Origin of the sequence: Caballeronia udeis, from assembly GCF_001544555.2 — a bacterium.
GTDB lineage: Bacteria > Pseudomonadota > Gammaproteobacteria > Burkholderiales > Burkholderiaceae > Caballeronia > Caballeronia udeis.
Map to the genome: position 1 here is coordinate 115,344 of NZ_FCOK02000006.1, position 57,357 is coordinate 172,700.

The window sequence follows — 57,357 nt, forward strand, 5'->3', positions numbered from 1 at the left end:
TTTAAGACGAGGGGAGCGGCGCGCTATTCATGCTTTCAATGCAGATGTCATGCGTGCGTGTTGTTTGTGCCATCAAAGCCGCTGCTGAGACAAGCTCTTCCTCTGCGCCGTAGATATGGAACAGTCCGTCCCCGGGTGCGACGTGCTGGCCTGGCGTCGCGAGAAGGTCTACGCCGGCGCTCAGGTCCGTTGGCGCACCTGCTTTTCGGGCGATTCCGGCGATGGCCCAACCATCAATGCCTGCGACGACGCCGCCCTCCTGTGCCACCACCGTTCGTACAAACCTGCCTTGGGAAACCGGCGGTTCTCGCCGGCCCTGACTATCGACAATGCGCTCGAATGCAGTTCGGGCGAGGCCGGAAGAAAGCAATGACTCCGCGGTCTGCCGGCCCTTGGAAACCGTGCGGACGTCCGGCGCCCAGGCAAGAATTTCTGCCGCGAAACGGAGCGCTTTTTCCCGCAGGTCGGCGGGTGCATCCGGGTCGTTATCCAGGACCAGCTTAATGTCCCGTACCTCGAGCGCAGGCCCGATGCCACGCCCGATAGGGCTGCTGCCGTCGGTGACCATCGCCTTTACGTGCAACCCCAGGGCCGCCGCGACATACTCAAAAAGATCACCCAAGGTGCGTGCTTCGAGCTCGTCCTTCAGCTTGGCGTGCGGGCCGTAAGGAAGATCGATGATGACGTGGGTGGATCCTGCCGACCACTTCTTGGACAAGATGGATGCAACGGACCAGCGGTTTGAATCGAGACCCAGCGGTCTGGTAAAAGCATTGATCCGGTCGTCGATCAACGAATGATTCAACCGGCCGTTCCACGCAATACACGCGCGTGCCTGACCGACGCAATGACGTACCTCTGCGCTTGTGAGATCAACGCGTGCGACCGTTTCCATTGCATCGGCGGTACCTGCGGCAGAGGTGATTGCCCTTGATGACGTCTTGGGCATTGCAAGCCCGAACGCCGCCACAATGGGTACTACGATCAACGTGATCCGGCTGCCGGGGACACCTCCCATCGAATGCTTGTCAACGAGTATCGGCTCGTCCCATTCGATCCGCGGCGTCAGCTTGCATCGCACCTTTGCCAGCGCGAGCACTTCGGCGTCGGACAGGTTTTGCGACGCGTGCAAAAGGAACGCGTTGATATCCCGGTCCGAATAACGCAGTGCAAGAATGTCGTCCAGCACGGCGCCATATTGAGCTTCGTTCAGGGCGTCGCCGGCGATCTTTGCCTTCAGGGCGCGCATGCTCGGCGGAGCAGGCTGCGTGGCGCGCTGAAGTGCTTCGACGAAACGTTTTATCCCTTGCTCAAGCGTTCCGTCGTTCAGTACCTTCAAGACCTCGACGTCAGCCGAGGTTGGTTCAACCTGACGCATCACGCGTTTTGCAACCTCGTCCGGGGTTTCGCGGCCTCGTGCGAGAATTCTTGTGGCAAGCACAGAGGCGGGCGCGCTCACCTCGACTACTACCAGTCGCGGTACGCGAGTTGAAAGCATATCGATCATTGCCCGCGACCCATTCGCGACCACGTGACGCCCTTGCGAAAGGGCGTCGAGGAGGTCATGGCGCAAACCGTACCTCAACCCGTGGGCCGACCAGGTAATCAGGAATCCTCCTTGCTCCTCCAGCCGGGCGAACCCGGTTTCATCAAGCGCTTCGTGATCTTCGCCCGGCGAACCATGAGGCCGGGTAACCACCCGGCGTGCAAAGACGAAATCACCGAGAACATCACGGGCTCCGTCAATAAGCGAGTCTTTGCCGGCGCCGCTCGGGCCGACCACAAAAAAGAAGATTCCGTCGGACATGAGCTTATTACTCCGCCTCGTCCAGACCGATATCAACGCACACGGAAGCCTGGTTTATCTTGCTCGTGGAGATGTAGTCGACGCCCGTTCTGGATATTGCCCCGATCGTTGCGAGGTTGATACCGCCAGACGCCTCAAGCTTCGTGCGGCCATTGACAAGCTCCACGGCCTTCGTCATTTCTTCCACGGACATGTTGTCGAGCATGATGACGTCGACGCCCGCTTCCAGCGCCTCTTCGACCTGCTCGATGCGATCGCATTCCACTTCGAGCTTCGTCAACACCGGCAATTGGCGGCGCGCACGCTGCACAGCCTTCGTGATCCCGCCGCACACTGCAATGTGGTTGTCCTTGATCATCACGCCGTTATCGAGTCCGAGGCGGTGGTTCAAGCCCCCGCCGCAGGTCACCGCATGCTTCTCGAGCATCCGCAGACCCGGTGTGGTCTTGCGGGTGTCAATCAATCGTGCACGCGTTCCGGCGACCGCCTTGACATACTCCGCGGTGAGGTTGGCAATACCGGACATGCGCTGGACGATGTTGAGCGCGGTTCGCTCAGCGGTCAGTACGCTCCGCGCATTTCCCCGTACATCAAGGAGTACGGCGCCTTTCTTTACATGGTCACCGTCCTTGACGCGCACCACCACTTCGAGCGTTGGATCATAGCGCTTGAACACCCGGGCCGCGACGTCAACACCCGCCACGATCAGGTCCTCGCGTGCATTCATGAAGAATGCTCCGGTCTCGTTCGCTTCAATCATGACCTGCGCGGTGAGGTCACAGTATCCAATGTCCTCGGTCAGCCACATGTCAATCAGGCGATCTGTTTGAAATACGTCGTACATGTCAATCTCCAAAGGTGTAAAAAAAACAACTGTTTCTGCTGGTTGGGTCCTGACGCCAGGACGCACGGTCAGTCTTTTTTGATCGGCAAGGGATCAGAAGAAATGCCCCTCAAGTCGAACGTTTACAAAATGTCGGACTACGAAATAGATGAGATCTGAAACGCAATAATGAAAGCTGTCTATGTAGTCTTGGTTCTCGCCTTCGATTACAGCGTCCACGCTCAAAAGCCAAGCCAGGCCCGGACGCGGGGCAGGTTGAAACGATCGCGGCGGCCGTAACGAGGCCAAGGCTCGCCCGAACCGGCGCCTCGCGTTTTCGCCGAAAGCCACTGGTCAATATTTGAAAGCGGCACACCTGGCGCCATTCGTTCGAGATCCCGTTCCCACAGCATGGGCGGGCCGTGGCAACGGCTGCGGAATCTGCCCGATACGCAAGACCTTGGTCATCTTCTCGACTCCTCCACAGCGTGGCGTCAGGTTGCGGTTGATTTCCAAAAGTCTAGTGTTCACATTATAATTTGGCAAGATATCTAAGAATATTTTTGTTGGTGCACGCGTGCTTTGATTTGGTGAAAACCCCTATTAAGTGCCTCATTTAAGGGAATACCCGATATAAAATCGCGTGCGTGAAAATGACCTTTGCCGGGGAAAATTAAATGTGTACGTTGAATTTGATCTCATTTGACCGGCCAGGTCAGCAACTGTTGGCGAGCGCCGGACATGGCGGGAAAAACGCGCCCTGCAGCAGGGCAGGTATCTGCTAAACACGCAGGTACGCGGCGAGAACTATCAAGTATCCGAATTTTGTGCCGTACACCGGTTAATACATAACTCTATAAAGACCTCATGAAGCGCCTTACATTTCAGCAACAGTTGTGGATTCCTTTGGCACTCTCCCTGGTTTGCCTGATCTCTGTGGCGGGCTTCGGGGCATACCAGACTCGCGAGGTCCGCCTTGAAGAAAGGCAGCATTCATTGAAGGATGCCGGAGACATTGCGATGAGCATTACGCGCCGTTACGCGGCACTGGCCGCCGACGGAACCTTATCGACGCCTGATGCGAAGAAGCAGGCACTCGCGCAATTGCGGGCGATCCGTTATGGCACTGACGGATACGTATCCATCGTCGATTCAGACTGCCATGCTGTCATGAACCCTTCGAAGCCGGAAACCGAGGGTAAGTACTTCGGTGACTATCAGGATTCAAACGGGAAGTACGTGTATCGCGCGATGGCGGAGATCGCGAAGGGATCCGGCGATGGGTTTGTTGACTATGCGACCCCCCGGCTTGGTTCGAAGGAGCCCGTGCGAAAACGCAGTCATATTGCCACTTATAAACCATGGGATTGGTCGTTCGTGACGGGCGCCTACCTGGACGACATTGACGAGGCGTTCAACGCGTCGCTGCGTCAGCTGGTCGTGCTCGTCGCAATCATCGCGGCCATGCTGTCCAGTGTCGTGTATCTCGTGAACCGCAGGCTTAATCGTTCGCTGGGCGGCTCACCGGAGTACGCGGCCGAAGTCGTGCGAGCCACAGCGGGGGGTAACCTCGCGCAACACATTGACCTGCAAGCGGGGGATCGAGGCAGCCTCCTGTTCAAGCTTCAGGAGATGCAGGCGCAACTGCGCCAGGCGGTGGTCGCGATCATAGGCGCGGCGAAATCGATTGGAACGTCGACCGATGAGATATCGTCCGGCAACGCGGATCTCTCAAGGAGAACCGAGGAGCAGGCCGCCTCGTTGGAAGAGACCGCGGCAAGCATGGAGCAGCTTACGTCAGCGGTGAGACAGAATGCCGACAATGCGCGGCAAGCATCACAACTCGCCGGCGACGCCTTCTCTATTGCCAATCGCGGCAACGACGTCGTGTCGGAAGTCGTCGCGACAATGGATGAGATCACCGACAGTACGAAGCAGATTGGAGAGATCCTTGGGATGATCGAAGGGATCGCTTTCCAAACCAATATCCTTGCGCTCAATGCGGCTGTCGAGGCCGCGCGGGCCGGCGAGCACGGGAGAGGATTCGCCGTTGTTGCATCTGAAGTCCGGAATCTGGCACAGCGTTCCTCGACAGCATCGAAAGACATCAAGAGACTGATCGAGCATTCGAATGGCCGCGTTCAGAGCGGCGCCACGCTCGTTGACAACGCCGGCCAGTGCATGAAGGAGATACTGGTTTCGGTTCAACGGGTGACCGCGATCATGAAGGAGATCGCCTCGGCCTCCGAGGAGCAAAGCGACGGGATCGAACAAGTCAATCGGGCCGTTACCCAGATGGACGAAGTAACGCAGCGAAACGCGGCGCTTGTGGAGCAGGCAGCAGCTGCAGCAGTGTCAATGCGCGAGCAAGCCCATGGGCTTGTGGAGAGTGTGGCTGCTTTCCAGGTGACCTGAGCTTACGTTCCTGCCTGCGGTTTTGCCGCAACAAGCATTGCGTTAATTTCGCGGCATTGTTGCAGGGGCGTCGGCGAGCTTGCCCGCGGTTTTTAGCGGGTAGCTATGCATGCCCTGACGCGATGGGCAACTCCCCCTTTCTGTCTATGCCGTGCCGGGTTGATGAAGCGGTTCCGGCTTCGCCAACACCGGATACATTCGCGCGACCTCCTGAAGGTCAGCCTCCATCTCGGCTACCAGCCACTCCTTAACCTGTTCCACTTGCGGCCGTGTAGGCCGTTGACTGCTGATCAACTCATACTGACGGCCCGTGGTGACAACGTGCCGGGAAGCCGGAACCAACTGACCGGTTCGTAATGCACAGGACACGCCGGATACCCAGCCCAGCGCAACGCCACGGCCAATCATTGCGGTCTGGAGCACCAGCGCATAGTCGGAGAAACTGAGCGGGTCCCCGGGCGCCGTGCCAACAATGCTGACGCGGTTGAGGAAGTCCTCCCAGTTGATCGTGGTCGGCACCAGCTCGATAAGGGTGTGCTGCGGCAGATCACGTGCGTGGTCGATTGGTCCATGACTCTCGAGATAGGTGGCGCTACAGACCGGGATGATGACCTCCGGGGTGAAGGTCCAGCCTTGCTGGGATTTGCGCCGCTGGTCAGCCGGGCGCAATGCAAGATCGGCTTCATCCGCATTCCCTTGCAGCACGCCGCTGATGACATGAAAGCGTAGGCTGATTTCGGGGAATGCGTTTTGGAAGCGTTGATATCTGGGCATCAGCCAATACGCAATGAAAGCGCTGGAGAGCGACAGGGTGACTGTCTGCGTGCGCTGCTGCCGCTGTTTGATGTCGGACACGGAGCGTTTGATATACCCGAAGCCCTCATTCACGCCGCGTTCGAGCAATAGCCCGTCGTCAGTCAGCACAAGCCCGGCGCGCGAACGCACGAACAACTGAGTGCCCAATGCTTTCTCCAGTCTCACGATCATTCGACTGACTGCCACCTGCGTCACGTTCAGCTCATTCGCCGCCCGCGTAATGCTTTTCTCCCTGGCGACTACCTCGAACACCACCAGCGAATTCATTGAAGAACCGAAGTTGCGAAGGATATCCATAACATTATGTTGGGTTGGAAAGAGCAAATGTCATTTGACGGAATTTAATGCGCTGCTTATGTTCTGGCTATCAAAACACGGGTGTCGCCGGTGTTGATAACCATAACATTCTGTCTGAGTTTGACGCATGGAAGCAACCGGAAACGGTGTCGCTCAGCGGCGTCAGTTTCCGCGCAGATGGCGCGGCCACATCGCTGAATGCCTGCCAACGTATGAATTTCCCAATCTAACGGTAAAGGTACGTTCGATGAACCTTCCTCCACGGAGCCATGACCCGCTGCTGCAGCCGCTGCGCATCCGACACCTGGTATTGAAGAACCGGATCATGAGCACGAGCCACGCGAGCGGTTTGACGGAAGATGGCTTGCCGCTTGAACGCTACCAGCGCTATCACGAAGAGAAGGCCATCGGTGGTATTGGACTGAGCATGTTTGGTGGCTCGTCGGTGGTGAGCCGCGACAGTTCCAACGTATTTGCGCAGATCGACCTGACTGACGACCGGATCATTCCCTGTTTCCAGGCGTTCTCCGAGCGGATGCATCGGCATGGCGCAGCGTTGATGTGCCAGCTTACCCACATGGGCCGGCGAGGAAGTCCATACGAGTCCGACTGGTTGTCGACAATCGCGCCGTCGCGGGTGCGCGAGACGCTGCATCGAAGTATTCCCCGCGAGATGGACCGCAGCGATATTAACCGGACTATCCGGGACTTCGGCCGTGCTGCCCGCCGTTGCAAGGAAGGGGGGCTCGACGGTATTGAAACACTGGCCGGGGGGCACTTGATCGGGCAGTTCCTGAGTCCGATGACTAACCGAAGGACCGATGAGTATGGCGGCTCCATCGAAAATCGTTGTCGTTTTGCACTGGAGGTTCACGAAGAGATCCGCCGGCAGGTGGGGAGTGACTTCATTGTTGGTATTCGCTACGTGATCAACGAAGCCCAGGAGGGTGGACTGACTTCCGCCGACGCACTGACGGCGGCCAGGATGCTGGAAGCGTCGGGCGCTATCGACTTCTTTAACGTGGTCTACGGGCGCATGGACACGGCCGCGGCGCTGGCTGACGACAACATGCCGACGATGTACGCCAAATCAGCTCCGTGGTTGTCCGCAGTGGCTTCGTTCAAACGCGAAGTGTCATTGCCGGTGTTCCACGCCGCGAAGATCGCCGACCTTGCCAGTGCACGTTACGCGGTATCGGAAAACATCCTCGACCTGGTTGGTATGACGCGTGCGCATATTGCAGATCCGCACATCGTCAGGAAGCTGATGCAGGGGGAAGAGGATCGTGTCCGGCCTTGTGTCGGCGCATCCTTTTGCCGGTCCCACCAATCCGCGTGTATTCACAACCCGTCGAGTGGGCGCGAGACCTGGATAGCACACGAGGTCGAACCGGCCGCCCGGACCGGCCGCAAGGTAGTGGTCATAGGAGGAGGGGTGGGCGGTCTCGAAGCCGCGCGCGTGGCCGCGCTACGAGGACATGATGTGGTGTTGTTCGAAGCGTCATCCAAGCTGGGCGGTCAGGTGCTGCTTGCGCACATGGGTAGCTGGCGCCACGACTTGATCGGGATTGTCGACTGGCGCGCGAACGAGCTAAGCCGTCTGCGCGTGGATGTCAGGACGGGCACCTATGCCGACGCTTCTTCGGTGCGAGATGAACACCCCGACGTGGTGATTGTCGCGACCGGCGGGATGCCTGATCTTGACGACTTGCCGGGAAATGAACACTGTATTTCGGCTTTCGATGCACTGACGATGCGTGTCCCCCTGTCGGGAAACGCGCTGGTCTACGACGGTACCGGCCGGCACGTGGCGGCGACATGCGCCGAGCGATATGCCCAGGCTGGCATTGAAGCGGACCTGGTTACGCTGGACCGCTGCTTTGGTAATGAACTGGACGGGCGGGGTGACGAGATTGGTTGGCAGCGTCGCTTGAATCAGTTGAAGGTTTCCTTGCGGCACGATTTGCGGCTCCAGCGCGTGGAGCGCCTGCAGGACAACAAACGCCGCGCCTGGTTCATGCACGAACTGACTTCAGAAGTGGTTTGCCTGGATGCGGATCACGTTGTAGTCGAACGAGGCATGATGCCCGTCGACGACCTTTTCCATGAGCTGCGCAGCGAGTCAGTGAACGATGGGAAAGCCGACCTGGATTGTCTTCTGCCCGGCAACGCCCAACCGTGGACGAAAGCAGAGGCTACCGACTATGAGCTCTACCGTATAGGCGACGCGGAATCGTCGCGAAACATTCATGCGGCGATCTTCGATGCTTTCCGGCTGGTGCGAACCCTGTAGCACGCTGCGTAGTTCGTCAGACTGATCAACTGGTAATGATTGGGATGCCGAATTATATAGACCAGAGGCCAACCCATTGCCGCCGGGTCCCAAGCAGACGGGAAAATCGCTCGCCGGCACACCAATCCCAGTCCCCAGAGGTTCGCCCGATCGCAGTTGTCGCGAGGCTGAGGCGCATGAGGCTGCTTATGTCAACGCTCCAACACAGCATGGCAGTCCGCTGCCGACACGCTTGCCGAGTGTTGCGGCCAACTCTCTACCGCTGTAGATCTCTCATTCATTGATGTGTATTTTTATGCGTTTACTTACTTACGCATTTTAAAAGCAGCAATATATCGCCTTAACTCAAAACTCTCGTATCGCCGCGAAAGAGCACTCGATAGTCCCTATCTCTGCCCATCAAGTCAGGAGAATGAAGGATTTGGGCATTTCTAATCTGTCCGATCGCAGGCGTAGCTGAATGCACTTTAATTACATTAATGATAACCATAGGCGTTAACACGCACTTTAAGTCCTTTTTATAATGCTATAAAGTGCATCTGCGGTTGGCGTTCCCTTTGGCGTTGCGTGGCGCTTCAGTCAGACACACGGCTAACGCCGGCACGGCCTTCGATCGATAGAAACACAAATACAAGATTTGGAGATGGCGATGAAATGGACGCATTTCGCAGCAGCGAGCTGTTGTGCGCTGAGCGCGTCGGCTTACGCACAAAGCAGTGTGACTTTGTACGGAATCCTTGATACCGGCGTTGAATATGTCTCGCATGCGAACGCGGCGGGTGACCATGTTGTCCGTATGCCTGGGATTACCGGCGAAATCCCCTCGCGCTGGGGCCTGCGTGGTGCCGAAGACCTGGGCGGTGGATATAAGGCGGTATTCGCTCTCGAAAGTGGTTTCAATACACGCGGTGGCGATTCGGGGCAGGGCGGGAGGTTGTTTGGACGTCAGGCCTGGGTGGGTATATCGAGCCCGTACGGTCAACTGTCTCTCGGTCGTCAATACACCATGACGTACTGGGCCATGGCGGATGCGGACATTCTCGGCCCGGACATCTACGGCAGCGGTTCGCTTGATTCATACCTGCCGAATGCCCGAAGCGATAACACCATCGGCTACAAGGGCACCTTCCACGGCCTGACCGTTGGCGCGACGTACTCGTTCGGGCGCGATGGTGCGGGCACCGGCAATTCACCGGGACAAGGCACGTGCGCTGGACAGGTTCCCGGCCAACCGACCGACTGCCGTCAATGGTCCGCCATGCTCAAGTACGACGCCTCGGTGTTTGGCGTTGCCGCCGCCTACGATGAACAGCGCGGAGGCGCGGCCGCCGCTGCCAATTTCTTCGACGGCGTCGCACCTTTCCCACTGACCAGCGGCGCGGATAAAGACTTACGCATGCAATTGAACGGATGGGCAAATATCTTCGGCGTGAAGATCGGTGGTGGCTGGGTGGGTCGCCACGTCGATACGGAGACGCCTGCCACGCCAAACGTGCATTCGAACCTGTTCTATCTCGGCGCGGCCTATGCGATCACGCCGGCGTTCACGCTGGACGGCGAGGTGTATCGGATCACCAACGCCCGGCAGGACGCCCGTGCCACGATGGGCACGCTGCGCGGCACGTATTCGCTCTCGAAGGCAACGGCGGTGTATCTGCAGGGCTCGTATCTGAGCAACAGCTCGCAGGGGCGGTACTCCCTCAGCTCGGGTGGCGGCGGCACCACGCCTCCCGCCGGAGCGAACCAGACCGGCTTGATGGCAGGTATTCGTCACGCGTTCTGAGTGCGCGCATCGAAGCGATTCAACAATAAAAAAACGGGGTGGAAGGCCGCCGCATTGCGCCACCCCGAAACCGTTTGGAGACCCCTCGTGATTTTCGATTCCGTGCCGACATTTCGTCTCGCGTTCGCTGCGCTCGCACTCGCGTGCGTGAGCGGCGCTGCTCAGGCTCAGGCCGCTTCCGCTGCGCCGCTCAAGGTCGGCGTGATGCTGCCGTTCACCGGCACCTATGCGCCGCTGGGCGTCGCGATTGAAAACGGCTTCAAGTTGTATGTGCAGCAGCAGGGCGGCCGTCTTGGTGGGCGCACGATCGACTATGTCCGTCTCGACGATGAATCCGACCCGTCGAAAGCCTCTGAAAATGCGAGCCGCCTGGTGAAGCGCGATCACGTCGACGTGCTGCTCGGGACGGTTCATTCTGGCGTTGCCATGGCAATGGCCAAAGTCGCCAAGGACACCAACACGCTGCTGATCGTGCCGAATGCGGGCGCGGACAGCGTGACCGGGCCGCTGTGCGCGCCGAACATCTTCCGCACGTCGTTTTCGAACTGGCAGCCGGCCTATGCGATGGGCAAGGTGGTTGCGTCGAAAGGCGCGAAGCGAGTGGTGACGCTGACGTGGAAATACGCGGCCGGTGAAGAATCGGTGCGGGGTTTCAAGGAAGCATTCGAAGCGGCGGGCGGCAAGGTTGTCGATGAGTTGACCGTGCCGTTCCCCAATGTCGAATTCCAGGCGCAGCTTACGCAGATCGCCGCTGAAAAACCTGATGCCGTGTATGTGTTTTTTGCGGGCGCGGGCGCCGTGAAGTTCGTGAAGGATTATGCCGCTGCCGGGCTCAAGGACAAGATCCCGCTGTACGGCGCGGGCTTCCTCACCGACGGCACGCTGGAAGCGCAGGGGGACGCCGCTCAAGGCTTGCTCACCACGCTCCACTATGCGGACGGGTTGACATCGGCACGCGACCAGGGCTTCCGGCTGGACTATGCGAAGACCTACAAGCTGCAGCCCGATGTCTACGCGGTGCAGGGCTACGACGCAGCGCAATTGCTGGCGGCGGGGCTCGTGGCAGTGAAGGGCGACATGAGCCAACGCGACGCCATGGTCCGCGCCATGGAGGAAGCGCAGGTGGATAGTCCGCGCGGGCCGTTCGTGATGTCGAAGGCGCACAACCCGGTTCAGGACATCTATTTGCGTCAGGTCAAGGGGCATGAGAACCGCGTGGTGCTCGTCGCGGCGAAAGGGCTGGCCGATCCCGCGCGCGGCTGCCGGATGAATTGAGCAGCAACGGGATATTCAAGCAATGACACTCGCGACATTCTTTGTGCAATGCCTGAACAGCATGCAGTACGGCTTGCTGTTGTTCCTGGTCGCGAGCGGTTTGACGCTCGTGTTCGGGATCATGGGCATCGTCAATCTGGCCCACGGCAGTTTCTACATGATCGGCGCGTACCTCGCGTATTCGCTGACCGCGCTGACCGGCAACCTGTTCGTCGCGCTCGCGCTCGGCCTCGTGCTGTCGCTAATCTTCGGCTACCTGCTGGAGTGGGTGTTCTTCAGTTTCCTGTACGAGCGCGATCACTTGCAGCAGGTGTTGATGACCTATGGACTGATTCTCGTGATCGAGGAACTGCGCAGCATCCTCATAGGCGACGATGTGCACGGGGTCGCCGTGCCCGCGTTCCTCGCAGGGTCGATCGCAATCGGCAACGACATGCTGTATCCGGTCTACCGGCTGTTTGTATCGGCGGCGTGTGTGATGCTTGCACTCGCTTTGTACTGGCTGATCCGCAAGACGCTCGTGGGCATGAAGATCCGCGCGGGCGCGTCGAATCGCGAGATGGCGCAGTCGCTTGGCATCGATATCGGTTTGCTGTACCGCGTGGTGTTTTCGTTGGGATTCGGGCTCGCGGTGATGTCCGGAATGTTGTTCGCGCCAGTGTCGACCGTCTATCCGGGCATGGGCGCGCAGATGCTGATTGTGTGTTTCCTGGTGGTCGTGATTGGCGGCATCGGGTCCATTACCGGCGCGTTCGTGGCGGCGTTGCTGATCGGTTTCGTCGATACCTTCGGCAAGGTGTTGTGGCAGGAAGGCGCGGGCATCGCGATCTATCTCCTGATGGCGGCGATCCTGCTGGTACGCCCCGCTGGATTACTTGGGGAGAGGGCCGCCCGATGACATTCTTCTCACGGCGACGCGCCTGGAGCGCCTCTAACTGGACCCTCTTCCTGCTCGCGCTGGCAGCCGCCCCGGCGATGCTGGATGGCGGCTTTGAACTCGAATTGCTATCGAAGGTGATGATCATGTCGATCTTCGCCGCGAGCCTGCAATTGCTCGTGGGTTGCACCGGCCTGGTCAGTCTCGGGCACGCGGCGTTCTTCGGTGTGGGCGCGTATGCCACTGTCCTCGTTGCACCGCAGGCGGGCGCTGCGAACCTTGTTGCAACGCTGGCGTTCGCAGGTGGTGTTGCGATGCTGTTCGCCGTGGTGATCGGCCTGCTCGTGCTGAGAACGCGTGGCATCTACTTGATCATGGTCACGCTGGCGTTCGCGCAGATGCTCTATTACGTGGTCCACGACGGCAAGGGTTTTGGTGGCAGCGACGGCACGTACCTGTACTTCAAGCCGGTCGTCGGCATGTTCGGTAAAACCTGGATCGACCTCGCCGATGGCCGCGCGTTCTATTGGGCCGTGCTTGCTGTGTTGGTCTTGACGCTCGGGGTGCTGTGGGTCGTCATGCGGTCACGTTTTGGACATGCGTTAGCAGGTATCCGGCATAACGAGCAACGCATGACGGCGTCTGGTTATCCGGTGTTTCTATACAAGCTCGCGAGCTTCGCAACAGGCGGCGCGCTGGCCGGTATCGCTGGTTCGCTATACGCATTCCAGTATGGCCTCGTTAATCCAGAACTGTTCTCGTGGCAACAGTCAGGCAACGTGCTGCTGATGGTGATACTTGGCGGCCCCGGTTTCGGCGGTGCAATTGCGGGCGCACTGGTGTTCGTGCTGCTCAGCGACTGGCTCTCGGAACTCACGAAACACTGGCAGCTCATTTTCGGCTTGCTGATCATTGTTTCAGTGGCGGTTCTGCCGCTTGGCCTGACCGGTGGTGTGGCCGCCTGCCACGCGGCTATCGAGCGGCTGTGCGCACGCAGACGAGGCGGCCCCGTCAAGGCCGCGCCGAAAGAGGAGCGCGCATTGTGACACTCGCTCGCTCTGAATTTACGTCGCTGCGTGCCTGCAACCTGACGCGTCGCTTCGGCGGCTTGACCGCTGTGAACGATGTGTCACTCGATGTTGACGTCGGCACCATCCATAGCGTGATCGGCACCAATGGCGCGGGCAAGTCCACGTTAATCAACCTGCTGTGCGGCGAGCTTACGCTCACGTCAGGCGACGTGCTGCTCAACGGTGCATCCATTGGCGGATGGTCGCAACAACGCCGCACGCGCGCGGGAGTGGGGCGGACCTATCAGCGCAACAACGTGTTCGCACCGCTCAGCGTAATGGAGAACTGCCGGCTCGCGGCACAAGCGCGCATGCCACGCGCCTGGCATCTGCATGAAACCGCCCAGCGCTGCGCGGCGAGCAATGAACTGGCCTCTGCCGCGCTCGAGCATGCGGGGCTTACGCACTGTGCCGTGCGCATTGCGGGAACGCTGTCGCATGGCCAGAAGCGGCAACTGGAAATCGCGATGTGTCTCGCCGGTGAGCCGACCATCCTGCTGCTTGATGAACCGCTCGCGGGCATGGGTCCGGAAGAGACGGCCCGCATGCTGGAACTGCTGCAGTCGCTGCGTGCTCAACACGCGATCCTGCTCGTCGAACACGATATGGACGCGGTGTTTGCCGTTTCCGATGTCGTCACGGTGATGGTCGACGGCGCAGTGATCGCGTCCGGAACCAGCGATGAGATACGCGCCAATCGCGCCGTGCAAAGCGCCTATCTGGGGACCGCCGATGTCGAATGAAACGCTCTCGCCTCAAGCGGTCTTGCGTCCGCCGCTGCTTGAATCGACCGGACTCAACGCGTGGTACGGCACGAGCCATGTGCTGCGCGGCGTCGACCTCATGATCCGCGAAGGCGAAACCGTTGCGCTGATGGGACGCAACGGCATGGGCAAGTCGACGCTATTACGTAGCGTGCTCGGCCATGTGAAGCGTCGCACAGGACGCGTGCAGATAGATGGCATCGATATGTCGACGGCCCGCGCGCATGCCATCGCGCGGCGCGGTCTGAGCTACGTGCCCGAGGGGCGTGGTGTATTTCCGAACTTGTCGGTGCGGGAAAACCTGCTGCTCGCGGGGCAGCCGGGCGTGGACGGCAAGCAGGCATGGACCTTCGAACGAGTACTCGATACGTTCCCGCGTTTGAAAGTGAGGTTATCAAACGGCGGTGCGCAGTTGTCGGGCGGCGAGCAGCAAATGCTGGCGATTGGCCGGGCATTGATGACCAATCCCGTGTGCCTGATTCTCGACGAAGCCACCGAGGGGCTTGCACCAAAAATCGTTCAAGAGATCTGGCAGGTGATCTCGACGGTGCGTGCAACGGGGATAGCCGCGATCATTGTCGACCGGAACTACCGGACCGTCCTCGAGCATGCAGACCGGGCCATCGTGCTTGAGAAGGGGCAGGTCGTGGTCGAAGCGGCAGCCGCCGATCTGCTGGCCGATAGCGCGCTGCAACATCGTTACTTAGGAGTGTAAATGACATGCCATGGCGAACGAAAAACCTTTCCATCGCGCTAAACGATATCCTGCGCGCCGGGCCGACAGTTTGGGCGGTTGTGCGGCTTATCGGCGTGTCCTCGGTCTTGAGCACGCTGGCATACGCTCATGCCGCAACGCCGGCCGTACCCGCTTCAGCAGCCGCGCCAGTGTCTACCTTGCCCGCGCCTATTCAGGCGCTCGCCGCACGCGGCATCCTGGCGGGTAAGTCGTTCAGCGCCGAAGCGGGTCTTACCGGCTGGGTCGTCACGCGCGAGGGGCGCAACGCGATTGTCTACACTACGCCGGATAAACAGCATCTCATAGTGGGCTCACTCGTCGACGCCAACGGCCGCGACCTCACGCCGGTCTACGCGGCTGCCTATGTTCTCAAGCCTGACCTTGCCTCGCTTTACAAACAACTGGACGGTACGCGTTACGTGATGCAGGGCGCGCCGGCATCGAAGAATGTGATCTACGTCTTCTTCGATCCCAATTGCGTGTACTGCCATTTCGCGTGGAAGGCGTTGCAGCCCTACGTCAAGGCAGGCTTGCAGGTGCGCTGGGTGCCGGTCGGCTTTCTCAAGCCCACGTCGGCCCCGCGTGCGGCGGCGATCCTCGAAGCGAAGGCGCCCATGCAGGCGCTCGAATTCAACGAAAGTCGTTTCGTCTCGGCGACCGAGGACGGTGGAATTATTCCCGTCTCCACGATGAAACCCGAGACGTCGCGCAGGTTGACTGCCAACCGCGCGTTGATGGATGCATTCGGCAGCAACGGCACGCCGGCCATTGTCTGGAGAGACAACCACGGAGTCGTGCAGGCGAAGTCGGGCATGCCACCGTTGTCAGAACTTTCCGCCATGACCGGGCTGCCGGAGCAGCCCGAAACCGATCGCGATCTGGACCGCTTCAGATAACGAAGACGCGCCTGCCTGCGAAAAACTCACGACAAACAAGGCCAGACACTGGCAAGGAGACGATGCAATGAAGCGAGTCCGATATCCCCTGATGCAGAGCCGGATGGTGCGGCTGGGTTTGCCTGTTCTGGTCGCCGCATGCGCGAGCGTCGCGTTGCTTGCCGCGTGCGGAGGCAATACAAGTTCCAGTGCGTTGACCGCTGCGACAACAAAACCGCTGACCTGCGACGACTCCATGAAGGCCGCGTTCAAGCCCGATGCGAATACGACGGTGACGCTGGTGAAGGCGTTCAAGAAGGGCGACGATATTAACGTGAGCGGCACGGCGTCCGGTGTCAAGGCGGCGAATGACGAGTGTCTGGTGAAGCTGAATGTCGGTCCCGGAAACCCGGGGCCGGCGGGCGCACCGTCGACGTCCGCTGGCATCGGCATCGAAGTGTGGCTGCCGTCGCCCGCCAACTGGAATAGCCGGATTCATGTGCTTGGCGGCGGCGGTTTCGTGGGTGACCCGGCGGTTAGTTCCCTCACCCAGGTCGCAGGGATCGAGTTTATGGGTCTTGACGGCTCCGCAGCGGGTGTGGCCGGCGGGGAAGGCGCCGTCAGCGCAGTCACCGATACAGGTCATGTCTCTTCGGATCCGCTCGGCGCTACCGGCGATGGCGCATTCGCGATGAACCCCGACGGCAGTATCAATACCACGCTGTGGACGGACTTCGCGAGCCGGGGCATTCACGAAATGGCCGTTGAGACGAAGGCGCTGGCTGCGGCCTATTACACAACACCGGTCAAGTATTCGTATTGGGACGGATGTTCCACCGGCGGTCGCCAGGGGAACGAGGAAGCGCAAACGAATCCGAACGATTTCGACGGGATCCTGGCCGGCGATGCAGCGATCAACTGGACCCGGTTCATCACCGGCGAACTTTACCCGCAGACTGTGATGCAACGCGACTTGGGCGGCGTACCGTTGACTACCGCGCAAATCAACGGGGTATCGGCTGCCGCGGTCAGTGCATGCGACAGCACGCTGACCGGCAAGCACGATGGTTTTGTCAGCGACCTCACCTCATGCAACTACGACCCGACGCTCGATAAAACCGTGTTGTGCCCGTCCAGCGGGGGAACCAACACTACATCAGCATGCGTGACCACGGTGCAGGCGCAGGCGATCAACAAGATGTGGTACGGGCAGACCACCGACGGCAGCGCGCCGGCCCCAGCGGTCGGGAACGGCTATTCGGAGCAACTGCAACCTAACCAGCTCTGGTTCGGCATGGAACGCGGAACGCAACTGGCGGTACTGGCCGGTTCCGCTAACGGCGTCCCCGCACCCTTTACCATCGCCACCGGTCAGGTTGCGCTCGAACTTCAAAAGTCGAGCCTGGCGACCCCGGACTTCATCAATGCAACGGGCAATGGACAGAACGGCTGGGAGTCGCTTTCCTATGCCGACCTGGCGAACGCGTCGGCGCAGGGCGTTGCGTTGCAGACGCAGTTTGGAAGCATCAACACGGACAACCCGGACCTCACGAATTTCAAGGCGCGTAACGGCAAGCTGATTGCGTACCACGGCACGGCGGACCAGTTGATCACCATCCAGGGGACGAACAACTACTACGCCAACACGGCCGCCAGGATGGGAGGATATCCCGCGACGCAGGCGTTCTACCGGTACTTCCAGATTCCCGGCATGGGGCATTGCCTGGGCGTGGGATCGGCCAACGGGGTGGCAGGCGTAAGCCCCGCCGCCAATCCGCCATTGCCCGCGCCGAACCAGTTGTATACGGCGCTGACGAACTGGGTGGAGAACGGCGTTGCACCGGACAAGATCCCGTTGCAGAATTCGGATGCTTCGCTCACCCGGCCCATCTGCATGTATCCGTCGAAGCTGACGTATATAGGCGGTAGTGTTGGAGCAGCGTCAAGTTTTACGTGCAGCTAAGCAGACTAAACGATGTGAACCAGGCCAGCAGAAACTGGTCTGGTCAATAGATGGCGTCGACCCCAAGGCCCGAATAAATCCCTAGCTGTCCAAACCTTCTGTCAACGTATCACCATCACCTCAACTGGTTTCGCGCTCGATCAGTTTGAAACCCACGTCGACCACGCGCCGGTCGACTTCACCATCCCTGATCCGCTCGACCAGCAGCGATGCAGCCAGTTTGCCGATACGCGTTCCGTCAATGCGGATCGTGGTCAACGGCGGGTCTGTGTCTTTCGCGAAATTCATGTCGCCATAACCGATGACCCGCAACCGCCGGGGAATATCCAGGCCGCGCGCGCGCGCTTCGATCAACGCACCGAGCGCCAGGATATCCGCGCCGCAGAATACCGCTTCCATGGCGGCATATTCGTCCAGCAGACGGGCCAGCCCACGCCGTCCATCGCCTAGATTCGCAGGCGAAGGGATGGTGATAACCGGGATCTCGATGGCCGAGCCCTTGGAAAACGCCTTGACGAAGGCCTGCGTTCGCACCTGGGCCCGGCGGTCGCCCGGCGTGATGACCGCAGCCCGCGTGACGCCTTGCGCGAGCAAGTGAAGCGCCGCCGCCTTGCCCACCTTTTCGTGGGAGAAACCCACCAGCATGTCAATTGGCTCGCGGGTGATATCCCACGTCTCCACCACCGGAATGCCTGACTCGCGCAGCTTCTGCCGCGCGTCCTGGGAGTGCACCACACCGGTCAGTACGATCCCGGCCGGGCGCCTTCCGAGGATGGCATCGATCAACGCGTCCTCGCGGGACTCGTCGTAGCCGCTTTGACCGATCAGCAACTGATATCCGTTCGCAGCCAACTCCGTGGTCAGCGCCTCGACCGTTTCCTGGAAAACACTGCCCGCCATGGCCGGGATCAACGCGACGATCAGGCGGCTGCGGTTCGACGCCAGCGACCCGGCGACCAGGTCGGGCGTATAGCCTGTCTGTTGCACGGCCGCGCGCACACGTTCCAGCGTGCTCACCGACACGAGTTCAGGGGTGTTCAACGCACGCGACACGGTCACTTTGGTGACACCGGTCAGGGCAGCCAGATCGCTTAACGTCACGCGCCCCGTATTTTTCCGTGCGCGACGAGAGTTCGCGCGGTCCGCCACGGCGGGGACGGCAACGTCTTCAAAAATTCCGGCTATTCCCGCGGTGCTATCCGTTTTCGGCTTGGTCATCGACAACGATATGAGAGTTGAACAAACGTTGATTAGGGAAAACGCGAACATTCACATAGCAGGAAGCATATTACTATGCGTCTAATGTTACCGGTTACATAAACCGGTAACATGAAGCGGTAACATAGCGAATGAAGCAGATCCGGAACACTGTCCTTATTGTTCCGGGGCGTCATTGCCGCTCGTTACCGCCTTACCTCACGATACAACATGTGATTGCAGGAGAATTGCTCATGCCGCTGGCCATAGACGCCGCCATGACCCCCTTGATTCGCCTGAACGGTGCGGACAACGTGCTGATAGCCCGAGAGGCTTTGTCGCTCGGCCGCCAGGTGCAGCTGGGAAACACCGTCGTGCGCATTCGCGCTCAGGTTCCGGCCGGCCACAAGATAGCAGCGAGGGCTATTGCACGTGGCGAAGCGATCCGCAAGTACGACACCGTGATTGGCCGCGCCGCGCGGGACATCGAGGCTGGCGACCATGTGCATACGCATAACATTGAACTGATCGACTTCGAACGCGACCCGGGTTTTGGTCTCGATGTGCGTCCGGTCGACTATGTGCCGCACGCTGAACGCGCGAGCTTCATGGGCATCGTACGTCCCGACGGACGGGTCGCTACCCGTAATTTCATCGGCATCCTTGCGTCAGTGAACTGTTCGTCTACGGTCATCAAGAATATCGCCGGGTGGTTTACGCCGGAGCGGCTTGCCGCCTATCCGAACGTGGATGGCGTGGTCGCGTTTGCGCAGACCAGCGGATGCGGCATGTCCTCGCCCAGCGAGCATTTCGACGTGCTGCGCCGGACCATCGCCGGTTATGCGCGCCACCCCAATCTCGCGGGTGTGCTGATCGTGGGTCTGGGCTGTGAACGCAACCAGGTGTCCGACCTGATGAGTTCGCAGGGGCTCGAGACGGATGCGTCGATGCGCACCCTGGTGATGCAGGACAGCGGCGGTACGCGGGCGACGATCGAGGCGGGGATCGCTGCGATCCAGAGCATGCTGCCGCTGGCGAACGCTGTCGAACGCCGGAAGGTGAGCGCCAGTCATCTGAAGATTGGCCTGGAATGCGGCGGGTCGGACGGGTTTTCAGGTATCACCGCGAATCCCGCGTTAGGCGCGGCGATGGATATCCTGGTGCGCCATGGCGGCACGGCCATCCTGTCCGAGACCCCGGAAATCCACGGTGTCGAATATATGCTGACGCGCCGCGCGGTGACGCCGGAAGTCGGTCAGAAATTGCTCGACCGGCTCGCGTGGTGGGAGCGCTACACACGCGGGCACAACGGCCAGTTCAATGGCGTGGTCGGCCCTGGCAACCAGCAGGGCGGACTGGCGAATATCTTCGAGAAGTCCTTGGGCTCGGCGATGAAAGGCGGCACCACGCCCTTGCAAGCGGTCTACGAATATGCGGAACCGATCGACAAGCCGGGCTTCGTTTTCATGGATTCACCGGGCTACGATCCGGTTGCCGTCACCGGCCAGATCGCCAGCGGCGCCAACATGATCTGCTTTACGACCGGGCGTGGTTCCATGTTCGGTTCCAAACCCGCCCCGACGATCAAGCTCGCGAGCAATACACCCATGTTCACGCGGCTGCGGGAGGATATGGATATCAATTGCGGCCTGGTGATCGATGGCGAGCGCTCGGTGCAGGAGATGGGGCAGGACATCTTCGAGCATATCCTGCAAGCCGCTTCCGGGCAGCGTACAAAAAGCGAACTGCTAGGTCTTGGCGACCACGAGTTCGTGCCCTGGCATATGGGTATTGTCAGCTAGACGGCCCGACAACAAGAACGGAGACAAGAGATGACTCTCGCGCCGCAAGCGCAAGCACGCACCCGGATGCGCTGGATGGTGGCCGGCATGATGTGGGCGGCGATCGCAATCAACTATATCGATCGAACCGTGCTGTCTGCCGCCGCACCCCGGATCCAGTCGGACTTTCACCTGAGCGCCGTGCAGATGGGCGTCGTGATGTCCGCTTTCTTCTGGTCGTACGCGCTGCTGCAACTGCCGGCCGGCATGCTGGCGGACCGCTTCGGACAGAAGAAAGTACTGGGCCTCGCGGTCTTCTGGTGGTCGCTCGCAACCGCGGTCACCGGCTTCGCGACAGGCTTCAAATCGCTGGTCGCGCTGCGGGTAATGCTGGGCATTGGCGAAGCGGGCGCTTATCCGAGCAATGCGGGGATTGCCTCGCGCTGGTTTCCCCGCAATGAACGCGCGACCGTGGCCGGTATCTTCGACAGTGGTTCGAAACTCGGCGGCGCGGTCGCACTGCCTCTGATCGCCGTCATGCTGGCCGCGTTCGACTGGAAAGTGACGTTTGCAATCACGGGTGCGATGGGCATTGTCTGGTGCGTTGTCTGGCAGTTCGTGTTCAGGGATTCGCCAGGCGAACACCCGCGTGTCAATGCCGCCGAGCTTGAGCATATTCGCGAGGGCCTCGCCGCCAATGCGGCTGACGACAAACGTAGTACCGTCTCTTGGCGAAAGTTGTTCGCACATCGAAATATATGGGCCATGTGCATCGGCTTCTTCATGATCAACTACAACTCGTATTTCTTCATCACCTGGTTGCCCACGTACCTGGTCAAGGAGCGGGGCATGGGCCTGATGGAGATGGGCATCATGGCGTCGCTGCCCTTGCTGCTCTCGATGTTCACCGAGGTGTTCGCGGGCTGGGCCTCGGACCGCGTCTACAGCTCGGGCCGCCTGTCGTTGACCGCCACCCGCAAGCTGTTCCTGATCGTCGGGCTCGTGATGGCATCGAGTATTGGCCTTGCTGCCTTCGCGCAATCGGCCGTCATGGCTGTCGTTCTGTTGTGCATCGCCAAATCGGGCATGACTGTAGCGGCGTCCCAGGTCTGGGCCTTGCCCGCCGATGTTGCGCCGAAGAACATGGTGTCAATGGTAGCCGGGGTGCAGAACTCCGTGTCGAACATGGGGGGTGTCGTCGGCCCGATCGTGACCGGCGCGATCGTCGGTGCGACCGGCTCCTTCGTCGCGGCCCTGGTCTTCTCCTCGGCCCTGATTGTTCTCGCTATCATCAACTATCTTTTCCTGCTGGGTAAAGTTGAACCCATCGAATTTGAAACCCCTCCCGTGGAGTTGGAGAATCATGAGCGGAACAACGCAAATGCCCGCGCCTAACCGGTTCAAGGCGGCGCTGGCGAACCAGGAAGCACAAATCGGCTTCTGGTTGTCGATGGCCGATCCCTACCTCGCTGAAGTCAGCGCGACCGCCGGTTTCGACTGGCTGCTGATCGACAACGAGCATGCGCCCAATGACGTGCGCTCGACCCTGTCGCAACTGCAGGCCGTCGCGCCTTACCGTGGAGAAGCCGTGGTACGGCCGGTCAATGGCGATGTGGCGTTGATCAAGCGTTTGCTGGATATCGGCGTGCGTAACCTGCTCGTGCCGATGATCGACACCGAGGAGCAGGCTCGCCTGATGGTCTCCGCAGTCCGTTATCCGCCACACGGGATTCGCGGGGTGGGCAGCGCCGTAGGCCGCGCATCGCGCTGGAGCAGCCGTAAGGATTATCTCGATGTCGCCGATGACGAAATCTGCCTGCTGGTGCAGGCGGAAACTGCTACCGCGTTGTCGAACCTGGATGCGATTTGCGGGGTGGACGGTATTGATGGCGTGTTCATCGGGCCGGCTGACCTGGCCGCTTCAATGGGCTATCGCGGCAAAGCCGGTCACTCCGAGGTGCAGGCTGCCATAGATGGTGCGATCAGGAAAATCATCGCATCGGGTAAAGCGGCCGGGACGCTCACGTCGGATCCGGCGCTGGCGCGGCATTACCTCGAGCTGGGTTGCGCGTTCGTTGCAACGGGTATCGACATCCTGATTCTCGCCAACGGCGCACGCAAGCTTGCCGCGGACTTTGGCCTTGGCAGTTAGCCGGCAAGCGGCATCGATCGATTTCATTTCCATTTCGCGTTCGATGTGATTTGAACGCTAGCAACAAGAAAAGCGGGACGCCACCATGCGGAAATACGATCGCCATGCCATGTTGCGCGCTGCCGTTGAAGGAGACAGACCATGAACAGTCACGCCAGCTTGCTCAGGAAGCATTGGCATATCATCTTCGCGGCGACCGCGGGATGGGCACTCGATGCGTTCGATTTCACTATCCTGTTGTTCCTGATCCCGCATCTGGGCAAGGTGTTCAATGTCGGCTTGCCGCAGATGGCGCTGGTGGTGACGGCCACGGGGTTCGCGAAGATCGCCGGGACGATCGGCTGGGGATTGGCTGCCGACCGGTACGGCCGGAAGCTGGCCTTCATGGCGGCCGTGTTGTGGTTTTCCTGTGCGTCAGGACTGAGTGGCCTCGCGTGGAGCTATGCTTCGTTCATGGCGATGCGCATCCTGTTCGGCATGGGTTTTGGCGGCGAGTGGACAGCATCCGTCTCGCTCCTGATGGAAACCGTGCCGGAAAAGATCCGGCCGCTCGCGTCCGGCATCATGGTGGCCGGCTACGAATTCGGCTATATGCTGGCCGCGCTCGCCTTTCACTTCCTGTTCCCGGTGCTCGGCTGGCACTGGATGTTCTTCCTGGGCATTGCGCCGGCCTTGTTGACGCTGTTCCTGCGGCGCAACGTCAAGGAGTCTCCGGACTGGAAGGAACAGCAGCGCAGCAAACAGACGGGGGATGGCTTTAGAACCTTCGTCTTCAATCCTGCCGTTGCACAGGCCTGGGCTTTCTCGGCTGGCCTGAACTTCATGTTGTGGGCTGTGCAGGTGCTGTATCCCACGTTCCTGCTCACCGTGCATCACCTGGACTCGGGCACGATCTTTCCGTTCATCATTGCCTACTCGGTGGGCTCCGTGATTGGTAAGCCTTTGTCGGGCTATGCCGCGAGCAGGATCGGAGAGCGCGGCACGATCGTCACGTTCCTGACAATCGTCGTGCCCACCACAGCGCTCTATACGCTGGTCTCGAATCACTTCCTGATGGGCGTGGGCGCATTCTGCATGGGCATGTTCGCAAATGGATTGTTCGGTATCCTGCCTTTGTACCAGGCGCGCCGTTTCCCTGTGAAGGGCCGCGCGATCGGGATTGGAATCAGCTATGCAATGACCTCCATCAGCGTGATTGCGCCGTATGTGATTGCGTTGGTGACACCCTCGATGGGGCTCAAGTTCGGCATGGCCTCCTTCATTGCCGGCGGTGCGCTGATGGTCATCGCAATCAGCATCTTCAACACTGCGCGGTGGATGCCAGGGGACCTCGCCGATGACGCGCAAGAGGAAGCCTTTGGCGCGGCGGCGGGGAGCGAAGAGTTGACGGCCGGCAACGCCGTGCATTGATTACGGGAGACCATTCATGACAGAGACAGCCCGTCGCTGGATGCAGCGCCCCGAGCATTCGAACTGGGGCGACTTTGGCCCGGACGACCAGCTGGGCCGCTTGAACTTGCTGACGCCCGCGAAGGTGCTGGAGGGTGTCAGCGAAGTCAGGACGGGCCGCAATTTTTGCCTGAGCCTGCCGCTGGACTGTCCCGGTGGCGTCGCCCTGAATGTTCGACGTCATCCCCCGCAGGTGAGCCCGACAATGCGCGGCGACAAACCCAACATGACCTATCCGCTCTCGCGCGACAAGCCGGGTCTGCTCGATGTGATTTGTGACGATACGGTGCATATGGCGCTGCAATACTCCACGCAGTGGGACAGCCTTGCACATATGGGACAGTGGTTTGACCTGTCTGGAACAGGCAAGCCGGAGATGGCCTTTTACAACGGCTATCGCGCTGGCGAGGACGTGATCGGCCCGATCGACTTCCGGCATGGCGAAGAGCACGTCGTCACCCGCGCGCCGGGTGCGTATCGCCTGGGCATCGAGAACATGGCGGCGTCCGGCGTGCAGGGCCGCGGTGTCATGATCGACCTGAAGCGTCAGTTCGGTACGCAAAAGATCGCGATTGGCTATCGTGAGTTGCAGGCGGCAATCGCGGCCCAGGATGTTGTGGTCGAGAAGGGCGATATGGTCTGTCTGCGCACCGGCACCGACGAGGCATTGCTTGCGATGGCGGGGCAACCGGACATGGATTGGCTGAACGCGCACTTCGCGGCGCTGGACGGCCGGGACCCGGAACTGCAGCAATGGATTGTCGATTCAGGTGTTGTCGCCTTGATTGCGGACAACGCCGCCGTGGAAATGTTGCCGGCACGTCCTGCTGCCACGCATTTCCACGCGTCGCATCCTTTGCATGATCTCTGCCTGTTCCGTTTGGGCGTCTATCTTGGAGAGTTGTGGCTATTGAGTCCGTTAGCAGATTGGTTGGCGGCAAACGGGCGGAATCGTTTTCTGCTGACCGCGCCGCCCTTGAGATTGCCGCGCGCAGTCGGCTCGCCAGTCAGCCCGGTCGCGACGGTCTGACGTCCCCTTCAGGACGCAAGCGGCGCGATCACTTGACCAGATCATCGAGGCGCCGGTCATCAATGCCGGCGGGCTCCAGATGCGCAACCACATCTGCCGCCTCGAATATCGATCTCACGGCCTCTTCTGCGTGATCTCCAATGCTGTGGCCCTGTTCAACCGACATTGCACCGTCCACCTCAACGTGGAACTCCACGAAGACACGATCTCCGCCATTGCGCGTGCGGATGTCATGAACGCCTTCGACACCTTCGCAACCGAGCACAGCGGACCGGATCCGCTCCCGGTCAGACGTATCGAGCTCCCGGTCGAGTAGCTGAATCAACGCATGCAAGGCCATGCCCCGCGCATTCCATAGCATATAGCCGGAAATGGCCAGTGCACCTATTGCGTCGGCTCGCTTCCACGCAAGGAACCGGTCAAGGACCAGCGCGACCAGCACGGCGATGTTCACCGCAACGTCGGTGACGTAGTGCGCACGGTCGGCAGCAATGGCTGTCGATCCCGTTCGTTTGACGACATAGGTTTGTAATGCAACGAGGCCGCTTGCCGCAAGCATGCTGCCAATGATCACCCACAGGCCGAAGCCCATGTCGGTGAGCGGTTGGGGGACGAACAGGCGCTGGACTGATTCAATCCCCAGGCCCACGGCCGCGCCCGCGAGCAACAACGCCTGCACCAGTGCGGCCACGGCTTCCGCCTTGCCATGCCCATAACGATGACCCCGGTCGGCAGGGCGCCCCGCATAGCGGACACCCACGAAGGTGACGAGGGATGCGACGACATCGACCAGGCCGTCGACCGCAGAGGTGAGCAGCGAGATCGAGCCTGTCGCAAGCCATGCCCAGGCCTTGACGCCGACCAGGATGAGGGCGACCGCGAGCGCCGTGATCGAGGCGAACCGGCGCAGCTTTTGATTCGACAGGTGTTCGGACATGGGCACACGTCTCGCTTCGTAAGCCATCATGCTACGACAGTCGCATGCAAACGATGGAAATGTGCAGCTTGATCAGTGTGCAGGTTGGGGAGCGTGTTCTGGTGTTTGACGGGAGCGCGCTTGCGTGACCTTTGCCTCACCTGTCAGACGGTGGTGGAGCGCTCATTCACCCGTTCCAGGAACGACCCAAAACCGGATTTGCCTCCTTGCTTACGGCAGGCTTGAACCCGGCTTAAAGCGCATTCACTCGCCGGCCGGTTTGCCTGAACTTGGCGAAACGCCCGTGTTAAGGATTTTCAGATTTCGGATCCGCCTGAAGCCGGGGTTGTCATGCAGCAAGCGGGCCGTGATATGCGCCACTGCAGCTTCACCGAGAAGATAGTCCGGCACGCCGGTGACCGTATGGTGAGTAACGTGGTGCTTGTAAGTTTCCGGCGCTTCCGCCGAGCTATGGAAAAAATCGACTTCGTACGTTGCCAAATTAAACTCCAATGGTGTGATCAATCGTTTAGCAACCATTGATGGCATCGATTCTATCAAGAGCGGGCAATAAGCGGGCGCAAGGACTCGCAAAGCGAAATGTCGAAATCCGGCCGGGAGCGAGCGCAGCAACAGCCGAGTTTGATGCAGGCGTTGCATGTCTGAGAGCGTTTGGCCTGAAGCTGGCGTCCCCAGACGGTCGTCAAACGCGCTGTCGAGTCGACTCCTTCGGGTCGTTTTACGTGTTTTCGACCGTAAAGTGCCTCGGAAATGCGCTAACCGGTGCGTTTTGCCACTTCGGTGACTAATGCGTGACTGCAGCGTGACCACCGCAGGAATAAGGTCCTTAAAAAGAATTGCCTTTGCGCGCCCGATTTGTGTTCCCCTAAAGGAGGCACCCGCTGCGCCGGTATCAGGCGCGGGTGCCAGTCCTGCAGCGCTGCTGTATGACGGCCAAAGGAGAAGGCATTAGAAATGAATCGCCAGATCGTAGAAGAGTTGCTAGCCGGGCACGGAGAAGGGAAGTTGGTCTTGAGCCATCGCATACACGGCACTGACTTCGAAGTCATGGTTTCACTGTTGCAAGCGTCGGGAAATACGTTTGTCCGGGATTATTGTGCCCGGGCGCCTATCCTCGCCGGTACAAACGGACTGGGCGATGCGGTTGCGCAGACCTTCAAGGCCGTCCATACCGCCATAAATGGCGATCTGCGAGCCAAACCTGCCGGGATGTCGTTGTTTCAGTTTGTCTCCGACCCGACCAGACGTGACGTGTTCGTCCGTCCATTCGACTAGGGAGCCGCCACGCTTCATCGGCTTTGCCGTTCATTCAAGACCAGGCGCTGAGCATCGCGCCTGCAGCAACCTGTTCGTCCGGACTGAACTGCTGAAGCAACGGGTACGGCAGCAACCCGCGCCAATGGTCTTTCGCCAGAACGGCTTATCCTGCCTGGCAACCCACAGAGAAAAATGATGGATCTTCGAACCGTTAAAGAAATCGCAAAATTGAAGGCCCAGGTCGGGCCGTTGCAAAGGCAATTCGCCGAGCGGTTGAACGCAGCCGTCGTCCAGGCCAAAAGCACGGCGGTCGCCGAATTCAAGAACCACTTTATGAAAGGCGGGTTCACGGTAGCAGGCGAAGCAAGACGATACACAGCGACTTACGAGGGCATGCAATTTATTCTGGAGATTGCAGAGACCCGGGGCACGCTCTCGCTTAGCGAGTTCCACCTGGTGCCCCCTGCGTTGCTCAACGAAGCCAGGCTGACCGTGCATATGATTCGTAAGGGTCCGCCTTCGTCCGGACGGCCTTCGGCTGTGGAAGAAGGAAGCTTGCTCCTCGACGCGGAGAGGAACCTGGCCGACGCCCGGGCAGCGCTTTTGTCGTCGGCGCCCGAGTTCTGCTTCATGGTCGTCGAAGAGGAAAATGCCGAACTGCCCACGGTTGACGTCGTGCTCGAAAACAGGCCTCTGTTCGATACATTTGGAGAGTTTCTCGTCAGCGTTTATCCGCAATAAACAATGGCAAGTTAGCGTCCCGCAAGGCGGCCGGACCTCAGGGTCCAGCCCGGGGTCCATGCCTGCGCGCCGGGTGCAGTCGTCAGAAGAGATGGCGAATGCCGAATTGCACCCCCGTCTCACTCTGACCACCGTCGGGCGTAAGCAGCGAGCCCGTTGTAATGCTGGCCCCGGCCATCTTGAACTGGGCCGAGTTGCTGTTGTTCAACCGTGACACGACAGCATACAGGCGCGTCCTCTTTGATACGTCGTAGTTCAGGATGGCGCTCATCTGGCGTGCGTTGTTGTCGAGAGAAGAACTGTCCGTAATGAACGCATATCCGGCGCCAACGCTGAGAGCGGGACTGAATCGGTAGTCGGCAGAGAACGACCACGTATTGTGGTAATTGCCAGCCGCATTGCTTACCGGCCCGACTGCCGGATCGTACTTGCCGGCTGGATTGCTTAGCGCATTGCCGGTAGTTGCAGATATCACTTCGTTCGCCCGGAAAAACGCGATATAGACTCTTCCGTGTCCATAGTCGTAATTGCCGCCGGCCATGATTTCCTGAACCCGGTTGGTGTTGGTTGCATTAGCCGCGTTCAGGTAAGCCGCCGCGAAATATACCGGGCCTTGCGTTGTTTGCACGCCCGCCTGGTACACGGCGTTGCCCGCCAATGTCCCGGGCTGCCCACCGACCGAATAATGCAGTTCGATCTGCGTGTTGGCGAGTTTGGGAGAGATGTAGCTGATGTCGTTATCGACTCGCGCCAGCCAGTTGGCGAAATTGTTATAGCCGGAGCCATAGGTTGCCGCACCAAAGGCATCCATATTTCCGCTCCACCCGAACATAGGCGTATTTTGGCGGCCGAACCTCACTTCGCCGTAGGGCGCTGAAATGCCGACCCACGCCTGCCGGTCGAACAGCCGGTAGCTATTCTGCTGCTTTCCCGTTCCGGGATCGAAACCGCTTTCCAGCGCGAATGTGGTCTTGTAACCCCCGCCGAGATCCTCCGTTCCCCGCAAGCCCCAACGGCTTGTGAGTTCACCGTTGTTGCCAAGCACATAAAGCGACGTGCTCTTTCCGCCGACCTTCGCGGATTGATAACCTCCAAACTCGTCGAGGATGCCGTACAGGGTCAAGGACGACTGCGCATGAACTTGCCCCGTGACGGCCAGTCCTGCTGCAGTTATTGTTAGTAATGCTATATTTTTATATTTGGCGTTTTTCACTTCGCCTCCTGTCGTTTCGTCAGTTTATATTTTGTTCGATTGCATCAACGAACCGGTTGGGGCGCCAGCAGCCTTTTCACGACCAGGGCGAGCGGAACGGTAAAGCAGAAGTGAGACATGAAGCCGCCAATGATCACCGCTGGATCGTAGTAATTCGGGTGGTTGGTGGAGGCAATCATGATTGCCACATGCATGACGATCCAGGCAAAAATGGCATAAAACAAGGCCACGAAAGTCGCTTCGTACCCGCGCTGACGGAAGTAAGGCCAGATAGCGGCGAAGAGAATGCCCCACGCCATCGAGAAAACGAAATGAATGCCCGTACCCACGATGTACGCCCCTATACCAAGGGAATCCTGCACCTCCTTGCCGAAAACCAGACCCGTAGCATTGCGAGGAATGCCGGCCAGGGGCATCAGGTGTTGCACCCCGACCCAGACGATAGCCTCGTAAATCCAGATGATCAACGCACCGGTTACGCCTCCAATGATGCCCGCGCGGATCGTCGCCGCCAGACCGGGCTTGTCCGCAATGCGGGACGTCAACCCATCGTCAAGATCCTTGCCGCTTGCGCTAATGTTGTTGCCCATGTCTCTCTCCTCAAAGCTCGTTGTTAAAAAATGCGTGACCACCAGGAACGGACACGCGTGGGGATATGACTCCTTCCGTCAGTCAAAGTCAGACGTCGGCCACGGGGCCGGTGATGAACCGGAGTGCGAGGCGGTTCATGACAATGGCGATCGCGGCAATGATTGCTGGAATGGCCAGTACGGAGAACACGGTCGCGAAGGTGAATCCGAGAGACAGCAATGCTCCGCCGATCAGCGACCCCAGGATCCCGCCAAGGCGGCCGAAGCCGAGCATCCAGCTCACGCCGGTCGCGCGAGCCCGGGTTGGATAGCAGGTGGGTGCCAGTGCATTGAGACCCGTCTGCGCGCCGCTCATGAAGAAGCCGGCGCATGTCACGAGGATCGGGAGCAAAGCAGACTTGAGCGTTCCCATTCCCAGCGCGAAGATGAAGACTCCGCCAAGCAGATACGAAGCGGCGATCACCGCATTACGATCCATGCGGTCCATCGCAAACCCGACGACAATCGCGCCCACCGTCCCGCCAAGCTGGAACATCCCGGTAATCGCCGCCGCGCGCTCCACGGGAAGGCCGGCGTCCTTGATCAGCGTCGGCAGCCACCCCGTCAGCAAATAGATGATCAGCAACCCCATGAAGTAGGTGACCCAAAGCATGAGCGTGCTGAGTGCGTAGCCATCGGCGAATAACATCCGGACGGGTGCTTTGACGGACACAGCAGGTTCGGGTGCGGTAAACCTCACGTCGCGATCGAATACGTGTCCGCACACGCGCCCCAGCGTGGTTGCAATGCGCGCGGCGCCGAGATTTCGCACCAGCATCAGGCGGGCGGATTCGGGCAGGAGCCAAAGCAGCAACGGCACGCTCAGGATAGGGAGGATGCCGCCGAACATGAAGACGGCGCGCCAGCCGAAATGAGGAATCAGGGCGGCGGCAACGAATCCGCCGGCTCCCGAGCCGAAATTGAAACCGGTGAACATGATGGTGAGGAGCAGCGACCGGCTGCGCGAGGGTACGTATTCGGCGAGCAAGGTCGTTGAGTTGGGCATTGCAGCGCCGAGCCCAAGCCCGGTCAGGAAGCGCAGCACCATGAGTTGCGTCGAGGACTCCGCGAACGCGCACATCAGGCTGAACAGGCCAAAGCAGAACACCGAGCCAATCAGGACTTTCTTTCGACCCACCCGGTCTGATGCGGGCCCGGCGACCAGCGCGCCAATCGCCAACCCGACCATGGCGGCGCTCATGACCGGACCGAATGCGGCACGGCTGACGTTCCAGTCATGCATGATGACCGGCGCCACGAAGCCCATGACGGCGGTGTCGAGTCCGTCCATCGTGACGATCAGAAAACATAAGCCAAGTACCAGCCACTGGTATGGCGACATCTTGCGCGCGTCGATAAACGCCTTGATGTCGACTGAGTCCACAGGTTTCATGCATGTCTCCGGATAGCAGGGTTACCTCTCCGGGTTCCATTGACCCGGAGTTCTATTTCTACGCAAACGCAAGGCGGCCAAGTGCTTGGCGGGATTTGAGAAAGTCAGACTGCATCGGGCACCTGGCGCGTCTTGAGGAACGCTTCGAGTGTTTCCCCTCGCATGCTCGCGTACATGCCCAGATTCGTGATTTTCACTACCCGCGCAAACTTCTCGAGCACGAAGAAACACACGCCATAGCGAATCAGTCCAAGCCAGTCCGTGTTGTCGACAAGGGTCCGCTCTTCCTCGGTCAAGCCCGCCAGGTCGTACGCAGACACGCGATCTTCGAGCCAGAGGTTTCGCGCCTGCTGCTCGCGCATTTGCCAGAAGAAGCGATTCAGGCGCATGGCCTTGATGCTTTGCCGAATATCGAACGGGTAGGTGCCGGTCAGCTCTTCAATGCCAATCAGTTGCGGGTTCATTGCGCCACCTCGTCTTCGTACATCGTGACGGCCATCGCGGTGCTGGTCGCGAGGTAGTAGCTGCGGTGAATCTCGCGAATGGCAGGTCCAAGTGCCCCGCGCATGGCGAGCCACATGATGGTTTCCACGCTTTCAGCGCCTCCCAGGCGGGCGTAGTCGACGTGTTTCATCGCGGCGAGCCGCTGCGGGTCATGGACGATCAGGTCGAGGAACTCCATGTCCCAGTTGGTGTTGTTGAAGCCGCTTCGCTCACCGTGGACCTGATGTGAGAGGCCGCCGGTGCCGACCACCACGACGTCGAGATCCTGCTCGAACGATTCGATTGCACGGCGCAGCGCCTGGCCCAGCCGATAGCAGCGGTTCGCAGTCGGCAGCGGATATTGCAAGACGTTGACTTCAAGCGGCACCAGCGCCAATGGCCATCCGCCCGCATGCGGCAACATCAGTGAGAGCGGGGAGTTGCAGCCGTGATCCAGCGGCCGGTCTTGAAAGATCGTCAGATCGAACTCGTCCGAGAGCAGTTGCTCTGCAATGTGGATCGCGAGATCGGAGTGACCGGCAATATCCGGCAGCGGGCGTTTGCCGGCACCCTCATCGGCGAATTCTTGATTTCCGGACACGCCTAGCGCGAAGGTTGGATAGCAGTCGAAGAAGAAGCTGTTGGCATGGTCGTTATAGAACATCACCATCACATCGGGCTTGCGTTGCGCCAGCCATTTTGCGACCGGTTCGTAGCCCTCGAAGAGTGGCGCCCACGCGGGATCATTTTGTTTGCCCTTGTCGTACGCCATGCCGATTGTGGGTACATGCGATGTACCGATGCCACCGATGATCCTTGCCATGTCAATGCCTTCTGTTGCTTCAATCCACACATTCTTAAGCGCAAATTGAATAGTTGGTCCTGGTCCCTATTTCTGCTTCGGGACATATTGGGATACAAAGATATCAATGGTGGGTCATTGGACGAAGTGGCGGGTTAACCAGAATAAAGCCTGTTTACAGGGTTATAAGGGGTTCAATTGCGCTTTACAATGAGATTGTAAGCTGTCAGAAGCCCGTCACATAAAGCGCTTTTGGTATCCTAAGTCCAACGCGCGGATGCATTTTATGAAACTGCGGATGAATAGCTCATAAACAAAACAGATGGCAAAAAAACGAGGTCGCAATCAACGTCGCAAGCCGCCTTCCCAACGTGGTCGAAACGGCTTGCGCGCCGCTATACTTCTTGCAAACGAAGCAGGTAGACATGAACGAAACCACTCAGCAGGCTATCGTCCAGACGCTGCGCGAAAAGATCCTTTCCGGTGAGCTGGCGCCCGGGCAACGCCTTGTCGAAGCACAGATTGCGCAATGGCTTGGCGTGTCGCGAACGCCGTTGCGTTATGCGTTGAGCGTGTTGTCGTCGGAGGCGCTGCTCGAACGTTCCGGCGCGCGCGGCTACGTCGTGCGGCGCTTCAGCGTGCAGGATGTCCTGAATGCAATCGATGTGCGCGGGACGCTCGAAGGGCTCGCCGCCCGTACTGTCGCCGAACGGCGGGTCGATGCCGGCCTCGAGAAATCGCTCCAGGAGTGCCTGCGCGAGGGCGACGCCATCTTTAGCGCGGGTCGCCTGGGCGAGGGCGATGAAACACGCTATGCGGCCATGAATGGCCGGTTTCACGAACTGATAGTCCATGCCGCTCAGAACACCGCGATCAGCGCGGCGCTCAGCCTGAACGACAAGATTCCGTTTGTGTCGCCGTCCACGGTCGTGTTCGATGACACCGCAAAAGAACGCCAGTTCCTGATGCTGATGTATGCGCACCGCCAACATCACGCTATTGTGGGAGCACTGCTCAATGGAGAGGGTGCGCGCGTGGAGGCGCTCATGAAGGAGCACACCTATATATCGAAGGAAAGCTTGAATTTATCCTCGTCCAGATTTCATCTGATTTCCGGGGCTGCATGATTCCGGTCCCGCGTTTAGCGCTTGATTTACTGCCTTTTTTACCCCGGTTCCATTTGTGAGCAACCTCGAACTTCTCAACCTGGCCCATCTGCGCGCGTTCAAGCTTGTCGCGGAGACAGGCAGCGCGACGCGTGCTGCTGCCGCGCTTTTTCGGGCGCAGTCTGCGGTGACGCGCTCCGTGCAGGAGCTTGAATCAGCGCTGGGGGAGCCTCTCTTTGAGCGCAAGCCGTCGGGCATGTTGCCAACACCGACTGGCCGCGCGGTGCTCGAGCGTTGCGAGCGGATCATGGCCGAACTCGAGGAACTGGCGCAGTGGAGCGCGGCGCAACAGTCGCGCCGGCGCGCCCCTTCCGAGGCGTTGCGAGCCTATCTCCTGAACACCCGGCGCCTTCAGATTTTCGTCGCGCTTGCGCGGCATCGACACATGCCGACTGCTGCGAACGCCTTTGGCATTAGTCAACCGGCCGTGAGCAGCGCCATGCGCGTGCTCGAGAGCGGGTCGGGCCTGAGCCTTTTTCATCGCAGCCCGCGTGGGATCCTGCTGACGGCAGAGGGCGAAACCTTCCTGCTGCACGTGCGGCGCGCGTTAAATGAATTGCGCCATATCCGGGACGATATCGCCGCGTTGCATGGGAATATCCAGGGCGCGGTGACAGTCGGCGCGCTGCCGCTCGGTCGAACATTGATCCTTCCCGACGCGATTGCCCGAATGACCGCGCGGCATCCGGGTGTGCGCGTGATCACTGACGAGAGTGCCTATGAGACGCTGGTCGCGGGAGTGCGCGCGGGCGACGTCGATTTCATCCTGGGTGCACTACGCCTGAACGACGCATCAAGCGGCCTGCAGAACGAGCGCCTGATGTCGGACGATATGGTGGTGCTGGCTCGCCGCGGCCATCCGCTTGCGAACAAGCGTGGGCTCAAGATTGCAGAATTGCGCACTTCCCAATGGATTCTGCCGCGCAGTCACGCTCCCGCCCGGAGTCTCTTCGAATCCCAGTTCCGGAGAGTCAAGCTGAAGCCGCCCATGCCAACCGTGGAAACGGCGGACCTGGCGGTCATTCGCGGGTTGCTGTCGCGCACGGACATGCTGGCAGCGCTGTCCGCGCAGCAGCTGTATTTCGAGTGCGAGTCAGGACAACTGACCGTCCTAGACATCGCGTTGCATAACACGCAGCGCGATATTGGCTTGACCCTTCGCGCGGAGGGCACGCCTTCTCCCGCGGCGCGTGCGTTGATTGATGCAATTCGACTGGCTGTAGCCGACGTTGCGCGCGCAACCCGGGCTGCCGGTCACTTATCCCGAGACAAGGAACGGCATCAGGTGGTTTGAGGGAATTAGCGGTTGAACAGGGTGGCGGGAATACCAACAACACCGTCCATCAGCCATCTCGCTGTGCGAAGCAGGGCTGCACTGAGCACCTCGCGCTTGTCTGCATCGTGACTCATTACAAGCTCAACGGTGAATTCACCCGTTGGGTGTTCGACGGACACACGCTGCCGACTTTCCGGGTCTGTCAGGTTCGAAAGACCCTCGCAGACCGTGCCGGGGAGCACCGCGGCCGTCGCCACGCTCACGGCACCCAATACCCCAATTGATGCATGGCATCGGTGAGGGATAAAACTGCGTGTGGAAATGGTGCCTGCTTTGGCGGGTGCGGCGACCAGGCACATCTTCGGCACTGTGCGTTCGCTGACGTCACCGAGGTGCATCAGCGGTCCGGCTATGAGGCGGATCGCTTCTATTCGAGCCTTCAATTCTTCGTCGGCGTCGAGTTGTTCGCGGCTTTCATAACCTGTGCGCTCCAGATCATGCGCGCGTATCAGCACCAGCGGCATGCCGTTATCGATGCACGTGACTTCAATGCCATTGATGCTGTCTTTAAGGCGGCCTGTAGGCAGCAGCGCGCCGCAGGTCGACCCCGCGGTATCGCGGAACTCGAGCGGTATGGCGGCCGCCGTGCCGGGTACGCCGTCTATCCTGGCGTCGCCTTCGTACATGACCTGGCCGCTCGGCGTGGACACGGTGGCGACCGCAACCTGTCCTGTATTGGCCATGTAAATGGCGACCCGTGTACTGTCCGGACGAGCGTCGACCAGTCCGCGCTCGATAGCAAAAGGACCCACGCCAGCCAGGATGTTGCCGCAGTTCTGTCCATAGTCGACGCGCGCTTCGTTCACCACGACCTGGGCAAACAGGTAGTCGACATCGGCGTCGTCGTGCGTGGAGCGTGAGACGATCGCGACCTTGCTTGTCAATGGATCGGCACCGCCAAGGCCGTCGATCTGGCGCGGGTCGGGCGAGCCCATCACCGCGAGCAGCACGCGATCGCGCGTAGCGGGATCGGCGGGCAAATCCGATGCGAGGAAATAGGCGCCTTTCGAGGTGCCGCCGCGCATCATCATGCAAGGAATGCGAGTCTGACTGCTTGTTGCGGACATCAGCGGCCCCTCACAGGTCCGACGCCGAGTCGATGTAACGCAAGCCCTTCTCGGCGAGCCGTTCCCGCATTGCGTAGTAGTCAAGCCCGAGCGTGCCGCCTGCCAGCACCGAACGCGTCTTTTCTTCCTTCGCCAAACGCGCCTGTGCAGCTTCAGCCACGTGCTGCACGGTGTCGAACGGGACGACCACAATCCCGTCGTCGTCAGCCACGATCACGTCACCCGGGTGCACGATCTGCTGCGCACAGACCAAGGGGATGTTGACCGAGCCCAGCGTTTCCTTGACCGTGCCTTGCGCGGAGATGGCCTTCGACCATACGGGAAAGTTCATCTCTTTCAACGCGCGCACGTCGCGACACCCGGCGTCGATGATGAGGCCGCGCACACCGCGCGCCGCAAGCGATGTCGCCAGCAGCTCGCCGAAATAACCGTCCTCGCAGGGCGAGGTGGGCGCGACAACCAGCACGTCGCCTTCACGGCATTGCTCGACCGCAACGTGCAACATCCAGTTGTCCGAGGGAGGCACGAGCACCGTGACGGCTGACCCCGCGATCGCCGCGCCGGAGTAGATCGGGCGCATATAGGAGGCCAGCAGGCCGAGCCGGCTTTGCGCTTCGTGGACCGTGGCCGTGCCGGCCAGTTGCAGTGCGGCCACGGCACGCGGGTCCGCGCGAGAAATTCCGGTCACTACCACGCCGCGCCTCATGCCAGGTCTCCGGTTACCGACGGCGTGACGCGCATATAACCTTCGGCGTATTTGATATCGCGAGTGGCTGTAATGCCGATGTTGCGCTTGGCCTGGACGCCCCGTTGCAGCGCGACGCGGGTGTAGTAGTCCCACAAGTGCTCCTGACCAGCCATGCATTCGATCGCGCGCCGCTTGGTCTCCCATACCTCGGTGATGTCGAGGAACGTGTTGGGCACCCAGTCGCATTGCTCGGTTTGATGGGGTTCGAACGCGTACACCGCTGGCGCACCCACGACCTTCTGGCCCGGATTGTGACCCTCGGCCTGCGCGATGATCCGCGCTTCCTGCGCGACGTGCATCGCAAGCGGATGATCGAAGTTGTAGGGATCCTTTTGCGAATGACTGAGCACGAATGCCGGTTGCAGTTCACGATAAACATCGACAAGGCGCATCAGCGCTTCGTCCGGCACGCGCAGCGGATAGTCGCCGAGATCGAAGAATTCCACTTCCGCGCCAAGAATCTCCGCGGACCGCTCGGCCTCTTCCCGCCGCGCCGCCTTGACTTTTTCGAGGGTCATTTCCCCCTTGCGCCAAAGCTTGGCGGACTCGCCGCGTTCGCCGAAGGACAGGCAAACCACCTTCGCCCGGTATCCGTTCTGCTTGTGCAATGCGATCGCACCACCCGCGCGCCACACGAAGTCTGCGCTGTGCGCGCTCACCACCAGCATCGATTTCTCTGCCATTTTCAGCCCACCGTCCTTGCGTCGTTGTTATCGATGATTATCGACTTCACGAGCTGGAAGAGGGCACCGAATCTGCCGTCTGGGGCTATCGAATTTTCTTATCGGCCTGGAACTTATGTGCGCTTGCTACCCTGCAATTGATCGAGAGGATGGATCAAAAGGCATTACTCCACCGGAACGTTGCCAAGCATGGCGATATGGCGGGTTTCTGTTTCATCGTCTGCCGGAAACATGCATTCAATGCGAAGCTCCTGGGCGGCGACGGTTTGCGGGGTTCCGACCGTGGTGACCATGGAAAAATAACTCAGCACCTGGTCATCCTTGACGAAACTAATGGGGATGACGGGCAGGGTGCGCGTAGCGGACACGGTGCTTAGCGTACGTGGCGATTTCCAGTCGGTTTGAACGTCGGGGTAGGCGAGCAGTGCGGTCAGTAATTCCCGGGTTTTTTCGTCGATAACGTGGCCGACGGATTCGCGATAAACACGCTGGATCAGGCTTTTTGCCACGTCCTCCCAATTCGCAACAAACGGGCGCATTCCCGCCGGGTCGAACATGAGATGCAGCATGTTCCGTGGCCCCTTGCGCGCAGCCATGTCGATGAAGCAATTGAAGAACCGCGGCGTGGATTTATTGGTCATGAGCACGTTCCAGTAACGGTCCATCACCACCGCGGGAAAGGGTTCATGCTGACGCAAAATGCGTCCCAGCGCGTTGCTGACACTTTGCATTTCGAGCGCGTCCCACGCGCTCTCCTGATAGAGGGGCGCGTAGCCCGCTGCCAGCAACAGGGTATTGCGTTCGCGAAGAGGCACATCGAGCGCTTGAGCGACATCCATTAACATCTGACGGCTCGGCACGCTGCGCCCGCTTTCTATGAAGCTGATGTGCCGTTGCGACACACCCGCATCAAGCGACAACTCAAACTGACTTCTACCGCGCATATCCCGCCATTGACGCAGCAGCAAACCGAGCTCATTAGCCGGCGGCTTGATGTTGAGGCGCGCAGAATTCATCGGTCTCTCATTTGCAACAAGAATTGGGTGATTGTCCATGATCGACCGCGCGAGGCATACGACCGTCGCCAACATTCGCAATCTCTCGATGCTTTCCATACAGCAAAGGAGAATACTCTTAACTCCCGGAGTCAACAGGCCGCGGAGTCGTATCAGGTATCGGGTACCGGCGATCGCAGCTATCGCAGCTATCGCGCACGGTTCGGCGCGAACCGAACCGTGCGCGGACTTCCTCCTCCTGCCCGCTTTTTTCCATTCAGGCGGGCGTCCACGTCTGAGCCTTGAAGCGCTCTTCAACCGGTGTACCCGCCATGTTCGTTGCGGTGGCGGCCATGGTGGACACGCCAATGCTGGTGATTACCTCGAAAATCTGAAGCGGCGAATACCCGGCGGCCGTGAACTTCTCGATATCCGCCTCAGCCACATTGCCTCGTTTTTCGATCAGGGCTTTTGATATGGCGGAAAGCGCTGCGTACTTCGGGTCGTCCGGCAATCTTCCCTCGCGGATCGCCTTGACGTCGGACTCACTCATGCCGTCCTCAAGGGCAAATGTGGAATGAGCCGCAACGGTCCAGGGACACTTGATGGTGACCGCGTTTGTGAGCAACAGCGTCTGCTTCTCGCACTCGTCCAGGCTTCCACCATGGAAGCTCCCGAAAGCGCCAGCGAACCCGTTGAGAAGAACAGGGTTTCCCGCCATGGTTGCCATTACGTTGGGTAAAAAGCCGAACTTCTGTTGCAGCGCCTGCAGAGTCGGCCTGGATTTTTCCGGTGCTGATTCGACTGTGTGAAGTGTAAAGTTATGCATTCCTAAACTCCTTTCCATTGATTGAACGAAACTGGGTGTATCTCCATGCGACGCTTGTTTTTCAACGCTGATACCGCAAGCAGATGAATGCCATCTTAGCGATTGCACGAATACGTTCAATTACCTCGGATGTAATAAAGGCCGCGCGGCGACCGCGGTTACCCAGCGGGGCACAGGTCTTGCCACGAGGAGGAGAAGGGAAATGAAAGCGGAAGGGGTGAAAACCGGGAACGCGTGTCACGTTCCCGGTAAGGCTCCAGGGCAGGGCTGCCCCGGCTTGCCCCGGTTTGCTACGGCTTTGGTTGCTCCAGCGACGACTTTAATTCCTTAGCCGCCTCTTCTATTCGCCTGGTCACAATCGCATACGCTTCGGTTTGAGCCTGCTGCGTTTTCTGCGCGATTTCCTGCATGTCGGCAAGTGCCTGATGCAGCGCGTTTTGGACGACTTCGGTCGGATTGGACGAAGGTTTGGCCGGGGAGGTGGCAAACTGCTGCGCAATGCCCTGGAAGTCGTTGAGGGCCCGGCGCAGGATCTCGATCTGCTTATCTCGAAGCGCTTCCATGCCGCCGAATGCGACGCGATTCGCGGCCGCCAAGGCTTCGACGTCTTTTCTGCGCGCATCCAGAATGGCCTGTACGTCGAATCCGGGAAGTTTGTATTGCTGGAACATCGCGGAAAACTGACTGAACGGGTCGCTGTACTCGGGCTTCGTCATGTGCCTCTCCCTAAGATATGTTCACGTTCGCGGAAACGTCGACGCTCCCCAGGCGTGAAGGTGGCGCCCAACGCTTTTTGGATAGTACAGGCTAACGATCTTTACTGAATCCAAGGGAAAACGCGCACAGGACCAAGGCGCCGCGCCTGGTTGACTATCGGAAAGGATCAAGCGGGAGGTGCTATTCGGCACGGTTTTGGCCAATCTCCGGGTTGATAGCGTCAATAAGCGTCAATAGCGTCATGTCGACCAGGGAGGAATTCGGCTGCATCGGCTCGTGCAGTGCGTCGCGCCGCTCCGGGGGAAACACCCGTGATTCGCTTGAATGCCCGGCTGAAAGCGGCTTCGGAATCGTATCCAAGTGAGTTTGCCAATTCCGCCAGTGATGAATCCGTCTCTCGCAGCCGCGTGAGCGCCGCCTGCATTTTCCATCGCACGGCGTAGTGCATGGCCGGTTCACCGACAAGTTTCGTGAAGCGCGCGGAGAATGCCGAGCGTGACATGCCGACCGCGTCGGCGAGCGAAGCCACGGTCCAGGCGCTTGCGGGATCACGATGAATCATGGCGATGGCTCGCCCGATCTGCTTGTCGCGCAACGCGCCGAGCCACCCCGTCTGCGCTTGTGAGGCTTGCGCGATCCAGGCCCGGATAGCCAGGATCACCAGGATGTCGGCGAGGCGCGTGATGACCGTTTCCCCTCCGGCATTCAAGTGCTGCGCCTCGGCGGCGATGAATCGCAGCGTGCTCTGGATCCACTCCATTTCGGGCGATTTCCACGTGTCGACGCAAATCAGCTTCGGCAGCAGGCGAATCAGTTGATGCGCGGCCGGGTGATCGAAACGGACGAGGGCGCAGATCATTGTCGTCGCCGCGCCGCCTTCCCCGTGGCGGAGAACTTCGTAGCGGTTGCTGAGCGTATCGCGCGGCAGATCGAAGAGTTTTCCTGGCGGGACGCCCGCTTCGCTCATCAGGCGATGACCCGCACCGTGCGGGACAAGCGCGAGATCACCCGGGCGCAACAGACGAGGCTCCGCGCCGTCGACTTCCAGCAGGCACTGGCCGGTCATGACGACATGAAACATCAGGCAATGCTCGAACGCGGGCAGTTCCAGAGCCCAAGGCGCCGTGAATTCCGACCGGCAATAAAAGGTGCCGCTCATGCGCAGGAAGTGGAGCGCTTCGCCGAGCGGATCTTCGGGGGCGGGTAGTTCGATCATGTGCTCAGTGTAATGCTAAAGGCTGCGCATGCGTCTATTAGCGTGGATGAAAAAGCATAAAACAAGGACTAATCGTCATTGTTTGTCTCGTACGCTGACGTTACTCTGGATTCACGGTCACCGCACGATGCGGCGTTCATCTGGAGGAGAGGTCCATGAATACAGAAACCATCCTGGTGCTCGGAAGCACGGGCAAGACGGGTCGTCGGATAGCCGAGCGTCTTACGGCTCGCGGTTTGCCCGTGCGGCACGGTTCCCGGTCCGCCACGCCGTCGTTCGATTGGGAGAGCCCATCGACGTGGGCGCCCGTGCTCGAGGGCGTCAGGGCCGTCTACGTTTGCTACTACCCCGATCTGTCCGTCGCGGGCGCGGCGGAGGCGATCCAGTCTTTCACGGACCTGGCGGTGAAAAGCGGCGTGCGCCGCCTTGTGCTGCTCTCGGGGCGGGGCGAGCCCGAAGCGCAACGCTGTGAAGAGATTGTGAGCAAGTCCGGCGTCGAGTGGACGCTGCTGCGCGCAAGCTGGTTCGCGCAGAACTTCAGCGAGGCCCATTTCCTGGACCCCGTGCGCGAAGGCGAGCTTGCGCTGCCGGTCGCGAACATCGGCGAGCCGTTCGTGGATGCCGACGATATAGCGGATGTTGCGGTAGCCGCGCTCACGCAAGACGGCCACGCCGGGCAGCTTTATGAACTGACCGGTCCACGCTTGTGGAGCTTCGCAGAAGCGGTCGCGCAAATCGCGCAGGCGTGTGGGCGGCCGATCCGCTTTACGCAGGTCTCCATGACGGACTACGCCGCTGCGTTGGAGGAAGCCGGGGTTCCGACGCAAGCTGTTGACCTTATCCGCTACCTCTTCACGGAAGTGCTCGACGGCCGCAATGCCTCCGTGAAAGACGGTGTCGTTCGCGCGCTCGGGCGGCCTCCGCGGGATTTCAGCGACTACGTGCGGGAAACCGCGGCAACGGGCATCTGGAGTCAGGGGTAACGGCCCGGGTTCGCACGGTCTGCACGCTGAGGCCTGCTAGCCCGGCTGCAGCCAGGCCTCAGCCAATACGAATTATCGCGGTACCTGGTCTCTCCACCGATACTGCTGTTGCCAGCCGAGTAGCCGTTTCAGTTTCTCGTTGCTTAGCAGGGTCTCGAATTCGCCAAGCGGCTTCCTGACTGGCACACCCGGATAGAACCGCTTCAACAATTCCGCCGTGGGCAGATCCGACGAAACATCGTCTGCCGCCACGTTCATCACCTGGAAGCCAAGCCCGTCCTTTTCAATACCCAGCCGGCAAGCGGTCGCCAGATCGCGTCCGTCGATATAGCTCCACGCAATGCGCTTGCGCAATCCGGGATCCTTCAACCAGACCGGGAATTTCTGATAATCAACCGGGTCAAGAACGTTGCCAATGCGAAAGCAATAAATATCCGCACCCGTGCGTGCATGAAACGCCTTGGCCGTGACTTCGTTGATCACTTTGGACATCGCGTAACTGTCCATGGGGTCGACAGGGTACTGCTCGTCCAGCGGGAAGTATTCGGGATCCCGGTGCCGATGGGCGAACACTATTCCGTACGTGGTCTCGCTCGAGGCAATGATGACCTTCCTGATGCCAAGCTTCGACGCAACGTCAAGGACGTTATAAGTCGCCATCACGTTGATCCGGAATACTTCGTTGTCCGTGGTGATCAGGATCCGGGGAATGGCCGCAAAATGAACGATGGCATCAATGGGTTGGGGCTCGATATTGTCGGAAAATTCCTTCGGCGCGGTACTCGACGCAATCGCGTTGAACACCTGCCCCGCGTCGGTAAGATCGGTGATCAAGGTACGGGCGACGGGTTTCGTCATGGGGACGCGGTCGAGATTCAGCACTTCATATCCATGGGCCACCAGGTCTTCGACAACCCATTTTCCCGCCAGCCCGCTGCCGCCAGTCACTATTACGCGTTTCGTCATTGCGTCATCCTCCTTATGCGATTGATCGGTGTTGTTCAGGCCGCTTTGGTCACAACCGCCGGGGCCGACGCAAGGAAAGCACATACCGCTTCGGTCACCTGCGCGGTGCTTGCCTTGCCACCAAGGTCAGCGGTATGCAGCGCCGGGTCTGCCGTCACGGATTCAATTGCGTTCATCAACGCATGTGCTGCGCTCATCTCGCCCAAGTGCTCGAGCATCATCACGACAGACCAGAATGTACCGATTGGATTGGCAAGGCCTTTGCCCATGATGTCGAACGCCGAGCCGTGGATGGGCTCGAACATTGAAGGGTACCGGCGCTCGGGGTCAAGGTTGGCGGTTGGCGCAATGCCAAGGCTGCCGGCCAGCGCCGCGGCAAGGTCGCTCAGGATGTCCGCGTGAAGGTTCGTGGCCACGAGAGTATCCAATGTGGCCGGGCGGTTCACCATGCGAGCGGTCGCGGCATCGACGAGTTCCTTGTCCCATGTGACATCGGGAAACTCCTTCGATACCTCCAGCGCAATTTCATCCCACATCACCATTGCGTGACGCTGTGCGTTACTTTTTGTGATCACCGTCAGCAATTTCCGGGGGCGTGATTGCGCGAGGCGAAAAGCGAATCGAAGAATCCGTTCGACACCCGCGCGGGTCATCATCGAGACATCGGTGGCGACCTCGATCGGATGCCCTTGATGCGCGCGGCCACCGACGCCTGCGTATTCACCTTCCGAATTCTCCCGCACGATCACCCAGTCGAGGTCTTTCGGCGCACAGCGCTTGAGAGGGCCGTCGATGCCGGGCAGGATGCGCGTCGGGCGCACATTCGCGTACTGATCGAAGCCCTGGCAAATCTTGAGGCGCAAACCCCAAAGCGTTATGTGATCGGGAATGTGCGGGTCGCCCGCAGAGCCAAAGAGGATTGCATCCTTGTTGCGAATTTCGTTGAGTCCGTCGGCCGGCATCATCACGCCGTGCTGGCGGTAATAGTCGCCCCCCCAGGCGAAGTCCTCGAACTCAAAGGTGAAGTCGCCGCTTCGGGCCGCGATCGCTTCCAGCACGCGCTTTCCGGCCGGTACGACCTCCTTGCCAATTCCATCACCCGGAATGGTTGCGATGCGATATGTCTTCACCGTTCGTCTCCTGAGCTAATTGACCTATTAACCGATGCTATGTAACCGATGGCTTCGAGCCCAATGCTAGCGCCTTAGGCGACCGCATAAATGCTGCTAAACTCAAACCGCTCTTAACCTGAAGTTAACAATCGGGTGATGTGATGCGTTCGTTAATACAGCCGGAAGACTTGCAGTTTTTCTCGGTTTTAGCGGCTAGCGGCAGCCTGACTGCTGCTGCGCGAGAACTGGGCCTCAGTACGGCGGCGGTCAGCAAGCATTTGTCGCAGATGGAGTCTCGCGCGGGCGTGCCGCTTGTCATCCGGACCACGCGTCGAATGAGTCTTACGCCTGAGGGCGAGCTTTACCTGAGCCGTGCGCGGCGCATCCTTGGCGAGATGGACGATCTTTCGCAATTGCTTGGCGGGTCGCAAGCGGTTCCCAAGGGTTTGCTAAGAGTCAATGCCACACTTGGTTTTGGGCGAGGTCACGTTGCACCGCTCATCTCGAAGTTCGTTCGCCAGTTCCCGGAAGTGGATGTACAGCTCCAACTTTCAGTTGACCCTCCTCCCTTGAGCGACGACACCTTCGACGTCTGCGTGCGCTTTGGTGAACCACCGGACGCACGGGTCATCGCACGGCGGATTGCACCTAACAGGCGGTTGCTGTGTGCAGCACCTTCCTACTTTGTGAAACGGCGAGTACCCAGAAACCCGGCCGAATTGTCCCAGCACAATTGCATCGGTATTCGTCAAGGCGATGACGGCTATGGCGTGTGGCGTCTGATAAGCGGACGTGGAGCAACGGAGAAAACAGAGACGGTGCGCGTGCGCGGCAACCTGACCACGAATGACGGTGAAATTGCCGTGAAATGGGCACTCGATGGCCACGGAATCCTGATGCGGGCGGAATGGGATGTGGCCGATTATCTTGCCGACGGGCGCTTGATCCAGGTGTTGCCGGAGCATCGAACGCCCGGTGCCGATATCTACGCGGTATATCCCCAGCACCTGCAGATGACCGCGCGTGTCAAGGCGTTTGTTGACATGCTAGTGAATACGTTCCGCGCGCAGTAGTACACGCAGTAGCAGCGGGCGAGATGTGCGACAGGTGAGCGCCGGCATTCGATCGGGTGAGATCCCCAGTGACCCGCGTGATACGCAACCACTCGCACCCACTTGCTATTTCCGCTTCTCGTGACTCCTGTGGCTTAACCGTAAGGCGAACCTAAGGTTCAACTAAGGCTCATCTAAGGCCCGTTTAATGCGTCAGCAACACTTACTCATTCCAGTTACACATGGCGACCTTTTCTCATCGATGGAAACGCAACTTAACTTTTGGTTTCACCTGTCATAAATTCGCGCCGCTAGGATTGCGATAACACTAGAAATCCGCTCGTTGCCTGCTTGCCGCGCGTTTTCCTTGGGCTATATCGGCTCTTCATGCGTCCACCCATTCCGTCTCGCCTGCGCGTCGCGAGCCGATTGGAACCATGAATAGTCGCCAGGCAAAGGTTCGCGCAGAAAGCTGCCGAAACTAAAGATGTGAAGAAGAATCCACCAGAGAATTGCTTGCAACCATGGACAGCGCTCATCGCACGCTTCTATACCTTGGAGGTAAGCCCAACGAGTCACTTCTAAGGCGCCTCGGTGACCGCGCATGGCTTGTCGTGCCTGCCATGAGCGCTAACACGGTGGCGAAGCTTGCGCGCGCGCCCATGGCCGGGCTGCTTGATTTGACTGACGGTATCCACGAAGGCCGGATTGCAAGGGTCGAACAACTTTCGCGTTCCGTGCTGGTGTCGTGGGTGGCGCTCGTATCGCAAGAAACGCGAAAGTGGACGGCCGTTCGAGACGTTATAGCCACACACTGCTTCGACTTTGTAACGCTGCCGACATCGCACGAGCGGATCGTGAATGTGGTTGGGCAAGCCATTGGTATGGAGGTTCTCCGTTCCCACGCGGAACCGCCGGATCTTAAGGAAGCGTTAAGCAGCGGCATGATAGGTTCATCCGAAGCCATGCTGGAACTTCATCGGGCGATTCGAAAGGTCGCCGCGACCGATGCAACGGTTTTCATTTCAGGCGAGTCAGGAACCGGCAAGGAGTTGACCGCGCAGATGATCCACGCGCGTTCGGAGCGCCGCGACATGCCCTTCGTGGCAGTCAACTGCGGCGCCGTTCCGCATGATCTCCTGCATTCGGAACTGTTCGGCTATGAACGTGGCGCGTTCACCGGCGCCACGCAGCGCAAGATTGGCCGGGTCGAGCAGGCGCATGGCGGAACGCTGTTCCTGGACGAAATCGGCGACCTTCCGCACGAGAGTCAGGCCGCGTTGCTGCGCTTTATCCAGGAACGCAAGATCGAACGCCTGGGTGGACTTGAGTCTATCGACGTGGACGTGCGGGTGATCACGGCAACGCATCAGGACATGCCGGCTGCCGTGGAGGAGGGCAGGTTCAGAGCCGACCTTTTCTTTCGGCTTTGCGTGCTTGAGGTCAGGGAGCCGCCTCTGCGCGTTAGAGGAAAGGACATCACCGAGCTTGCAATGCACACACTTGAGCGATTTAAAGACGAGCGTGCACGCAGGATTCATGGCTTCGCTCCGGATGCCATTGCCGCGTTGCATAACTACGGCTGGCCCGGGAACGTCAGGGAGCTGATCAATCGTGTACGCCGCGCAATAGTCTTGTCCGAAGGCAAGCTCATCACCGCTCATGACCTTGAACTGGCGGACTATATGGCGCTGCCGCCGGACTCGCTTCGGGAAGCACGGACGGCGGCGGACAGAAGGGCGATAGAGGTTGCGCTATTCGTGCATAAAGGCCGGGTTGTCGACGCCGCCCGCAGCCTTGGCATCTCGCGCGTGCATCTGCATCGGCTGATGCAGGAGTTGGGCATACCCACGCGTGCAGCCGTTGATGAAGAGCACGATTCGACCGATCCCGGCAACGCCGAGTGAAGCGTGAAGCTTTCCGATGCGGCGAACGAACCCTGAATCCAAGTGATGGAGAATTCTATGGCTTTGCTTGAGTCGATCGAGCGTACCGCATGGACCACCTGCGAGCGATGCGGGAATACCTATTCGGCTGGCGACCAGCAATGCAGCCGCTGCGGAAATACGCCGACCATCATGCAGCGGCTGGCAAATTTTTCTTATCTCCCGAGCGGCAAAAGAGGGGGCGCGCGCGGCGTGTTGCGTCGTACGCGATCGCGAGGCGCGTATCCGGGACTGGCGGAAGCCGCACTTCTTTCCGATCGGGCTAGCAAGCGGCGCGCGACACGAATTGCGCTTGCGTGCGCGGTGGGTGCTGGCGTGCTGCTGACTTATGCGCTTGCGCAACCCTATCTTGCGGGCATGAGTTTTCACCCGCGAGCTGATGAGACACCCGTGCCGACAAAAGGGTCGACAGCAGGGCCACCAGCAGGGCCGACGGTCCAGAGCGGACCGGTGGTGTCCGCATCCGGCGACAGCGTCTCTCAGGCGCAGTCATCGCTTTCGAACGGGCGCCAGATAACCAACGATAAGAACGGGCGAACGCAGCGGTCCGATGTCAGCGCGTTTGATGACGCGCTGCAAGGCGGGAACCTGGCGGCGGCCCGCCGGTTTCTCGCCGGGATATCAGCAAGCGACCTAGAGAGCGGCCAGCTAGAGCAGATGCGCACTGAACTCGTCGACCGCGAACACACACGCGACGCATTGCTGCACCACGCGTGGCATTGCCGTGCAATCGGAGACTGGCAGTGCGTTGCCGACAATGCGGCCCAGGCGTTGACAATCGATGCGTCAAGCTGGGAAGGAAAACATCTTGCTGCCCGGGCGGCGAAGGAAGTCGGCAAAGCTTCCCATGAATAGAAAGTGGTCAGTGTCCGTCTACCGGACGCCCCGCATGATGTCCGCCAAAGCCTCTCTCACATCGCCGATCAAGGCCGGCCACCCCATCTGGCGCGGGCGAAATAAGTACATGTTGTTGGGGTACCAGGGTGACCCGGTTCCCGTTCGATGCCAGCGCCAGTCGGTTCCTGTTTGCGGCAACATCAGCCAGCACGCCACGCCCAATGCCCCGGCAACATGGGCGACCGCTGTATCGACGCAGATGACGAGATTGAGTTGCGCGACGATGGCCGCGGTATCGCCGAAATCGCGAATCTCCCGTCCCAGGCAAAGAGCGGGTTGCAGCGCTTGGCATTCGTTGGCCTGCGCGTCGGCGTCGCCCGTTTGCAAGCTGATGAAGCGGATCCCATTGATGGACCACAGTGGCGCCAGCTCGGAAAAGTGGTTCAACGAACGTTGGGCGTCATTGTCATGATCGGGGTTTCCCTTCCAAACGAGCCCTACGCGCAGACCGTCGCGGGGTAAGCGCGCTTGCCACATCTCCATGCGGTTGGTGAATACGCCCACATACGGAATCCTGGCCGGGATCGATTCGACCGTTGTACGCAGGCGCAAGGGCAGGCTCATCAGCGAAGCCCAGTAATCGTGGGCATGAAGTGCCTGAGGGTCCGTTACCAGCGCGTCTATACCCTCTACCGTGCGCAGAAGAGGCGCCAGTACTGGCTTGCAGATCACCGATATCTTTGCCGCACCTCGTGCCTTAAGCAGAGGCACGTAACGGATGAACTGAATGGTGTCGCCGTATCCTTGCTCCGGCAGGAGCAACAGGGTTTTACCGCTCAGGTCCTGACCGTTCCATTGAGGGAAGGGCAACTGCCCGTGTTCCCCAAATACTTCCGATCGCGCTTCGTAGTAGCCCCAGCCTTCCGAATAACGCCCGTCGGACAGAAGGAGCATCCCCAGGTTGAAACGGGCTTCGGCAAAATCCGGTTTCAGTTCGAGCGCACGGCGATAGTCGATCTCCGCCTGCTCATACCGATGAAGTCTTTCAAGCGTGCCCGCGCGGTTATTCCTGATTTCCGCAGAATCCGGCATGCGTTCGAGCGCGCGGCAATAGTGCGCATCGGCTTCGCTGAACCGCCCGTCCTGCCGCAATAGATTCGCCAGGTTATTGTGAGCCAGTCCATTGCGATCATCCCTTTCAAGCAGCGTACGGTACGCGTGTTCTGCCTCCGCAAGGTCGCCCCGTTGCGAGGCCTGCCATGCTGACTCGGCAAGCTGACGGTCCGTATATCCACGGTCGGAGAGGGTTTTCCGGTTCATGTGGCTGCCTTGTTCGCACCAGACGCTGGCGAGCGTATTGAGTTTGAAGGTCGGCTTTCGCTGACATTACCCATCGATTATATGATCTTGCGGTACCAAAACGGCCGCTTGCGGACGTTGGATAAAAGGTAGCGCATGTCGCATGCGAAGGAGGAATCGAAAAATTTTTCATCGCGACGGGAATAGAGGAGTGGGTAGCTGTGTTCGTCCCATTGCAAACCGCAAACTTCCCAGGAATTACAAATGAAACTCCGTCGCGCTACATTACTTTTGTCGCTCATTGCCAGCGCCTTCATTTCAGTTGGCGCCATGGCTCAACAGACTCAACCTGCCAAAGGTCCCGTCAAGAACATCGTGCTGGTCCACGGCGCGTTTGTTGGCGGTTCAGGCTGGAGACCTGTCTACAATATCCTGACCAAGGACGGCTATAACGTGACGCTGGTCCAGGAACCGCTGACGTCGTTTGCGGAAGACGTGACCGCCACGAAACGTATTCTCGACCGTCAGGATGGCCCGGCCATTCTGGTCGGCCATAGCTACGGCGGCGCGATCATCACGTCGGCCGGGAACGATCCCCATGTCGCCGGTCTGGTCTACATCGCGGCTCATGCGCTGGACACCGGCGAGACCGAGGTCGGCAACGGCAAGAAGTTTCCGAATTCTGCACATCCGCTCGTGAAGACTCCGGACGGTTTCTTGTTCCTTGATCCGGCCAACTACCCTGGTGACTTCGCCGCGGACCTGCCGCTGAAGCAAGCCGAGTTTGAAGCGCGTGCACAGATGCCGACATCGGCCACGGTTTTCTCAACCGCCATGACCGACCCCGCATGGAAGGTGAAACCTAGCTGGTACATGGTTGCGAAATCGGACAAGATGATCAATCCCGACCTGGAACGGATGTACGCAGCCCGTGCCCACAGCCATACCGTCGAGATTGCCGGTGCAAGTCATTCCGTGTATGAGTCGCACCCCAAGGAAGTAGCGGCCTTGATTGAACAGGCTGCTGAGCACGCGCAGGACTAAGCTTTATTTTCACGGCGAAGGGTGGAGCAGGACATGGATCGCGGGACGGATGGATTCCATATGGATAGGAATACTTATAGTGTAATGCCGCCTATGAACCTGTCTCTCGCTCCAGCCACGAGCAGAAGGCAACCACAAGCGCGTCCGTTTCCTTGGCCTCAGGCACATAGGTGCAGTAACTGCGCGCAGGAAGAAGGGGACCCGCGAATGGGGCGACAAGGCGGCCGCATGCCAGGTCATCCGCTATCAGCGCGGTAGGTCCCATTGCTACGCCTACGCCGTCTAGAGCGGCCTGCAGCGTGAGATAAAAATGATCGAGCGTCAGCGTCGTGGCCGGTTTGAGATCGGCAACTCCCGCTTTGGCGAGCCAGTCGCTCCATAACCTCGGGAGACTGGATGTATGCAGGAGCGTGTGATGGATCAGGTCACGCGGTGTTCCAAGCGGCAGTTGATCGAGCAACGCGGGACTGCAGACCGGCAGACGTTCCTCTAACAGGAAAGGGCGCATTGAATAGCCGTAGAACGTATCGGGACCGCCGCGAATAATAATGTCGTAGGTGTCTTGCAGCGCTTCTACCGGCTCATTCGACGTGTCCAGTCTCACCTCGACGCCGGGGTGCCGCTTCTGAAAACCCGCGAGCCTTGGAACGAGCCAGCGCAGGGCAAACGTGGCGGGCCCGTTCACTCGCAGCACGCGCGGCGATACGCCGCCAACATACCCATATCTCGCGGTTGCGGAAGCGACCTGTTCGAACGCAGGCCCGATTTCAGCGAGATACGCGCGGGCTGCCGGCGTCAGGACAACACGCCGGTTGTGCCGCTCAAACAAGGGGGCGCCCAGCCACTCTTCCAGCAGACGGACATGCTGGCTGACAGCGCCGTGCGTCACATGTAATTCGATCGCCGCTGCCTTGAAGCTGCCTAAGCGGGCAGCGGCTTCGAAGGCACGCAGCGCATTGAGAGGAGGTAAGGGATGCGGCATTCAGGTCAATTTTACTAGCGCGAAGTTGGAGATTTAATGGTTTGTCGCCCCTTGTCACGAGAGATATAGTCGCCGGAAAAGCTTTCTGGAGCAATCGCTTTGTCTATCGGCATGGTGTTACTTGTCCTCTTCGCAGCGTTGCTGCATGCCAGCTGGAATGCGCTCGTGAAGTCGAGCCCGGACAAGTTCCTGGATATCGTCCTGGTGACTAGCGGGTCTGCCGTGTTTTGTGTGGCGGCGCTTCCGTTCCTTGCGTTGCCCATGCCGGCAAGCTGGCCGTATGTGGCCGCTTCAGTGGTGATTCACATCGTTTATTTTGCGTTGATCGGAGCCGCCTATCGCAGTGGTGACATGAGCCATGCCTATCCGCTGATGCGCGGCGTGCCGCCCTTGCTCGTCGCACTCCTGAGCCGCCCGCTGATCGGGGAACAACTTTCCGCGGGCGAATGGGGCGGCATCCTGCTTATCTGCGGAGGCATTCTTGGCCTGCTGCTGGCAGGCGGGCGCAGTGGTGGCATGAGCCGGGCATCTACCGGGTTTGCGCTGGTCAATGCGGTCGCAATAGCGGGTTATACCCTGGTGGATGGGACTGGCGTCCGGTTATCTGCGCAACCTGTTGCCTACACCATGTGGATTTTTCTGCTGACCGCGCCGCCCATTCTTGCTTGGGCGTTGTTGCGGCGGCGAGCCGGGGTCGGCACCCATGTTCGCGCGCGTTGGCATCTGGCCCTGATCGGCGGAGCCTTCACCTTAGGCGCTTATATCCTGGTGCTCTGGGCCATGACGCAAGCGCCGATCGCCATGGTCGCGGCGCTGCGCGAGACTGCTATCGTCTTTGCGACAGGCTTGTCGGTGGTCGTGCTCAAGGAGCGGTTTGGATGGGGGCGGCCGGCGGCTGCGGCGATTATCCTGCTGGGTGTTATCGCTATAAAACTGGCTTAGGACTTTGGCTGGTTTTTTTGCTCGCGCCGGTGGACGGGTTTTGGGGTTAGCGGTCGGGGTTAGTGCCGCGAACGACGATAACGCCAGCGAAGCCGCATAGATCCGCCACACCGCTACTGGCGAAGAAGGCCCGCAACTGTGCGGGCCGGTGCTTCAATCGCTTGGCCGGACTCTTTGCGAATCGTTGACCTAATCAGGCAACTTGCCAGCTGCTGACACGCGAGCAATGGGAGCGTTCGTCGCGGTTATCATCGTCTTCAGTTCTGGATAGGATAACGCCAGTGCGTTAAGAATGCCGACGCCGATTCGCCGCGCAAATTCATCGTCTAGCAAATATCCATGTTCTCCTCTCGCAGCGGTCTCATCAAAAAAAACCGGAAACTTCGGTGCATGCGCAACGATCTTTTCAACCTCCGCTCTAGTCACTTGATACACAGGGATTGATTCATCGTCAGGCGAAAAATCAACAATTACACAACGTGATAGATCAGCCGCATTCATTAACAACCCCTACATTGTTGGTATCGATCAAAGGCGTTTTGCTTGCATAGTGCTGTACCGCGTGCGCCGCCTATTGCCGGTCCCAATGCGTTACAGAAATCAATCGTCCTTTCGTACTCAGCGAAACAACCCGCTTCTTGCGCCTCGCTGACGCCGCGCGCCGCTATAGACAATACATCATCGCCGGACGCGCGCTTCCCGTACTCAAATGGCGCGGCATCGCCTAACGGCGTGCTCCCCGCGCGAAGCTCGGTCACGTCGCCAAGGTTTGGAACGCCTTCGTCCTCTGCCCCGTCATTGAACGATGGAAGCGACGACGCAACAGCGGAAACGACCGCTCCGACAGACGATGCAAACACCGCCAACCCGCCACTTGTTGCCCGAGCGGCACGGTTTCGCGCGCCCGCTTCGGCCATTGTTTCGATGTGTCGGAACGGTTTTAGCGCGCTCGCTGCTCGCGCGGCGCGCTCATCAATCGCCTGGTTATACGCTTTGAAATCGTCCCGGTGCGCTTTCGACCGGGCCGCGTAGCTGCTGGCGCGCTCGGCAATGTCCTTTTCATACGCCGCGTCATCGTATTGGCGCATCGGAACGAAGCCACTGTGCGCGATGCAGGCGGGTTCGGCTCGAAGAATCATGACCGACCCGTCGAGCACGCAGCGGCATAAGCACGTCACGACTTCACGCGGATTATCTTCCCACATTCCCGATAGATGCCACGGAATCGATTCTTTGATGAATGTTCGAATCCGGGCCACGACTTCAGGTTGAGACGCCCAATGTCTCTCGTTCCGATCCGCAAACAGTTTCGCCCCTGCGGCGAGTGCATCAAGCTCGGTTTCGTAGCGCTCACGGGGCGACAAATCACTCGGACCACACAGCATGTATCGGTAACGTCCGTAGTTGAAAAGTTCCACGCACATCCCGTTTGTCTCCTGATTCTTTAACGGCAAACGCGAAACCCTAACGCACTTTTCCGCGCGTCCATCTCAATAATATCTGCTTACAAACTGTGACCCGCTTACAAAGACGCTGCGTCAGTTTTGGGTATCAGAGAATGAGCTTGATGGCATACACAATGCGCAAAAGCGGGCTTTTTTAGAGATTCCCGTGAACAATCAAAACCCGCTAGATGACGAAGCCGCGCGGCGAATCGGCGGAACAATCTTGATGTCACTTGTTTCGCAATTTCCTGAGTTGCGTCCGCTTGCATTGGTGACGGACCGGCACGGGCACAAGGTAATGGACCTAACGGACGGCGGGAAGAAATCGCCTTTTGGCGATTAGTCAGTCGTAGACAATGGCCCGCGCCTTGAACTGCACCCCAAAGGTTGGATCGATGTCCAACTTTGCGAGGTCAGTTCACCGGCGCGAGCACCCAAACTACTGGGCTAAGGTATTGATCCACAGCGCTTCCGAAAACAGCCCGGGCAGGTCGCCCCATATATGCGCCGGCCCTATCTTGAATGAAGTATCCAGGCCATAGCCAATAAGACTTGGCGCACCCCCCGTGAAATAGAAACCGCCGAGCTTCGCATTCGCACGCTTGAACAGCATGAGCGTTTCACCACGACTGCGCCGCACAAGCGCGGGAACAGCGTCGGCATAAGACGATTCATGAATCGTGCCGACCTTGACCGGGTCACCAAATAGCGGACCACCCTTCATCCGCCATACATTGATATCGGGCCCATCGCCGCGAGGCTGGAGCACAACCAGGTCGTCGATGCCATCACCATCCACATCGCCCGCGACCACCTTGGCGAACGCCGGCGCGAACTCCGCGTAGGTATTGCCCCGCAAGCGCCCGGAAAACGCGCTGCCCGAACTCGCGAGTTGCGTCACGGCCATTGCTGAATTCACGGTTTCTATTGCAATCAACCCCGTGTGCCGTGACCCGGCCACGTGAGCGGGCAGGAAGCGCGCATTCGCGCTCAGTCCGCTCGCTTTCATCCAGAGTGCCGGTGTGTCCCCAGTCAAACCCTTGCCGGCGATAACCCAAAGGTCAAGCGTGGCGTCGCCGCGTTTTTGCGCGATCATCACGCCGGCGCGACCGCTGCCGTCGAAGTCTCCCGCCACGTATTGCTGTGCGCTGGCGGGCGTCAGCGCGGAGGAGGTCTGGTACCAAAGACGCGGCGCCTCGAAGCGCGTGCCGGTGCTGCGCAGCAGCCAGAAGGCCGTGCCTGCGTTCCTCGGCGCAATCACCATCAGGTCGTCGCGCCCCGTGCCTTCGAAGTCGCCAAGCAGGAAACGCACGCTGTCGAAGCAGAGCGTGTCACCGGCGCACGTGGGGGTGCCTGCATGCGCGTTGAACGGCACCGCGTTCAGATACCACGGCGCAGCAGTCGGCAACCGCGACATGCCGGCCACCCATACATTGAAGCCCGGTCCGTCCCGGCGACGCTGGACATAAACCGTACTGATCGGCTTCTCACCATCCACGGTCCCCCGAACGTTGCCGTACATTGCCGCTTCCTGGCGCAGGTCGGTCCATTGCGAATGCGGTGTGGGGGCCCATCTCGACTCCGCGGTCAGCGACGAGCAACGCCCGGCCGACAACACACCGTTATGCGCGGCGAGGCAGTGGCCGAGCGGGGTGTACACAAGGCCGAAGTCCCACGGCGTCCATTTCTGAGCGGCCTCTTCCTTATTGCAGGCTTCCTCAATCAGTTCGCCGCCGCGTTCGGCAACGCACTGCTGCGTGGATTCATCGACGAGCTGCGAGTTGTTCTTGGTTCCCGGCATGGCCGGCACCGGTTGCCAGTGCCAGTCCTGTGTCTTCGCGCCCGAGCAACCGGAGAGTGTCGGCTTGCCGTTCGCGCCCGCCGAGGTCAGGCACTGGCTCGAGTACTCGTTGACGAGGTTGCTCGAGCGTGGCCGGAACTCCAGCCCGGCTGCGCTCGAGCTCGACTCGGTCCAGTAACGGCGCGCGACCCAGTTGCCGTCCCATTGATACTCGCCGAAGACGTGCTCGCCATTGTCGTCACCATCAATAGCGAAGTAGGACGCCACGTCATCGCGCTTCATCTGGGTATCGCCGGCGCTCAGGTTCTTCGGCATGCCGCCGGTGGGATACGTGACGTGATAACCAACCGGGATGTTCCGGTTCAGGCTCTGGGCAACCACGCGCGTGATGCGCGCGGAATAGATATGGTCCGGATGTTCGATGAACGGCACCGTGTCCGGGTTCAATGTGTAGATCAAGGTCGCCGGGGCGAGGATCTGCTTGAGCGTGGCGACTGTCTCGGCGCGGTCATAGTGCGTGGCATTGGAACCGTCGTTGTTGATGGGATAGGTGTTGATGGTCTCGCCCTGGTCCCACATCAGGCCCAGCGGCACCTTGCCGCCGCGCACCGCGCCACCCGGCATCCGCAGTTCCAGCAAGGTCACCTTCGGCTGCTGTTTCAGCACCATCTGGTGCACGGGTTTGCCGGCGAACATGACGGTCGATTCGATCCAGTCATCCGCTACGCCTGCCATGCGTGCGTAAGCGAGGCGGGTGCCTTGCTCGCGCAGCTTCACGTAGTCGAAATTCGCGCCATTGGCACCGCCGATCAGGTGCACGGTGGTGACGCACCAGCCCGCCTCAAGCTTGTCGCTGATGCCCGGATTGACGAAGAGCAGGTCGTCGTCAAGGTGAGCAACGACCGTGACGAGCGTGCCGGCATGGCAATCGGCTGCGCGTGCGCTGACCGGCGCAAGCAACGCGCCCATCCCGATGAATAACAGCAGCAGCGCAGCAGCCGATGCCCGTATGCGACGGCATGTTCGCATGACAACCCCGTATGAAAATTTTCCTGGCCCGCGTGACGTCGCCACCTGATCAGCGTTCACGCGAGCGATGCAGCCTGCGACCCGGACACTAGCGCAAAGACTTGCCATGCCGCGAACGCCGTAATGAAAATGGCGCCGGCAAGCGCCAGACCGAACCGAACCCGCTCGACTTTCTGCCGCCTGAAGACAGCTGTGTTCGACATGATCCGGTTCAGGGATGAACTCGTCATGCCGATCGCGAGCACGGTGCAAGCGACCCCTGCGCCCATCGCCAGCGATGCGAGTACTCCGACGATAAACAGGT

51 protein-coding genes (1 of these 51 cut by a window edge) are annotated in these 57,357 nt (G+C 59.7%); 25 read left to right on the forward strand and 26 right to left on the reverse strand.

The window, feature by feature from the left end:
* Position 1: 1 nt before the first annotated feature.
* Positions 2 to 1,807 carry a phosphonate metabolism protein/1,5-bisphosphokinase (PRPP-forming) PhnN gene (phnN, locus tag AWB69_RS06860; RefSeq protein ID WP_063977760.1) on the reverse strand — a complete coding sequence of 602 codons (1,806 nt, stop codon included), beginning with the start codon at positions 1,805 to 1,807 and terminating at the stop codon, positions 2 to 4.
* 7 nt (positions 1,808 to 1,814) lie between these two features.
* Entirely contained in the window at positions 1,815 to 2,651 is an 837-nt protein-coding gene (gene nadC, locus AWB69_RS06865) for a carboxylating nicotinate-nucleotide diphosphorylase (RefSeq protein WP_062083571.1), read from the reverse strand.
* Between the two features lie 846 nt (positions 2,652 to 3,497).
* Here nadC and AWB69_RS06870 point away from each other — a divergent pair.
* The gene (locus tag AWB69_RS06870) at positions 3,498 to 5,045 is read left to right on the forward strand and encodes a methyl-accepting chemotaxis protein (protein ID WP_062083573.1); all 1,548 of its coding nucleotides are present in this window, start codon (positions 3,498 to 3,500) and stop codon (positions 5,043 to 5,045) included.
* A gap of 144 nt (positions 5,046 to 5,189) precedes the next feature.
* On the opposite strand, the gene AWB69_RS06875 is transcribed toward AWB69_RS06870, so the two are convergent.
* Positions 5,190 to 6,158 (reverse strand): LysR substrate-binding domain-containing protein, encoded by a 969-nt coding sequence (locus AWB69_RS06875; RefSeq protein WP_062083575.1) that lies wholly within the window; start codon positions 6,156 to 6,158, stop codon positions 5,190 to 5,192.
* Between the two features lie 247 nt (positions 6,159 to 6,405).
* Here AWB69_RS06875 and AWB69_RS06880 point away from each other — a divergent pair, with 247 nt between their 5' ends.
* From AWB69_RS06880 to AWB69_RS06920, 9 genes are all read left to right on the forward strand, one after another.
* Positions 6,406 to 8,451: an oxidoreductase gene (locus AWB69_RS06880; protein ID WP_062083737.1), complete on the forward strand. Its 2,046-nt coding sequence runs from the start codon at positions 6,406 to 6,408 to the stop codon at positions 8,449 to 8,451.
* A gap of 649 nt (positions 8,452 to 9,100) precedes the next feature.
* Positions 9,101 to 10,234, forward strand: coding sequence for a porin (locus tag AWB69_RS06885; RefSeq protein WP_062083577.1), 1,134 nt, complete (start codon positions 9,101 to 9,103; stop codon positions 10,232 to 10,234).
* Positions 10,235 to 10,321: 87 nt separating this feature from the next.
* Entirely contained in the window at positions 10,322 to 11,509 is a 1,188-nt protein-coding gene (locus tag AWB69_RS06890) for an ABC transporter substrate-binding protein (protein WP_407923018.1), read from the forward strand.
* Between the two features lie 22 nt (positions 11,510 to 11,531).
* Positions 11,532 to 12,407, forward strand: coding sequence for a branched-chain amino acid ABC transporter permease (locus AWB69_RS06895; protein ID WP_062083580.1), 876 nt, complete (start codon positions 11,532 to 11,534; stop codon positions 12,405 to 12,407).
* Positions 12,404 to 13,432 carry a branched-chain amino acid ABC transporter permease gene (locus AWB69_RS06900; protein WP_062083582.1) on the forward strand — a complete coding sequence of 343 codons (1,029 nt, stop codon included), beginning with the start codon at positions 12,404 to 12,406 and terminating at the stop codon, positions 13,430 to 13,432. The genes AWB69_RS06895 and AWB69_RS06900 overlap by 4 nt, the downstream gene beginning before the upstream one ends.
* On the forward strand, positions 13,429 to 14,199 hold the full coding sequence (locus AWB69_RS06905; RefSeq protein WP_062083584.1) for an ABC transporter ATP-binding protein: 771 nt from the start codon (positions 13,429 to 13,431) through the stop codon (positions 14,197 to 14,199). The genes AWB69_RS06900 and AWB69_RS06905 overlap by 4 nt, the downstream gene beginning before the upstream one ends.
* Positions 14,189 to 14,935, forward strand: coding sequence for an ABC transporter ATP-binding protein (locus AWB69_RS06910; protein WP_062083586.1), 747 nt, complete (start codon positions 14,189 to 14,191; stop codon positions 14,933 to 14,935). The genes AWB69_RS06905 and AWB69_RS06910 overlap by 11 nt, the downstream gene beginning before the upstream one ends.
* 5 nt (positions 14,936 to 14,940) lie before the next feature.
* The gene (gene dsbG, locus AWB69_RS06915) at positions 14,941 to 15,852 is read left to right on the forward strand and encodes a thiol:disulfide interchange protein DsbG (RefSeq protein ID WP_062083588.1); all 912 of its coding nucleotides are present in this window, start codon (positions 14,941 to 14,943) and stop codon (positions 15,850 to 15,852) included.
* Positions 15,853 to 15,919: 67 nt separating this feature from the next.
* Positions 15,920 to 17,794, forward strand: a complete 1,875-nt coding sequence (locus AWB69_RS06920) for a tannase/feruloyl esterase family alpha/beta hydrolase (protein WP_156528762.1) — start codon at positions 15,920 to 15,922, stop codon at positions 17,792 to 17,794.
* A gap of 120 nt (positions 17,795 to 17,914) precedes the next feature.
* Here AWB69_RS06920 and AWB69_RS06925 read toward each other — a convergent pair whose 3' ends face one another.
* Positions 17,915 to 18,895, reverse strand: a complete 981-nt coding sequence (locus AWB69_RS06925) for a LacI family DNA-binding transcriptional regulator (RefSeq protein WP_231937011.1) — start codon at positions 18,893 to 18,895, stop codon at positions 17,915 to 17,917.
* 350 nt (positions 18,896 to 19,245) lie between these two features.
* Here AWB69_RS06925 and AWB69_RS06930 point away from each other — a divergent pair, with 350 nt between their 5' ends.
* The 5 genes from AWB69_RS06930 (at position 19,246) to AWB69_RS06950 (ending at position 25,403) form a co-directional block, all read left to right on the forward strand.
* A complete protein-coding gene (locus AWB69_RS06930) occupies positions 19,246 to 20,793 on the forward strand; it encodes a UxaA family hydrolase (RefSeq protein ID WP_062083592.1) in 1,548 nt (515 codons plus the stop codon).
* A 30-nt stretch (positions 20,794 to 20,823) separates the two neighbouring features.
* Positions 20,824 to 22,167: an MFS transporter gene (locus AWB69_RS06935; protein ID WP_062083595.1), complete on the forward strand. Its 1,344-nt coding sequence runs from the start codon at positions 20,824 to 20,826 to the stop codon at positions 22,165 to 22,167.
* Positions 22,154 to 22,924 carry a 4-hydroxy-2-oxoheptanedioate aldolase gene (hpaI, locus tag AWB69_RS06940; protein ID WP_062083597.1) on the forward strand — a complete coding sequence of 257 codons (771 nt, stop codon included), beginning with the start codon at positions 22,154 to 22,156 and terminating at the stop codon, positions 22,922 to 22,924. The genes AWB69_RS06935 and hpaI overlap by 14 nt, the downstream gene beginning before the upstream one ends.
* Positions 22,925 to 23,065: 141 nt before the next feature.
* Entirely contained in the window at positions 23,066 to 24,334 is a 1,269-nt protein-coding gene (locus AWB69_RS06945) for an MFS transporter (protein WP_062083599.1), read from the forward strand.
* 16 nt (positions 24,335 to 24,350) lie between these two features.
* Positions 24,351 to 25,403 (forward strand): cyclase family protein, encoded by a 1,053-nt coding sequence (locus AWB69_RS06950; protein WP_062083602.1) that lies wholly within the window; start codon positions 24,351 to 24,353, stop codon positions 25,401 to 25,403.
* 28 nt (positions 25,404 to 25,431) lie between these two features.
* Here the strand turns inward: AWB69_RS06950 and AWB69_RS06955 are convergent, their stop codons facing one another.
* The gene (locus AWB69_RS06955) at positions 25,432 to 26,340 is read right to left on the reverse strand and encodes a cation diffusion facilitator family transporter (RefSeq protein WP_062083744.1); all 909 of its coding nucleotides are present in this window, start codon (positions 26,338 to 26,340) and stop codon (positions 25,432 to 25,434) included.
* Between the two features lie 243 nt (positions 26,341 to 26,583).
* A complete protein-coding gene (locus AWB69_RS47510; protein WP_156528763.1) occupies positions 26,584 to 26,979 on the reverse strand; it encodes a hypothetical protein in 396 nt (131 codons plus the stop codon).
* A 315-nt stretch (positions 26,980 to 27,294) separates the two neighbouring features.
* Between AWB69_RS47510 and AWB69_RS06965 the strand changes: the two genes are divergently transcribed.
* Both AWB69_RS06965 and AWB69_RS06970 read left to right on the forward strand, forming a co-directional pair.
* Positions 27,295 to 27,615, forward strand: a complete 321-nt coding sequence (locus AWB69_RS06965; RefSeq protein WP_062083606.1) for a hypothetical protein — start codon at positions 27,295 to 27,297, stop codon at positions 27,613 to 27,615.
* Between the two features lie 177 nt (positions 27,616 to 27,792).
* The gene (locus AWB69_RS06970; protein ID WP_231937012.1) at positions 27,793 to 28,338 is read left to right on the forward strand and encodes a hypothetical protein; all 546 of its coding nucleotides are present in this window, start codon (positions 27,793 to 27,795) and stop codon (positions 28,336 to 28,338) included.
* An 82-nt stretch (positions 28,339 to 28,420) separates the two neighbouring features.
* Here the strand turns inward: AWB69_RS06970 and AWB69_RS06975 are convergent, their stop codons facing one another.
* From AWB69_RS06975 to AWB69_RS06995, 5 genes are all read right to left on the reverse strand, one after another.
* The gene (locus AWB69_RS06975) at positions 28,421 to 29,551 is read right to left on the reverse strand and encodes a porin (protein ID WP_082913288.1); all 1,131 of its coding nucleotides are present in this window, start codon (positions 29,549 to 29,551) and stop codon (positions 28,421 to 28,423) included.
* A 44-nt stretch (positions 29,552 to 29,595) separates the two neighbouring features.
* A complete protein-coding gene (locus AWB69_RS06980; RefSeq protein ID WP_062083613.1) occupies positions 29,596 to 30,141 on the reverse strand; it encodes a hypothetical protein in 546 nt (181 codons plus the stop codon).
* An 88-nt stretch (positions 30,142 to 30,229) separates the two neighbouring features.
* Positions 30,230 to 31,573 carry an MFS transporter gene (locus tag AWB69_RS06985; RefSeq protein WP_062083615.1) on the reverse strand — a complete coding sequence of 448 codons (1,344 nt, stop codon included), beginning with the start codon at positions 31,571 to 31,573 and terminating at the stop codon, positions 30,230 to 30,232.
* A 104-nt stretch (positions 31,574 to 31,677) separates the two neighbouring features.
* Complete coding sequence (locus AWB69_RS06990; protein ID WP_062083617.1) at positions 31,678 to 32,037, reverse strand: protocatechuate 3,4-dioxygenase; 360 nt, start codon at positions 32,035 to 32,037, stop codon at positions 31,678 to 31,680.
* Positions 32,034 to 32,879, reverse strand: coding sequence for a gallate dioxygenase (locus AWB69_RS06995; protein WP_062083620.1), 846 nt, complete (start codon positions 32,877 to 32,879; stop codon positions 32,034 to 32,036). Before AWB69_RS06995 ends, AWB69_RS06990 begins: the two co-directional genes overlap by 4 nt.
* Positions 32,880 to 33,283: 404 nt before the next feature.
* Between AWB69_RS06995 and AWB69_RS07000 the strand changes: the two genes are divergently transcribed.
* Entirely contained in the window at positions 33,284 to 33,985 is a 702-nt protein-coding gene (locus AWB69_RS07000) for a GntR family transcriptional regulator (RefSeq protein ID WP_062083745.1), read from the forward strand.
* Between the two features lie 55 nt (positions 33,986 to 34,040).
* Positions 34,041 to 35,318: a LysR family transcriptional regulator gene (locus AWB69_RS07005; protein ID WP_062083622.1), complete on the forward strand. Its 1,278-nt coding sequence runs from the start codon at positions 34,041 to 34,043 to the stop codon at positions 35,316 to 35,318.
* 5 nt (positions 35,319 to 35,323) lie between these two features.
* On the opposite strand, the gene AWB69_RS07010 is transcribed toward AWB69_RS07005, so the two are convergent.
* The 7 genes from AWB69_RS07010 to AWB69_RS07040 form a co-directional block, all read right to left on the reverse strand.
* Positions 35,324 to 36,427 (reverse strand): 4-oxalomesaconate tautomerase, encoded by a 1,104-nt coding sequence (locus tag AWB69_RS07010; RefSeq protein ID WP_062083625.1) that lies wholly within the window; start codon positions 36,425 to 36,427, stop codon positions 35,324 to 35,326.
* 10 nt (positions 36,428 to 36,437) lie between these two features.
* Positions 36,438 to 37,133: a 4-carboxy-4-hydroxy-2-oxoadipate aldolase/oxaloacetate decarboxylase gene (locus tag AWB69_RS07015; protein WP_062083627.1), complete on the reverse strand. Its 696-nt coding sequence runs from the start codon at positions 37,131 to 37,133 to the stop codon at positions 36,438 to 36,440.
* Positions 37,130 to 37,858, reverse strand: a complete 729-nt coding sequence (locus tag AWB69_RS07020) for a PIG-L deacetylase family protein (protein WP_062083629.1) — start codon at positions 37,856 to 37,858, stop codon at positions 37,130 to 37,132. Before AWB69_RS07020 ends, AWB69_RS07015 begins: the two co-directional genes overlap by 4 nt.
* Positions 37,859 to 38,022: 164 nt before the next feature.
* On the reverse strand, positions 38,023 to 38,874 hold the full coding sequence (locus AWB69_RS07025; protein WP_062083747.1) for a helix-turn-helix domain-containing protein: 852 nt from the start codon (positions 38,872 to 38,874) through the stop codon (positions 38,023 to 38,025).
* 256 nt (positions 38,875 to 39,130) lie between these two features.
* Positions 39,131 to 39,802, reverse strand: a complete 672-nt coding sequence (locus AWB69_RS07030) for a carboxymuconolactone decarboxylase family protein (protein WP_197500189.1) — start codon at positions 39,800 to 39,802, stop codon at positions 39,131 to 39,133.
* Between the two features lie 170 nt (positions 39,803 to 39,972).
* Positions 39,973 to 40,398 (reverse strand): phasin family protein, encoded by a 426-nt coding sequence (locus tag AWB69_RS07035; protein ID WP_062083634.1) that lies wholly within the window; start codon positions 40,396 to 40,398, stop codon positions 39,973 to 39,975.
* Between the two features lie 221 nt (positions 40,399 to 40,619).
* Positions 40,620 to 41,615, reverse strand: a complete 996-nt coding sequence (locus AWB69_RS07040; protein ID WP_062083637.1) for an AraC family transcriptional regulator — start codon at positions 41,613 to 41,615, stop codon at positions 40,620 to 40,622.
* Positions 41,616 to 41,770: 155 nt separating this feature from the next.
* Here AWB69_RS07040 and AWB69_RS07045 point away from each other — a divergent pair, with 155 nt between their 5' ends.
* Positions 41,771 to 42,598, forward strand: a complete 828-nt coding sequence (locus AWB69_RS07045) for an NAD(P)H-binding protein (protein ID WP_062083640.1) — start codon at positions 41,771 to 41,773, stop codon at positions 42,596 to 42,598.
* Positions 42,599 to 42,670: 72 nt separating this feature from the next.
* On the opposite strand, the gene AWB69_RS07050 is transcribed toward AWB69_RS07045, so the two are convergent.
* Positions 42,671 to 43,564, reverse strand: coding sequence for an NAD-dependent epimerase/dehydratase family protein (locus tag AWB69_RS07050; protein ID WP_062083642.1), 894 nt, complete (start codon positions 43,562 to 43,564; stop codon positions 42,671 to 42,673).
* Between the two features lie 35 nt (positions 43,565 to 43,599).
* A complete protein-coding gene (locus AWB69_RS07055; RefSeq protein ID WP_062083645.1) occupies positions 43,600 to 44,694 on the reverse strand; it encodes a tartrate dehydrogenase in 1,095 nt (364 codons plus the stop codon).
* Between the two features lie 143 nt (positions 44,695 to 44,837).
* Here AWB69_RS07055 and AWB69_RS07060 point away from each other — a divergent pair, with 143 nt between their 5' ends.
* From AWB69_RS07060 to AWB69_RS07070, 3 genes are all read left to right on the forward strand, one after another.
* Positions 44,838 to 45,749 (forward strand): LysR family transcriptional regulator, encoded by a 912-nt coding sequence (locus tag AWB69_RS07060; protein WP_062083647.1) that lies wholly within the window; start codon positions 44,838 to 44,840, stop codon positions 45,747 to 45,749.
* A gap of 503 nt (positions 45,750 to 46,252) precedes the next feature.
* Positions 46,253 to 47,635: a sigma-54 dependent transcriptional regulator gene (locus tag AWB69_RS07065; protein WP_062083649.1), complete on the forward strand. Its 1,383-nt coding sequence runs from the start codon at positions 46,253 to 46,255 to the stop codon at positions 47,633 to 47,635.
* A 57-nt stretch (positions 47,636 to 47,692) separates the two neighbouring features.
* Positions 47,693 to 48,529 (forward strand): hypothetical protein, encoded by an 837-nt coding sequence (locus AWB69_RS07070; protein WP_062083651.1) that lies wholly within the window; start codon positions 47,693 to 47,695, stop codon positions 48,527 to 48,529.
* 18 nt (positions 48,530 to 48,547) lie between these two features.
* On the opposite strand, the gene AWB69_RS07075 is transcribed toward AWB69_RS07070, so the two are convergent.
* A complete protein-coding gene (locus AWB69_RS07075) occupies positions 48,548 to 49,831 on the reverse strand; it encodes a tetratricopeptide repeat protein (RefSeq protein WP_062083653.1) in 1,284 nt (427 codons plus the stop codon).
* A gap of 243 nt (positions 49,832 to 50,074) precedes the next feature.
* Here AWB69_RS07075 and AWB69_RS07080 point away from each other — a divergent pair, with 243 nt between their 5' ends.
* Positions 50,075 to 50,854: an alpha/beta hydrolase gene (locus tag AWB69_RS07080; protein WP_062083656.1), complete on the forward strand. Its 780-nt coding sequence runs from the start codon at positions 50,075 to 50,077 to the stop codon at positions 50,852 to 50,854.
* Between the two features lie 91 nt (positions 50,855 to 50,945).
* On the opposite strand, the gene gcvA is transcribed toward AWB69_RS07080, so the two are convergent.
* On the reverse strand, positions 50,946 to 51,836 hold the full coding sequence (gcvA, locus tag AWB69_RS07085) for a transcriptional regulator GcvA (protein ID WP_062083658.1): 891 nt from the start codon (positions 51,834 to 51,836) through the stop codon (positions 50,946 to 50,948).
* Between the two features lie 99 nt (positions 51,837 to 51,935).
* Here gcvA and AWB69_RS07090 point away from each other — a divergent pair, with 99 nt between their 5' ends.
* Positions 51,936 to 52,778 (forward strand): DMT family transporter, encoded by an 843-nt coding sequence (locus AWB69_RS07090; RefSeq protein WP_062083660.1) that lies wholly within the window; start codon positions 51,936 to 51,938, stop codon positions 52,776 to 52,778.
* A 189-nt stretch (positions 52,779 to 52,967) separates the two neighbouring features.
* On the opposite strand, the gene AWB69_RS07095 is transcribed toward AWB69_RS07090, so the two are convergent.
* The 4 genes from AWB69_RS07095 to AWB69_RS07110 all read right to left on the reverse strand — a co-directional run.
* Positions 52,968 to 53,279 carry a hypothetical protein gene (locus AWB69_RS07095; protein ID WP_062083662.1) on the reverse strand — a complete coding sequence of 104 codons (312 nt, stop codon included), beginning with the start codon at positions 53,277 to 53,279 and terminating at the stop codon, positions 52,968 to 52,970.
* Entirely contained in the window at positions 53,279 to 54,202 is a 924-nt protein-coding gene (locus tag AWB69_RS07100) for a hypothetical protein (protein ID WP_062083665.1), read from the reverse strand. Before AWB69_RS07100 ends, AWB69_RS07095 begins: the two co-directional genes overlap by 1 nt.
* A 460-nt stretch (positions 54,203 to 54,662) precedes the next feature.
* On the reverse strand, positions 54,663 to 57,053 hold the full coding sequence (locus AWB69_RS07105; RefSeq protein ID WP_062083667.1) for a PIG-L family deacetylase: 2,391 nt from the start codon (positions 57,051 to 57,053) through the stop codon (positions 54,663 to 54,665).
* Positions 57,054 to 57,109: 56 nt separating this feature from the next.
* Positions 57,110 to 57,357, reverse strand: the final stretch of a protein-coding gene (locus AWB69_RS07110; RefSeq protein WP_156528764.1) for a nickel/cobalt transporter. It continues 913 nt past the right edge of the window; the window shows 248 of its 1,161 coding nt (coding positions 914-1,161); the start codon falls outside the window, past its right edge; its stop codon occupies positions 57,110 to 57,112.

What these genes read in the sequence shown, in the direction of transcription:
- phnN (WP_063977760.1), bottom strand. Translation starts at nt 1,807, where the DNA reads ATGTCCGACGGAATCTTCTTTTTTGTGGTCGGCCCGAGCGGCGCCGGC.
- nadC (WP_062083571.1), bottom strand. Translation starts at nt 2,651, where the DNA reads ATGTACGACGTATTTCAAACAGATCGCCTGATTGACATGTGGCTGACC.
- AWB69_RS06870 (WP_062083573.1), top strand. Translation starts at nt 3,498, where the DNA reads ATGAAGCGCCTTACATTTCAGCAACAGTTGTGGATTCCTTTGGCACTC.
- AWB69_RS06875 (WP_062083575.1), bottom strand. Translation starts at nt 6,158, where the DNA reads ATGGATATCCTTCGCAACTTCGGTTCTTCAATGAATTCGCTGGTGGTG.
- AWB69_RS06880 (WP_062083737.1), top strand. Translation starts at nt 6,406, where the DNA reads ATGAACCTTCCTCCACGGAGCCATGACCCGCTGCTGCAGCCGCTGCGC.
- AWB69_RS06885 (WP_062083577.1), top strand. Translation starts at nt 9,101, where the DNA reads ATGAAATGGACGCATTTCGCAGCAGCGAGCTGTTGTGCGCTGAGCGCG.
- AWB69_RS06895 (WP_062083580.1), top strand. Translation starts at nt 11,532, where the DNA reads ATGACACTCGCGACATTCTTTGTGCAATGCCTGAACAGCATGCAGTAC.
- AWB69_RS06900 (WP_062083582.1), top strand. Translation starts at nt 12,404, where the DNA reads ATGACATTCTTCTCACGGCGACGCGCCTGGAGCGCCTCTAACTGGACC.
- AWB69_RS06910 (WP_062083586.1), top strand. Translation starts at nt 14,189, where the DNA reads ATGTCGAATGAAACGCTCTCGCCTCAAGCGGTCTTGCGTCCGCCGCTG.
- dsbG (WP_062083588.1), top strand. Translation starts at nt 14,941, where the DNA reads ATGCCATGGCGAACGAAAAACCTTTCCATCGCGCTAAACGATATCCTG.
- AWB69_RS06920 (WP_156528762.1), top strand. Translation starts at nt 15,920, where the DNA reads ATGAAGCGAGTCCGATATCCCCTGATGCAGAGCCGGATGGTGCGGCTG.
- AWB69_RS06930 (WP_062083592.1), top strand. Translation starts at nt 19,246, where the DNA reads ATGCCGCTGGCCATAGACGCCGCCATGACCCCCTTGATTCGCCTGAAC.
- AWB69_RS06935 (WP_062083595.1), top strand. Translation starts at nt 20,824, where the DNA reads ATGACTCTCGCGCCGCAAGCGCAAGCACGCACCCGGATGCGCTGGATG.
- hpaI (WP_062083597.1), top strand. Translation starts at nt 22,154, where the DNA reads ATGCCCGCGCCTAACCGGTTCAAGGCGGCGCTGGCGAACCAGGAAGCA.
- AWB69_RS06945 (WP_062083599.1), top strand. Translation starts at nt 23,066, where the DNA reads ATGAACAGTCACGCCAGCTTGCTCAGGAAGCATTGGCATATCATCTTC.
- AWB69_RS06950 (WP_062083602.1), top strand. Translation starts at nt 24,351, where the DNA reads ATGACAGAGACAGCCCGTCGCTGGATGCAGCGCCCCGAGCATTCGAAC.
- AWB69_RS06955 (WP_062083744.1), bottom strand. Translation starts at nt 26,340, where the DNA reads ATGTCCGAACACCTGTCGAATCAAAAGCTGCGCCGGTTCGCCTCGATC.
- AWB69_RS47510 (WP_156528763.1), bottom strand. Translation starts at nt 26,979, where the DNA reads ATGCAACGCCTGCATCAAACTCGGCTGTTGCTGCGCTCGCTCCCGGCC.
- AWB69_RS06965 (WP_062083606.1), top strand. Translation starts at nt 27,295, where the DNA reads ATGAATCGCCAGATCGTAGAAGAGTTGCTAGCCGGGCACGGAGAAGGG.
- AWB69_RS06970 (WP_231937012.1), top strand. Translation starts at nt 27,793, where the DNA reads ATGGATCTTCGAACCGTTAAAGAAATCGCAAAATTGAAGGCCCAGGTC.
- AWB69_RS06980 (WP_062083613.1), bottom strand. Translation starts at nt 30,141, where the DNA reads ATGGGCAACAACATTAGCGCAAGCGGCAAGGATCTTGACGATGGGTTG.
- AWB69_RS06985 (WP_062083615.1), bottom strand. Translation starts at nt 31,573, where the DNA reads ATGAAACCTGTGGACTCAGTCGACATCAAGGCGTTTATCGACGCGCGC.
- AWB69_RS06990 (WP_062083617.1), bottom strand. Translation starts at nt 32,037, where the DNA reads ATGAACCCGCAACTGATTGGCATTGAAGAGCTGACCGGCACCTACCCG.
- AWB69_RS06995 (WP_062083620.1), bottom strand. Translation starts at nt 32,879, where the DNA reads ATGGCAAGGATCATCGGTGGCATCGGTACATCGCATGTACCCACAATC.
- AWB69_RS07000 (WP_062083745.1), top strand. Translation starts at nt 33,284, where the DNA reads ATGAACGAAACCACTCAGCAGGCTATCGTCCAGACGCTGCGCGAAAAG.
- AWB69_RS07010 (WP_062083625.1), bottom strand. Translation starts at nt 36,427, where the DNA reads ATGTCCGCAACAAGCAGTCAGACTCGCATTCCTTGCATGATGATGCGC.
- AWB69_RS07015 (WP_062083627.1), bottom strand. Translation starts at nt 37,133, where the DNA reads ATGAGGCGCGGCGTGGTAGTGACCGGAATTTCTCGCGCGGACCCGCGT.
- AWB69_RS07020 (WP_062083629.1), bottom strand. Translation starts at nt 37,858, where the DNA reads ATGGCAGAGAAATCGATGCTGGTGGTGAGCGCGCACAGCGCAGACTTC.
- AWB69_RS07025 (WP_062083747.1), bottom strand. Translation starts at nt 38,874, where the DNA reads ATGAATTCTGCGCGCCTCAACATCAAGCCGCCGGCTAATGAGCTCGGT.
- AWB69_RS07035 (WP_062083634.1), bottom strand. Translation starts at nt 40,398, where the DNA reads ATGACGAAGCCCGAGTACAGCGACCCGTTCAGTCAGTTTTCCGCGATG.
- AWB69_RS07040 (WP_062083637.1), bottom strand. Translation starts at nt 41,615, where the DNA reads ATGATCGAACTACCCGCCCCCGAAGATCCGCTCGGCGAAGCGCTCCAC.
- AWB69_RS07045 (WP_062083640.1), top strand. Translation starts at nt 41,771, where the DNA reads ATGAATACAGAAACCATCCTGGTGCTCGGAAGCACGGGCAAGACGGGT.
- AWB69_RS07050 (WP_062083642.1), bottom strand. Translation starts at nt 43,564, where the DNA reads ATGACGAAACGCGTAATAGTGACTGGCGGCAGCGGGCTGGCGGGAAAA.
- AWB69_RS07060 (WP_062083647.1), top strand. Translation starts at nt 44,838, where the DNA reads ATGCGTTCGTTAATACAGCCGGAAGACTTGCAGTTTTTCTCGGTTTTA.
- AWB69_RS07065 (WP_062083649.1), top strand. Translation starts at nt 46,253, where the DNA reads ATGGACAGCGCTCATCGCACGCTTCTATACCTTGGAGGTAAGCCCAAC.
- AWB69_RS07070 (WP_062083651.1), top strand. Translation starts at nt 47,693, where the DNA reads ATGGCTTTGCTTGAGTCGATCGAGCGTACCGCATGGACCACCTGCGAG.
- AWB69_RS07075 (WP_062083653.1), bottom strand. Translation starts at nt 49,831, where the DNA reads ATGAACCGGAAAACCCTCTCCGACCGTGGATATACGGACCGTCAGCTT.
- AWB69_RS07080 (WP_062083656.1), top strand. Translation starts at nt 50,075, where the DNA reads ATGAAACTCCGTCGCGCTACATTACTTTTGTCGCTCATTGCCAGCGCC.
- gcvA (WP_062083658.1), bottom strand. Translation starts at nt 51,836, where the DNA reads ATGCCGCATCCCTTACCTCCTCTCAATGCGCTGCGTGCCTTCGAAGCC.
- AWB69_RS07095 (WP_062083662.1), bottom strand. Translation starts at nt 53,279, where the DNA reads ATGAATGCGGCTGATCTATCACGTTGTGTAATTGTTGATTTTTCGCCT.
- AWB69_RS07100 (WP_062083665.1), bottom strand. Translation starts at nt 54,202, where the DNA reads ATGTGCGTGGAACTTTTCAACTACGGACGTTACCGATACATGCTGTGT.
- AWB69_RS07105 (WP_062083667.1), bottom strand. Translation starts at nt 57,053, where the DNA reads ATGCGAACATGCCGTCGCATACGGGCATCGGCTGCTGCGCTGCTGCTG.